Annotated in this window: 70 protein-coding genes (1 of these 70 only partly in view); 51 read left to right on the plus strand and 19 right to left on the minus strand. The window is 61.3% G+C overall.

What is annotated here, in order from left to right; translation table 11 throughout:
* The 12 genes from CEY05_RS28900 to CEY05_RS28945 all read right to left on the minus strand — a co-directional run.
* A partial coding sequence (locus tag CEY05_RS28900; protein WP_198952942.1) for a hypothetical protein occupies positions 1 to 338 on the minus strand: 338 nt, incomplete at its 3' end.
* 84 nt (positions 339 to 422) lie between these two features.
* Entirely contained in the window at positions 423 to 929 is a 507-nt protein-coding gene (gene ssb / locus CEY05_RS28905) for a single-stranded DNA-binding protein (RefSeq protein ID WP_088600741.1), read from the minus strand.
* 2 nt (positions 930 to 931) lie between these two features.
* Positions 932 to 1660 carry a hypothetical protein gene (locus CEY05_RS28910; protein WP_088600742.1) on the minus strand — a complete coding sequence of 243 codons (729 nt, stop codon included), beginning with the start codon at positions 1658 to 1660 and terminating at the stop codon, positions 932 to 934.
* Positions 1644 to 2129: a hypothetical protein gene (locus CEY05_RS28915; RefSeq protein ID WP_088600743.1), complete on the minus strand. Its 486-nt coding sequence runs from the start codon at positions 2127 to 2129 to the stop codon at positions 1644 to 1646. Before CEY05_RS28915 ends, CEY05_RS28910 begins: the two co-directional genes overlap by 17 nt.
* A gap of 136 nt (positions 2130 to 2265) precedes the next feature.
* Positions 2266 to 2586: a hypothetical protein gene (locus CEY05_RS28920; RefSeq protein ID WP_088600744.1), complete on the minus strand. Its 321-nt coding sequence runs from the start codon at positions 2584 to 2586 to the stop codon at positions 2266 to 2268.
* Positions 2583 to 2864 carry a hypothetical protein gene (locus CEY05_RS28925; protein WP_088600745.1) on the minus strand — a complete coding sequence of 94 codons (282 nt, stop codon included), beginning with the start codon at positions 2862 to 2864 and terminating at the stop codon, positions 2583 to 2585. The genes CEY05_RS28920 and CEY05_RS28925 overlap by 4 nt, the downstream gene beginning before the upstream one ends.
* Positions 2864 to 3208, minus strand: a complete 345-nt coding sequence (locus CEY05_RS28930) for a hypothetical protein (protein ID WP_088600746.1) — start codon at positions 3206 to 3208, stop codon at positions 2864 to 2866. Before CEY05_RS28930 ends, CEY05_RS28925 begins: the two co-directional genes overlap by 1 nt.
* Positions 3209 to 3210: 2 nt before the next feature.
* Complete coding sequence (locus CEY05_RS28935) at positions 3211 to 3393, minus strand: hypothetical protein (protein ID WP_088600747.1); 183 nt, start codon at positions 3391 to 3393, stop codon at positions 3211 to 3213.
* Between the two features lie 120 nt (positions 3394 to 3513).
* On the minus strand, positions 3514 to 3792 hold the full coding sequence (locus CEY05_RS28940) for a hypothetical protein (RefSeq protein ID WP_088600748.1): 279 nt from the start codon (positions 3790 to 3792) through the stop codon (positions 3514 to 3516).
* Positions 3793 to 3988: 196 nt separating this feature from the next.
* Positions 3989 to 4114: a hypothetical protein gene (locus CEY05_RS31945; protein WP_255407793.1), complete on the minus strand. Its 126-nt coding sequence runs from the start codon at positions 4112 to 4114 to the stop codon at positions 3989 to 3991.
* A gap of 174 nt (positions 4115 to 4288) precedes the next feature.
* Complete coding sequence (locus CEY05_RS31160; protein WP_143220690.1) at positions 4289 to 4660, minus strand: Rap1a/Tai family immunity protein; 372 nt, start codon at positions 4658 to 4660, stop codon at positions 4289 to 4291.
* Positions 4661 to 4674: 14 nt separating this feature from the next.
* Positions 4675 to 5385 carry a S24 family peptidase gene (locus CEY05_RS28945; protein ID WP_088600938.1) on the minus strand — a complete coding sequence of 237 codons (711 nt, stop codon included), beginning with the start codon at positions 5383 to 5385 and terminating at the stop codon, positions 4675 to 4677.
* 84 nt (positions 5386 to 5469) lie between these two features.
* On the opposite strand from CEY05_RS28945, the gene CEY05_RS28950 reads away from it, so the two are divergent.
* From CEY05_RS28950 to CEY05_RS29125, 38 genes are all read left to right on the plus strand, one after another.
* Positions 5470 to 5676, plus strand: a complete 207-nt coding sequence (locus CEY05_RS28950; protein WP_088600749.1) for a Cro/CI family transcriptional regulator — start codon at positions 5470 to 5472, stop codon at positions 5674 to 5676.
* A gap of 123 nt (positions 5677 to 5799) precedes the next feature.
* Positions 5800 to 6150, plus strand: a complete 351-nt coding sequence (locus CEY05_RS28955; protein ID WP_088600750.1) for a hypothetical protein — start codon at positions 5800 to 5802, stop codon at positions 6148 to 6150.
* On the plus strand, positions 6129 to 6308 hold the full coding sequence (locus CEY05_RS28960; RefSeq protein WP_088600751.1) for a hypothetical protein: 180 nt from the start codon (positions 6129 to 6131) through the stop codon (positions 6306 to 6308). The genes CEY05_RS28955 and CEY05_RS28960 overlap by 22 nt, the downstream gene beginning before the upstream one ends.
* Positions 6305 to 6715: a recombination protein NinB gene (locus CEY05_RS28965; protein ID WP_088600752.1), complete on the plus strand. Its 411-nt coding sequence runs from the start codon at positions 6305 to 6307 to the stop codon at positions 6713 to 6715. Before CEY05_RS28960 ends, CEY05_RS28965 begins: the two co-directional genes overlap by 4 nt.
* The gene (locus tag CEY05_RS32035) at positions 6715 to 7056 is read left to right on the plus strand and encodes a Ref family recombination enhancement nuclease (RefSeq protein WP_088600753.1); all 342 of its coding nucleotides are present in this window, start codon (positions 6715 to 6717) and stop codon (positions 7054 to 7056) included. The genes CEY05_RS28965 and CEY05_RS32035 overlap by 1 nt, the downstream gene beginning before the upstream one ends.
* Positions 7053 to 7838, plus strand: coding sequence for a helix-turn-helix domain-containing protein (locus CEY05_RS28975; RefSeq protein ID WP_088600754.1), 786 nt, complete (start codon positions 7053 to 7055; stop codon positions 7836 to 7838). Before CEY05_RS32035 ends, CEY05_RS28975 begins: the two co-directional genes overlap by 4 nt.
* Positions 7825 to 8469, plus strand: coding sequence for a DUF6475 domain-containing protein (locus CEY05_RS28980; protein ID WP_088600755.1), 645 nt, complete (start codon positions 7825 to 7827; stop codon positions 8467 to 8469). The genes CEY05_RS28975 and CEY05_RS28980 overlap by 14 nt, the downstream gene beginning before the upstream one ends.
* Positions 8466 to 8807, plus strand: coding sequence for a hypothetical protein (locus tag CEY05_RS28985; protein WP_088600756.1), 342 nt, complete (start codon positions 8466 to 8468; stop codon positions 8805 to 8807). The genes CEY05_RS28980 and CEY05_RS28985 overlap by 4 nt, the downstream gene beginning before the upstream one ends.
* Positions 8804 to 9190, plus strand: a complete 387-nt coding sequence (locus CEY05_RS28990) for a hypothetical protein (RefSeq protein WP_088600757.1) — start codon at positions 8804 to 8806, stop codon at positions 9188 to 9190. The genes CEY05_RS28985 and CEY05_RS28990 overlap by 4 nt, the downstream gene beginning before the upstream one ends.
* On the plus strand, positions 9187 to 9525 hold the full coding sequence (locus CEY05_RS28995) for a DUF1064 domain-containing protein (protein ID WP_088600758.1): 339 nt from the start codon (positions 9187 to 9189) through the stop codon (positions 9523 to 9525). The genes CEY05_RS28990 and CEY05_RS28995 overlap by 4 nt, the downstream gene beginning before the upstream one ends.
* 110 nt (positions 9526 to 9635) lie before the next feature.
* Positions 9636 to 9782, plus strand: a complete 147-nt coding sequence (locus tag CEY05_RS31340; protein WP_158219452.1) for a hypothetical protein — start codon at positions 9636 to 9638, stop codon at positions 9780 to 9782.
* A gap of 81 nt (positions 9783 to 9863) precedes the next feature.
* Positions 9864 to 10322, plus strand: coding sequence for a hypothetical protein (locus CEY05_RS29000; RefSeq protein WP_088600759.1), 459 nt, complete (start codon positions 9864 to 9866; stop codon positions 10320 to 10322).
* A 4-nt stretch (positions 10323 to 10326) separates the two neighbouring features.
* Positions 10327 to 10482 carry a DUF3309 family protein gene (locus CEY05_RS29005; RefSeq protein ID WP_088600760.1) on the plus strand — a complete coding sequence of 52 codons (156 nt, stop codon included), beginning with the start codon at positions 10327 to 10329 and terminating at the stop codon, positions 10480 to 10482.
* Complete coding sequence (locus tag CEY05_RS29010) at positions 10483 to 10923, plus strand: terminase small subunit protein (protein ID WP_088600761.1); 441 nt, start codon at positions 10483 to 10485, stop codon at positions 10921 to 10923.
* A 205-nt stretch (positions 10924 to 11128) separates the two neighbouring features.
* Positions 11129 to 12472, plus strand: coding sequence for a TerL (locus CEY05_RS29015; RefSeq protein WP_143220692.1), 1344 nt, complete (start codon positions 11129 to 11131; stop codon positions 12470 to 12472).
* A 1-nt stretch (position 12473) separates the two neighbouring features.
* Positions 12474 to 12719: a hypothetical protein gene (locus CEY05_RS29020; RefSeq protein ID WP_088600763.1), complete on the plus strand. Its 246-nt coding sequence runs from the start codon at positions 12474 to 12476 to the stop codon at positions 12717 to 12719.
* Positions 12720 to 12825: 106 nt separating this feature from the next.
* Positions 12826 to 14454, plus strand: coding sequence for a portal protein (locus CEY05_RS29025; protein ID WP_158219453.1), 1629 nt, complete (start codon positions 12826 to 12828; stop codon positions 14452 to 14454).
* Positions 14454 to 14747 (plus strand): hypothetical protein, encoded by a 294-nt coding sequence (locus tag CEY05_RS29030; protein WP_088600765.1) that lies wholly within the window; start codon positions 14454 to 14456, stop codon positions 14745 to 14747. The genes CEY05_RS29025 and CEY05_RS29030 overlap by 1 nt, the downstream gene beginning before the upstream one ends.
* A gap of 2 nt (positions 14748 to 14749) precedes the next feature.
* Positions 14750 to 15616, plus strand: coding sequence for a hypothetical protein (locus CEY05_RS29035; protein WP_088600766.1), 867 nt, complete (start codon positions 14750 to 14752; stop codon positions 15614 to 15616).
* A complete protein-coding gene (locus CEY05_RS31165; RefSeq protein ID WP_143220694.1) occupies positions 15613 to 15804 on the plus strand; it encodes a hypothetical protein in 192 nt (63 codons plus the stop codon). Before CEY05_RS29035 ends, CEY05_RS31165 begins: the two co-directional genes overlap by 4 nt.
* Before the next feature lie 30 nt (positions 15805 to 15834).
* On the plus strand, positions 15835 to 16800 hold the full coding sequence (locus CEY05_RS29040; protein ID WP_088600767.1) for a phage capsid protein: 966 nt from the start codon (positions 15835 to 15837) through the stop codon (positions 16798 to 16800).
* A 39-nt stretch (positions 16801 to 16839) separates the two neighbouring features.
* Entirely contained in the window at positions 16840 to 17346 is a 507-nt protein-coding gene (locus tag CEY05_RS29045) for a hypothetical protein (protein WP_088600768.1), read from the plus strand.
* Between the two features lie 58 nt (positions 17347 to 17404).
* Positions 17405 to 17620, plus strand: a complete 216-nt coding sequence (locus tag CEY05_RS29050) for a hypothetical protein (protein WP_088600769.1) — start codon at positions 17405 to 17407, stop codon at positions 17618 to 17620.
* A gap of 10 nt (positions 17621 to 17630) precedes the next feature.
* Positions 17631 to 18014 carry a hypothetical protein gene (locus tag CEY05_RS29055; RefSeq protein ID WP_088600770.1) on the plus strand — a complete coding sequence of 128 codons (384 nt, stop codon included), beginning with the start codon at positions 17631 to 17633 and terminating at the stop codon, positions 18012 to 18014.
* A 32-nt stretch (positions 18015 to 18046) separates the two neighbouring features.
* Positions 18047 to 18292 (plus strand): hypothetical protein, encoded by a 246-nt coding sequence (locus tag CEY05_RS29060; protein ID WP_088600771.1) that lies wholly within the window; start codon positions 18047 to 18049, stop codon positions 18290 to 18292.
* Positions 18289 to 18894 carry a hypothetical protein gene (locus CEY05_RS29065; RefSeq protein ID WP_088600772.1) on the plus strand — a complete coding sequence of 202 codons (606 nt, stop codon included), beginning with the start codon at positions 18289 to 18291 and terminating at the stop codon, positions 18892 to 18894. The genes CEY05_RS29060 and CEY05_RS29065 overlap by 4 nt, the downstream gene beginning before the upstream one ends.
* Complete coding sequence (locus CEY05_RS29070; RefSeq protein WP_088600773.1) at positions 18894 to 21191, plus strand: hypothetical protein; 2298 nt, start codon at positions 18894 to 18896, stop codon at positions 21189 to 21191. The genes CEY05_RS29065 and CEY05_RS29070 overlap by 1 nt, the downstream gene beginning before the upstream one ends.
* A 38-nt stretch (positions 21192 to 21229) precedes the next feature.
* Positions 21230 to 22033, plus strand: coding sequence for a hypothetical protein (locus tag CEY05_RS29075; RefSeq protein ID WP_143220696.1), 804 nt, complete (start codon positions 21230 to 21232; stop codon positions 22031 to 22033).
* Positions 22030 to 22536 (plus strand): hypothetical protein, encoded by a 507-nt coding sequence (locus CEY05_RS29080; protein ID WP_088600775.1) that lies wholly within the window; start codon positions 22030 to 22032, stop codon positions 22534 to 22536. Before CEY05_RS29075 ends, CEY05_RS29080 begins: the two co-directional genes overlap by 4 nt.
* A gap of 245 nt (positions 22537 to 22781) precedes the next feature.
* Entirely contained in the window at positions 22782 to 25379 is a 2598-nt protein-coding gene (locus CEY05_RS29085) for a glycosyl hydrolase 108 family protein (RefSeq protein WP_158219454.1), read from the plus strand.
* A gap of 10 nt (positions 25380 to 25389) precedes the next feature.
* Positions 25390 to 27201: a hypothetical protein gene (locus CEY05_RS29090; RefSeq protein ID WP_088600777.1), complete on the plus strand. Its 1812-nt coding sequence runs from the start codon at positions 25390 to 25392 to the stop codon at positions 27199 to 27201.
* A complete protein-coding gene (locus tag CEY05_RS29095) occupies positions 27194 to 29743 on the plus strand; it encodes a hypothetical protein (RefSeq protein WP_088600778.1) in 2550 nt (849 codons plus the stop codon). Before CEY05_RS29090 ends, CEY05_RS29095 begins: the two co-directional genes overlap by 8 nt.
* Entirely contained in the window at positions 29740 to 31764 is a 2025-nt protein-coding gene (locus tag CEY05_RS31560; RefSeq protein WP_198952943.1) for a glycosyl hydrolase family 28-related protein, read from the plus strand. The genes CEY05_RS29095 and CEY05_RS31560 overlap by 4 nt, the downstream gene beginning before the upstream one ends.
* Positions 31765 to 31771: 7 nt before the next feature.
* On the plus strand, positions 31772 to 32461 hold the full coding sequence (locus tag CEY05_RS29105; protein ID WP_088600779.1) for a hypothetical protein: 690 nt from the start codon (positions 31772 to 31774) through the stop codon (positions 32459 to 32461).
* Positions 32462 to 32463: 2 nt separating this feature from the next.
* Positions 32464 to 32844 (plus strand): hypothetical protein, encoded by a 381-nt coding sequence (locus tag CEY05_RS29110; RefSeq protein ID WP_088607546.1) that lies wholly within the window; start codon positions 32464 to 32466, stop codon positions 32842 to 32844.
* On the plus strand, positions 32841 to 33062 hold the full coding sequence (locus tag CEY05_RS29115) for a hypothetical protein (protein WP_088600781.1): 222 nt from the start codon (positions 32841 to 32843) through the stop codon (positions 33060 to 33062). Before CEY05_RS29110 ends, CEY05_RS29115 begins: the two co-directional genes overlap by 4 nt.
* Positions 33052 to 33567, plus strand: coding sequence for a lysozyme (locus tag CEY05_RS29120; RefSeq protein ID WP_088600782.1), 516 nt, complete (start codon positions 33052 to 33054; stop codon positions 33565 to 33567). Before CEY05_RS29115 ends, CEY05_RS29120 begins: the two co-directional genes overlap by 11 nt.
* Positions 33552 to 34052 (plus strand): hypothetical protein, encoded by a 501-nt coding sequence (locus CEY05_RS29125; RefSeq protein WP_143220700.1) that lies wholly within the window; start codon positions 33552 to 33554, stop codon positions 34050 to 34052. The genes CEY05_RS29120 and CEY05_RS29125 overlap by 16 nt, the downstream gene beginning before the upstream one ends.
* Here the strand turns inward: CEY05_RS29125 and CEY05_RS29130 are convergent, their stop codons facing one another.
* Entirely contained in the window at positions 34053 to 35141 is a 1089-nt protein-coding gene (locus tag CEY05_RS29130; protein WP_088600784.1) for an acyltransferase, read from the minus strand.
* A gap of 68 nt (positions 35142 to 35209) precedes the next feature.
* On the minus strand, positions 35210 to 35437 hold the full coding sequence (locus CEY05_RS29135) for a hypothetical protein (protein ID WP_088600785.1): 228 nt from the start codon (positions 35435 to 35437) through the stop codon (positions 35210 to 35212).
* Between the two features lie 366 nt (positions 35438 to 35803).
* Here CEY05_RS29135 and CEY05_RS29140 point away from each other — a divergent pair, with 366 nt between their 5' ends.
* The 4 genes from CEY05_RS29140 to CEY05_RS29155 all read left to right on the plus strand — a co-directional run bounded on the left by CEY05_RS29140 (position 35804) and on the right by CEY05_RS29155 (position 40662).
* Positions 35804 to 36658, plus strand: coding sequence for a PAS domain S-box protein (locus CEY05_RS29140; protein ID WP_158219455.1), 855 nt, complete (start codon positions 35804 to 35806; stop codon positions 36656 to 36658).
* A gap of 438 nt (positions 36659 to 37096) precedes the next feature.
* Positions 37097 to 38470: a cytochrome c gene (locus CEY05_RS29145; RefSeq protein ID WP_198952944.1), complete on the plus strand. Its 1374-nt coding sequence runs from the start codon at positions 37097 to 37099 to the stop codon at positions 38468 to 38470.
* Positions 38471 to 38473: 3 nt separating this feature from the next.
* On the plus strand, positions 38474 to 39037 hold the full coding sequence (locus CEY05_RS29150; protein ID WP_088600788.1) for a sugar dehydrogenase complex small subunit: 564 nt from the start codon (positions 38474 to 38476) through the stop codon (positions 39035 to 39037).
* On the plus strand, positions 39037 to 40662 hold the full coding sequence (locus CEY05_RS29155; protein ID WP_088600789.1) for a GMC family oxidoreductase: 1626 nt from the start codon (positions 39037 to 39039) through the stop codon (positions 40660 to 40662). The genes CEY05_RS29150 and CEY05_RS29155 overlap by 1 nt, the downstream gene beginning before the upstream one ends.
* 66 nt (positions 40663 to 40728) lie before the next feature.
* On the opposite strand, the gene CEY05_RS29160 is transcribed toward CEY05_RS29155, so the two are convergent.
* The 3 genes from CEY05_RS29160 to CEY05_RS29170 all read right to left on the minus strand — a co-directional run bounded on the left by CEY05_RS29160 (position 40729) and on the right by CEY05_RS29170 (position 43024).
* On the minus strand, positions 40729 to 41445 hold the full coding sequence (locus CEY05_RS29160) for an SDR family oxidoreductase (protein WP_088600790.1): 717 nt from the start codon (positions 41443 to 41445) through the stop codon (positions 40729 to 40731).
* A 48-nt stretch (positions 41446 to 41493) separates the two neighbouring features.
* Positions 41494 to 42162, minus strand: coding sequence for a peroxiredoxin-like family protein (locus CEY05_RS29165; protein ID WP_088600791.1), 669 nt, complete (start codon positions 42160 to 42162; stop codon positions 41494 to 41496).
* 91 nt (positions 42163 to 42253) lie between these two features.
* Entirely contained in the window at positions 42254 to 43024 is a 771-nt protein-coding gene (locus CEY05_RS29170) for an enoyl-CoA hydratase/isomerase family protein (protein WP_088600792.1), read from the minus strand.
* A 132-nt stretch (positions 43025 to 43156) separates the two neighbouring features.
* Between CEY05_RS29170 and CEY05_RS29175 the strand changes: the two genes are divergently transcribed.
* Positions 43157 to 44050, plus strand: a complete 894-nt coding sequence (locus CEY05_RS29175; RefSeq protein ID WP_088600793.1) for a LysR family transcriptional regulator — start codon at positions 43157 to 43159, stop codon at positions 44048 to 44050.
* A 39-nt stretch (positions 44051 to 44089) separates the two neighbouring features.
* Here CEY05_RS29175 and CEY05_RS29180 read toward each other — a convergent pair whose 3' ends face one another.
* Positions 44090 to 44737: a GntR family transcriptional regulator gene (locus CEY05_RS29180; RefSeq protein ID WP_088600794.1), complete on the minus strand. Its 648-nt coding sequence runs from the start codon at positions 44735 to 44737 to the stop codon at positions 44090 to 44092.
* 240 nt (positions 44738 to 44977) lie between these two features.
* Between CEY05_RS29180 and CEY05_RS29185 the strand changes: the two genes are divergently transcribed.
* The 8 genes from CEY05_RS29185 to CEY05_RS29220 all read left to right on the plus strand — a co-directional run bounded on the left by CEY05_RS29185 (position 44978) and on the right by CEY05_RS29220 (position 53496).
* Positions 44978 to 45958, plus strand: a complete 981-nt coding sequence (locus CEY05_RS29185) for a tripartite tricarboxylate transporter substrate binding protein (protein WP_088600795.1) — start codon at positions 44978 to 44980, stop codon at positions 45956 to 45958.
* Between the two features lie 104 nt (positions 45959 to 46062).
* Positions 46063 to 47139 carry an RNA methyltransferase gene (locus CEY05_RS29190; protein WP_088600796.1) on the plus strand — a complete coding sequence of 359 codons (1077 nt, stop codon included), beginning with the start codon at positions 46063 to 46065 and terminating at the stop codon, positions 47137 to 47139.
* A 62-nt stretch (positions 47140 to 47201) separates the two neighbouring features.
* Complete coding sequence (locus CEY05_RS29195) at positions 47202 to 48371, plus strand: NAD(P) transhydrogenase subunit alpha (protein WP_088600797.1); 1170 nt, start codon at positions 47202 to 47204, stop codon at positions 48369 to 48371.
* Positions 48372 to 48385: 14 nt separating this feature from the next.
* A complete protein-coding gene (locus tag CEY05_RS29200) occupies positions 48386 to 48682 on the plus strand; it encodes an NAD(P) transhydrogenase subunit alpha (RefSeq protein WP_198952951.1) in 297 nt (98 codons plus the stop codon).
* A 3-nt stretch (positions 48683 to 48685) separates the two neighbouring features.
* On the plus strand, positions 48686 to 50116 hold the full coding sequence (locus tag CEY05_RS29205) for an NAD(P)(+) transhydrogenase (Re/Si-specific) subunit beta (protein ID WP_088600799.1): 1431 nt from the start codon (positions 48686 to 48688) through the stop codon (positions 50114 to 50116).
* A gap of 78 nt (positions 50117 to 50194) precedes the next feature.
* Positions 50195 to 51586 (plus strand): NAD-dependent succinate-semialdehyde dehydrogenase, encoded by a 1392-nt coding sequence (locus CEY05_RS29210; RefSeq protein WP_088600800.1) that lies wholly within the window; start codon positions 50195 to 50197, stop codon positions 51584 to 51586.
* A gap of 17 nt (positions 51587 to 51603) precedes the next feature.
* Complete coding sequence (gene adhP / locus CEY05_RS29215) at positions 51604 to 52632, plus strand: alcohol dehydrogenase AdhP (RefSeq protein WP_088600801.1); 1029 nt, start codon at positions 51604 to 51606, stop codon at positions 52630 to 52632.
* A gap of 24 nt (positions 52633 to 52656) precedes the next feature.
* Positions 52657 to 53496, plus strand: coding sequence for a universal stress protein (locus tag CEY05_RS29220; protein WP_088600802.1), 840 nt, complete (start codon positions 52657 to 52659; stop codon positions 53494 to 53496).
* Positions 53497 to 53508: 12 nt separating this feature from the next.
* Here CEY05_RS29220 and CEY05_RS29225 read toward each other — a convergent pair whose 3' ends face one another.
* Positions 53509 to 53577: the end of a Crp/Fnr family transcriptional regulator gene (locus tag CEY05_RS29225; protein WP_088600803.1), read on the minus strand. 660 nt of this gene lie beyond the right edge of the window; only the last 69 of its 729 coding nucleotides appear in the window; its start codon lies beyond the right edge, outside the window — the gene reads right to left on this strand; the stop codon is at positions 53509 to 53511.

A 53577-nucleotide genomic window follows, 5' to 3' on the forward strand; every position in this document is an offset into this window, starting at 1 on the left:
GAGTTGAGACAATAGAAAATGGCGCTCGCAACCCATTTCCCATCGGTGTAAAAGGCGCTGCCAATCGTCCAATCGTCGGGCGACCACGCTACATGGACAACGCTGCCATCCTTCGGCGCTGTTGCAATGTCGCGCCATCCGGTGGGATTGGGGTGGGCGGCAGTCAGCCGGATGTATTGGTCGATGACCTTTTTTGCTCTCGTTCTGGTAAGCCCACGATCCGTGTAGTAGGCGAGCATAATCTCGCGCAACGATGGCTCTGGACCGATTTCCTCATCGGGCACGACCTGAGGATGAGCGTCCCAGAGGGCTGCCGTAGGGGTGGGGGGATTGGTCATTTACTCGTCCTCTTGGCCTGGGAACGGCACATCGCGCCCCGGTTTCTCATGCTTCTTTCGGCTGTTCTTCGACATGGATGGCTCCTACAGGTAGTGGGCTTTCCTGCCGCCCATCGGACCGAACGGGATATCGTCGTCCATGTCGGCCAAGCTTCCGCCGCCGCTGCTGGGTCGCGGGTCTGCGGCAGCGGGAGTTGATTTACGGTCGGCATAGTTGCCGCGCTTAGGGGCCGAGCCGCGGTCGACTTCGTCACCCTTGCCGCCCAACATCTGCATCTGATCTGCGACGATTTCGGTGCTAAATCGGTCGGCGCCGGTGTCCTTGTCTTGCCACTTGCGTGTCTTTAGTCGACCCTCGACGTAGACGGAACGGCCCTTCTTTAGATATTCGCCAGCGATTTCAGCCAGGCGGTTGTAGAAGACGATCCGGTGCCATTCTGTTTCCTCGCGCTTCTCGCCGCTGTTCTTGTCCTTCCATTGGCTGGTAGTCGCAATCGACACATTGCAGATAGCGCCGCCGTCCGGGTTGTAGCGGACCTCGGGATCGCGGCCCAGGTTGCCCACGATGATGACTTTGTTGACGGATGCCATGGTTATCCTTGATGGTCTGCGATGATCTGTTCGACCATCTTGTTGACGTATGCAGTGGCCGATTCGACTTTGCGGCGCATCTTGGCTTCTAGCGCCATATCCCGGGTGAACTGAACTCGCGTCACCCTTAGCGTTGGCTCGATGTGGTCGACAAAGTGAAGTTCTGCCTGCTCGTAGCCGATCAGCTCGTCAGGCGTATTGACTAGGCAGTGAGCGACCTCCGCAACATCTGCTTCCCAGAGCCACATGTAAGTCCGGACCTGCCATTCATAATCAGCGTCGTAGGCAGTCGCCGCAGTAGCGGGGAAGGTGGCCAGCGACCAGGCCGACTTGATGTCAATGATCTTGCGACCTGTGAAAATGTCGCATTCACCCGTCACCCATTCATTTTCACGACGGTCAACGTTCTTGACGTGGGACGTAAAGAACACTTCGTTGTACAGAGCAATGGACTGATCTTCGACAATCAATCCCTTCTCCATGTACTTGCTCGTTACCTCTTCCTCGAAGCCGTAGACGAATTCCTTGGCGATCTGCTCGCAATACGTCTTGGCTCCGACAGATAAGGACTTCTCTTTCAGGGGTGCGAGCAACGCCTTATCCTCGTCGGTCTTCTTCGTCTTACGAGAGATAGCAGCCGTCTTTTCGTCCATCAGAGCCGGATCAATGCTTTGGGCGTCGGACATGATCTTGCCAATGCTGGAGGCGCGGAACTTAAACTTCGGCAGCATGCAATGCCTCCGTCAGTTGGGAATCCTGTTCCTCGGTCAGAGCAAAGTTGGCGCGCAGCTTGTCGGTGGTGAACTCGCCCGCTTGGATCGACGCGATGGCTTTCGCCAGGCGCTCGGGAGTGATCTTCGGCTTTTGCTTGACCATCACCTTGGGGCGAACCCGAAGACATTCCACCGTCTCACCGGCAAGTTTGGTGGTGCTGGCGTACAGAGTGATCGGCTTACCAGCCCAGTCTTCGATATAGGGGCCGTACAGCTTGGCGATACTCTTCGAGTTGGTGACGTTCAGGATCATCGGCTTCTGATTGACCAAGTGCGCAACTGTGCAGTCTTCTTTCTTGCCGCCAGTTCCCTTGACTTCTTCCTGTTGGACAAAGTCAATCGTCACGGTCAGGTCTTCACCCTCGGGGAGCGCATACGCTCCGATGTAGTCGGGGTTGATCAGTAACTTCCAGTGCGTCTTGCTCATTGCTGTTCCTTACTTGTTAGCCACTCTCGCCCAGTTGTGTAGGGCCTGTTCTCGCTCACTGTCTTGTGCGTCCCAGCGTCCGGCGAGGCCGAAGAGGATTAGGATCAGGACGGGCTTCCACCAATGTCGTCGCCAGCTATCCATTGCTTTCTCCAGTGGCCTTGGCGATGGCGGCGCGGGCAAAAGAATCCGCTTGCTCCCATACGCCCCAATCGGTTTCAGATCCGCCAACGTCGCCATACTTCCTGTGAGCAATCTCAAGAGCACCTTGAGCCTTGATTAGGGCTTCCAGCAGATCCGGCGCCGCGTTGCGTACTCGTTCTGCCGCTATATATTCCTTAGCGCGATCTAATTCGCGTTGCCAGCCTGCTGTGGATTGCCAAGACGAAATGAAGGCGTTATCCAGGGCGGCAGTGAGTTCCACCAAAACGTCCATCGTTGTATATTTCGTCGTCATGCCGCCCACCTCTCGTTAATCTTCCGGTTCTCTTCCGCCAACTCGGCGCGCTCTTCCAACTCGTCTGCTAGGATTTCTTCGAGCTGGGCCTGGGTCAGTTCGTGCGGGACTTCCGACCCATTCACCCGCATCACCGCACGCTCTACGTACAGCTTGACCTTGCTTTCAGGGTCCGGCGTGACGGTTCGCTCGGCGCAGTACAGGTCAATCTCTGCGTCCAAGGTGAACCGCTCGTATTCGTTGCCGAACGGGGCGAAGGTGACGGTGATCGGGTCCATTACGCGGCGTCCTCGGAAACGAGGTAGCAACGCAGATTGTTCGCCAGCCGCTCGTACTGGGCGATCTTTGCGCGGGCCCATGCGTCATCCAGTTGCTCGGCCTGCTCGCGGTACGCGGCTATGCGCGCTAGGTCTTTGTCACGATCGGACTTGAACAGGTAGGAATTCAGCCGCTTTTCGATCATTTCGAGAATCACGCTCGGCGGAACACCGTCAATGTCTGGTTCTTCATCCTCGGGCCACAGCTCGGACAGAAACTTTCCGTCCGGCATGAGCATTCCGACTTGCCATCTCTTTTCGTTGGAGATTAGGTTGAAGCGGCCTAGAGTTTTGCTGATGTACATGATCACGCCACCTTCACAAGGTTGCCGAAGTCGTCCATCACCGCATCGCACAGAAGCCCCGGCATCCATCCCAACATCCCGTGCATGCACACCAAGATCGTTTGGCTCTTTGATCTGGAGTAGAACCACGTCGCTTTGTGGTTGCTGCCAAGTCCGATCTCATCGGAGTAATGCGCTGTAATCATGATTTCCTCCGCTCCCTATTGCAGGTCAGGTAGGCGTATATGCATTCAATTGGGGTGCTCACGAACCAGCTAAGAACAACGCCGATTGCGTAAGCGGCTAGCTGGTCGGTGAGGGGCATGTCAGGTCTCGGATTTGGCTTTGGTGATGGCGGCTCGCCGTTTCTCCAAAGCGACGGATTTTTTGATCAGCGCCTCTTCCTGTTGCTGAATCATGATTTCCGCGTGCGTGATCGCCTCTGCTTTGGTCGGATAGATCTTGTCTTGCGGGTAATACTTTCCGGCGTCAGAGATATCCCCGTGCCAGATATGGGAGCTGTACCCTTCCACGAAGGTCGTTTCGGATGGCTTAAAAGACGGCTTGAGTACCCAGGCCGTGTACGGGTAACTGCGTTGTGTCATCTTCTTCTCCGTTTCTCTGCTGCGTGTTCGTTAGGTAGGGACTCAGGAGAGGGTGGCCGGTGCTGAAATCCGGCATAAGGCGCTTTTTAGGCGGCGTCGAGCTTGCTTATTCGCTTGAGCCATCCTTGTGAGTCAGCCACGTCCCACCGCGCGTCAGCCCGCGCATTCACCCTCTCCTGAATCCCCTAGATGCCGATCAACCAATCTTCTTGATCGAGACTTCCGAGCGCGTCATGCCCAGGCGCTGGACCATCTCCAGGCATTCCGATTTGGAGCCGGTCCAGATCACAGAGCCGAGGAATTTGGTGGTCGCCTGGTACATGTCGAGTTCTCCAGTTGCCTCAGCCGGTGTGGTTGGGCGTTGAGTGAACTATACATAGCAGACGGGTGTAGTGTCAAGCAAACTTAGCGAAAAAGTTTAGCGGAAAGTTGTGCGGGCTCAACAGACGCAAAAAAGCCCGCGAGCGGCGGGCTGTTGAGCAGATTAGAAATTAGCTCACTTGCAAGGGAACGATTGCGCCACGGACAGGTTGAACAGATGCGCGGCCATCATATGTCTTTCTTGGGGGCGCTTACGCATGTAGTCAACAAATACGTCTGCGATCTGCCTATAAGTCACCCCATTTGGGAAGCAATAAGGAGTCATGACCGACATAGGAATATCAGGAGTTTTCGCAGCAATTCCGAGGGACAGCACACCATCAGGGTATCCGTCTACCAGTCCATGTATGTACCCAATGCAGTAGTTGAGATTCGCGGGGTTGCTGCACTTGTCGTACCAGTAGTTACCTGTGGGCTGATAGCCTTCGGCACCATTCGCGATCTGCGCTGAGACCATTAAGACCGAACACAAAAATAGACGTCGCACCTTCATCTCCTGACTTAGTTAGCTGCAAATCCAGAGCCGGATCTGTAGATGACCTCGCCGATGATCTGCACATATTCCATTTGCAAAAGAGGGATGTCCTTGTCTGGATACTTGGCATTGTAGGAATGCAGCACCAGGGAGCCATCCGGTTTTTTGAAGACCTGCTTCACCAGCGGTTCGTCGCCATACATGATGGCGTAGACGACGCCATCGCGGATCGCCGTCTTACTCATGTCGACCATGGCCATGTCCCGATTGAACAGGAACGGTTCCATCGAATCCCCCCGTACCATGACCAAGCGACAGTTAGCGGGCTTGGATCCGATGGCGCGAAAGAACTCACTATTGAATGGAAGCGCGTCCTTCTGGCGTATTTCCCACTGAATGCCGCCATCTCCAGCAGAGCAAAAATAGTCCCACCGGTCTATCCATACCCGCGAATCGTCGTCGGGCAGGTCTTCAGGGCTATCCCAGACAGCTACACCGCCGCCTGTTAGACCGGCCGCCGCGCCAGTCTTCGGCCCTGTTCCTTTTGCCAGCCAGGTAGGTGTCACGCCCAGGGCTGCGGATGCCGCAATCAGGTTTTCCCCAGTCAGCTCCCTAGTGGCGCCAGAAAACCAATGCGCGATGGCGCTTCGCGTTACCCGGACTCGGCGGGCGAGTTCAGCCTGAGAGATGCCCGCATCCCTACTAGCTTCCTTGAGTCGTTCTTGCAACGTAGACATGGTTAGCAGAGTAACCGCTTGCGCTTTGAGCATACTTAACATAGAATCGGCTTAGCAAACTAATCAGAGTTGAGTGAAGAAGCCATGACTAAACAAGAAGCCATCGCCAAGTTCGGGAATGGGGCTGCCCTGGCCCGTGCTTTGGGCATCACTCGTAGTGCCATTTCTCAATGGCCAGACGTTCTGGATCAAACCCGTACCGACCTCGTAAATGGAGCGGCTATGCGCCTCGGCAAGATCAAGGTGCGCCGCAAGCGCGCCGCTCGTGTGGTTGCTGCTGAGGCTGTCTGACCGTTTCATCGCTTCCTTGAAGGCCGTCTTTGAACGGCCTTCATTTAGCTCCTCAGCCAACCCGTAATTCAACCCGTAATTCCCTAGACCATTCATTGATTTTCCCTAAAAGAGAACAAAAAAATGCAGCCCGAGCAACAACCTACGAGCAAGCCCCGATTCCTGAGTAAGAGCGCGATTGACCAGTGCATGACGTTCCGCGATGCGGTCCGGTTGGCCTATCAAAACCGCGTTCGCCAGCACATGACGCAGGCGACTTTTGCCGAAGAGATTGGGGCGTACGCACCGCACGTTAGCCAGTGGCTGCATTCCGAACCGATCGATAAGCACGGGAACAAGCGCGCAGATCTTCCGGCCGCTCTGATTCCCGCAGTGGAGAAGGCGTTGGGCAACCACGCTATCTCCCAATTCCTGACCCGACAGGGCCTGCTGCACCTGATGGAAGAAATGGCATGGGCTATGAGCAATACCTGAGTTACGCCAAACAGACCCTGGAAGAAATCAGGGCAGAAGTGGGCGGAGACGATCAAGCAATGACCCGGGCTGTGAATGCCCGGTTGGACAAAGACCCGGAATTCTCGAAAGCCCTACTGGCTGTCGGGTATCGCAAATTGGCACAGGAGCAGGCATGAAACAGCGCACCAAACTGACTCCTGCATCGCGTAGGACGGTCCTGCAGGCGATCAATGCGGCTCCTGATGGCGTGTACGTGTCCATCCAGGAAGCCAACCGCAGCCTTGAACAAAATGCATTGATGTGGGCGTTGCTGGCCGACGTGTCCAAGCAAGTCATCTGGACCGTCGACGGCCATGCGGAGAAGCTTTCCCCTGAAGAGTGGAAGACCATCCTGTCGGCCAGCCTGGCGCAAGAGAACCGGATGGCTCCTGGCGTCCGCGGTGGTTTCGTCATGCTCGGGACGTCGACCAGCAAGATGACCATCCGCGAAATGTCGGAAATGGTCGAGTTCCTATATGCCTTCGGCGCTGAGCAGGGCGTGAAGTGGTCCGCCTATCAGCAGGTTCCGGAGTGGGTGCAGTAATGCTGGCCCGCTCAACCCCTCTACGCCGTAAAGGCAATCAGTCCACTGCGGCTGAGAGGCGCTATCTCGGCCATGTCGCCGCACTGGGCTGCCAGCTGTGTCTGTTCCTTGGCTATGGGGCTACGCCGGCCATCGTGCATCACCAGCGGACGGGCCAGGGGTGGGGCAGGGCGAGCCACTACCGCACGGCCGGCCTATGCCCTCCCCATCACCAACATAGCGGTTACGGCGTCCATGACATGGGTCGCCAGGAATTCGAAGACATGTACGGCATAAGCGAAGTGGCTTTGGTTGATGCTACTCGCAAAGCCCTCGCGCAATACATCCCGGAGGGCAAGTGAGCGTCGAGGCCATTTCCTGGGCACTTAAGCAGCCCATCAAGCCGTCTTCCGCCAAGTTCGTATTGGTGGCGATTGCCAACTGCGCGGATGGCCAGGATTTCATCGCATGGCCGTCCATGGCATACCTGACCGAGGCAACTGACCAGGATCGCAAGACCGTACTGGCAAACGTCGCCAGGCTCAAGGAAATGGGTTTTTTGGAAGACACCGGGGAGCGTAAGGGCTCAACAAAACAGGTCATCGTTTACCGGTTGAAGGAGCCCGAAATCGGGACAGTTAAAGAGGACCAAAAACGGAACAGTACCGAAAACGGAACAGTACCGAAAACGGACATAAAGAGTCCCGTTTTTCCCCATAAAGAGTCCCAAATTTCCCGTGAAAGAGGCCCGAAAACGGGACACGGAACCGTCATTGAACCATCAAAGAACCGTCAGGGAACCGTCAATAGGGGGCCGGCAGTCACGTTGCCTGATTGGCTGCCCGAACAGGTTTGGCAGGATTGGGTTGCACACCGGAAAGCCGTCAAGGCTCCGTTGACTGATCGAGCTGCCGAACTTTCGATATCGAAGCTTGCGAAATTCCGAGAACAGGGTCATGACCCCGTCGCGGTGATCAATCAGAGCGTCTTGTCTGGGAAATGGACGGATTTGTATGCCCCCAAGACGGATCAAGCTGCCGGCCGAGTCAATGGGCAACACTTCAACCGCCAGGAAGCACTGGAGGCCAGCAACCGAAAGGTTGCGGAGCAGTGGCTGAGGAGCCAGCAGAATGAAACCTACTGACCAACCGCGCTTCAGCGCCCTGATCAGCGACGTGTTCGCGTTCTATCGCCAGGATGCAAGCCAGTTTGCGATGAACGTCTGGTGGCAGGCCATGCAACCGTTCGATCTGGCTGCTGTCGCCGAAGCCCTGAACCGCCACTGCGTGAACCCCGACTCTGGTCAGTTCATGCCCAAGCCTGCCGACGTCGTGAAGATGCTGCGTGGGTCGAGCCAGGACAGCGCGCTGGTGGCGTGGTCGAAGGTGGACAAGGCCATGCGCCAGGTCGGACCGTACCAAACCGTCGCCTTTGATGACCCAGTTATCCACAGGGTGCTGGAGGAAATGGGCGGTTGGATTCAGTTGGGCGACAAGACAGAGCGAGACTGGCCCTTCATCGCCAAGGAGTTCGAGAACCGCTACCGCGGCTACGCCATGCGCAACGAGATTCCGGAACATTCCAAAGTGTTGATCGGGATCACGGATGCCAACAACCAGAAGCAAGGGTTCAAGGTTACGGCGCCGGTGCTGATTGGTGATGCCGCATCTGCCAAACGCGTTTTGTTATCGGGGATTGACAAGCCCGCTATCGGCTTTCACCGGATGGAAGCCACCGAAGAACTGCCGCGCCTTGTTGCGCCGGGGGAAAAATGAGCAAGGCAACAGATAGGCGCATCCTGATCCTGCTGACCGAGCGGGATGAGTTGATGCAAAGCCACATGATGAATCTGATCGACGATCCGTATCACGCCGTCGTCAAGGCGTTGACCCGGCTTCACAAGGCCAAGCAGATCCACATATCTGGGTGGGAAAAGAACCATGCTGGCCACTACGCCGCAGTCTGGGCTATCGGTGAGTTTTACGACGCCCCCATGCCGAAAGGAGACCAGTGCCGTGGCGATTTCATCGGCACTGTCGTCGGCGCTATCGCATCGCTGGAGCTGACGCCCTTCCGGACGGCAATGTGGAACGTGGAGAGGGGGCAGGCATGATCGTCTACAAGTGGCTGCACCCGATACCGCTTCAATTTGGCGCATGCTTTTCGGCAGTGGAGTTCTACCGTGAGATGCGCCAGTTGAAATGTGATGATCCGCCATCGTTTACCTGCGACAAGTCGGCGGCGGTGCATACCTTTGAAGGTAGCGATGACAGCATTCGCATGTTGCTGACGCTCGACCCTGTCGCTGCGGCGGCCCAGGATGGAATCGAAATCGCCGCATTGCTCGCGCATGAAGCCGTTCATGTCATGCAGGAATGCCGTCGCTGGATGGGCGAGAAAGAGCCTGGTTCCGAGTGGGAAGCCTATACCGTGCAGCATGTGGCCCAGGAGTTCATGGGCTGGTATCAGGACTATATGAAAAAGGGGGCTCGATGAAAAACTACGCCCTGGGCCGTCTCAAGACCGGCCAGAAAAACAAGACCGAGCAGGCCTACGCCGACTACCTCGCCCAGCTCCAGGCTGTTGGCGGGATCCTTTGGCACAAGTTCGAGGGGCTCAAGTTCCGCCTGGCAGACAACACGTTTTACACACCAGACTTCATCGTCATGAAGCCGGACGGACAGATGGAGGCGCACGAAGTCAAAGGCTTCTGGCAGGACGACGCGCGGGCCAAGATCAAGATCGCCGCGGACATGTACCCATTCAAGTTCATCGCCGTGAAGGCCCGCGCCAAGAAGGACGGCGGGGGCTGGGCGGTCGAAGAGTTCTAACCAAGGGGAAATAACATGGAACCACTCGAAATTTCGCTTCTGATGCTGGTAGTCATTGGCGCGCTGCTGGGATATGGAATCGTGCGCGGTGGTGCGCTGGGGGATGGCGAATGAACGCTATGGAACGCCAGCCGCTGAAGTTCAGCCTGAGGATGCGCCAGATCGCTGAGCGCTCGAAAAACCACCCCAAGCCGATCAACATGTCCTCGAAAGTGCGGGAGACTGTGTTCGATACGTCGCGTTATCGGGATGGTTAAGAAATAAAAACGGCGAGGCCTAGAAACTCGAATAAGGTCATGATATTTAAAGGGATGCTCTAACTAACTGGAGATCCCGTCATGACCGAATCTACCGAACAGCAGGAAGTTGTCACCCGGCCCGAAGCCCAGGGCCAGGACGTATTCACCACCGATCCCGCCGCCACCTCGCTGGATACCCCGGCCGCATCGACGGCGCCCGCCTACACCGATCCCGACCTGACCGCGCCGGCAGACCCTGCCGAAGTTGCACCGGTCGGCTCGCATCCCGAACTGGACCCGGATGCAGACGTGGCCACCCACGATTCCGACACGCCGGAAGAAGACGAGCCCACCGCCGACAAGGCCCAGGCCGTCGCCGACGCCAACAGCACGGCCACCCGCGAAACCGTCAACGACGAAGACCTGAGCATCGGTCAGCAGGTTGGCGCCCAGATCGCCCGCGCGCGCAACGCGCTGGAACGACTGGAAGAAACCGTGGCGCGTGATGTGCACGCAGCCCTGGCTGAAATCGAGTCGCTGCTGGGTCTGGGGGACTGAGGCCATGCTAGGCACCATCTTGCTGATCGTCCTCGTCCTCCTGCTGGTTGGTGCCCTGCCTGCCTGGCCGCATTCCGCCAGTTGGGGCTACTACCCCTCAGGGGGTATCGGCATCATCCTCGTCGTCATCCTGGTCCTTGTCCTACTGGGGCACCTGTAAATGCCTGCAGGCCGCGAATCCACCTTCACTCAGGAGATAGGCGACACCATCTGTGCACGGCTGGCAGATGGTGAAAGCCTGCGGCGTATCTGTCAGGACGAGGATATGCCGGACAAATCGACTGTGATGCGGTGGCTGGCGCAGGACGAGAACCTCCGCGACCAGTACGCGCGCGCAAGGGAGGCTCAGGCTGATCGTTTGGCCGAAGAGATCCTGGAAATCGCGGATGACGGCCGGAATGACACCTATACGGATGAGGACGGTAACGAGCGCACGAATCAGGAAGTCGTCGCCCGATCCCGTTTGCGTGTGGATGCGCGCAAGTGGCTGGCTTCGAAAATGGCCCCCAAGAAGTACGGGGATAAGGTGGAGCTGAGCGGGACGGGCGAAGGTGGCGCGCTACTGATTGGCATATCGACTGACCCTAAGGTGGAGCAATGACCACTCCGCACACTTCCTGCCCCGGTGGTCGCACGGTCCGCATCACTTTGAAGGACGGAACGGTTCTGGTCGACCGTTTTATCGAACGCACGCCAAAGTTCATTGTTCTGGCTGGGCGTAGGCTGCGTGGGCGCGACGTGAAGTCGTTCGCGATCGTTCGATGAAAGTCCAGTACCACCCCCCCGGACCGGTGTCCGCTTCGTTCATGAAGTCGGACGCCTTCGTGCGCGGCATCCGCGGACCGCTGGGTTCCGGCAAGTCCACCTGCTGCATCTTCGAAATTCTGCGCCGTGCGCGCATGCAGAAGCCGGCACCTAACGGCAAGCGTAAGACACGCTGGGTGGTCATCCGAAACACCTACGCGGAGTTGAAGACCACCACCATCAAGTCCTGGCACCAGTGGATACCCCAGCACATCGGGCGTTGGCAGTCCGAAGGCCCACCCACCCATTACATTGACGAAGGCGACCTCCAGATGGAGGTCATGTTCATTGCGCTCGACCGGCCCGACGATATCCGCAAGCTGCTGTCTCTGGAAGTGACGGGCGGCTGGATCAACGAGGCGCGTGAAATACCCAAGGCGGTGCTGGACGCGCTCACCGGCCGCGTGGGCCGCTACCCATCGATGATGGATGGCGGTGCGACCTGGCACGGCGTGCTGATGGATACGAACTCGCCCGACTCGGACCACTGGTGGTATCGCCTGGCCGAGGAAGAATGCCCAGTTGAATTCGAGTTCTTCGCCCAGCCCGGCGGCCGTGCAGAGAATGCTGAGAACCGCAAAAACCTGCCGGCTGGCTACTATGAGCGCATGGTGGCCGGCAAGGATGCGGACTGGGTCAAGGTCTACGTCGACAACGAATACGGCTTCGTGCGCGAGGGCAAGCCGGTTTACCCTGATTACATCGACGCGCTGCACTGCCGCGAGTTCGAAATCGTCCGCGGCTGGCCGATCCTGGTGGGCATCGACTTCGGCCTGACGCCTGCCGCCACATTCGGCCAGCGCTCCCCGATGGGGCAATGGCGCGTGCACAGCGAGTTGGTTACCGAGGATATGGGTGCGGTCCGCTTCGCCGAGCTGTTCAAGCAGGTGGTGGCCGAGCGCTATCGTGGCCTGCCCCTGGCGTCGATTGCCGCTGATCCTGCTGGTGATGGCCGGGCCCAGACCGACGAGCGCACGCCATTGCAGATCCTCAAGGCTGCTGAAATCGACGCCCACGGGGCACCGACCAACGACCCCACGCTGCGCATCGAGGCGGTCTCGTCCAGTTTGCGTCGCCTGATTGATGGCCAGCCCGGCTATCTGCTCCACCCTCAGTGCAAGACCCTGCGCAAGGCGAAGGGCGGGGGCTATGCCTACCGCCGCATCCAGGTGTCCGGCGCCGAGAGGTACCACGACGTGCCCGACAAGAACAAGTACTCCCACGTCTCTGACGCCGAGCAGTACATGTTCGTCGACGGCGGCGAACACAAGATCATCACGCAGCGCACAACCAACCGGCCGCGCAATGCCGTGGCCATATCCGACTACAACATCTTCGGGAGCTGACATGACCGACAAAATCTCCAAGATCGCCGACCCCGCTGGCATCTTCAGCAAGCAACAGCAGGCATCCTCGGCGCAGACGGCCATCGTCCAGCCGCCGCCCGACACCACCACGGCCAGCACCAGCAAGAACGTGCAGGAGCAGGAAGACTTGCTGCGCCAGCGCCAGGGCCGTGCGGCGAACCTGCTGACCGGCTCCAGCGGCATCAACAATACGCCGGTGGGCACCAAGACGCTGCTGGGGTCGTGATGGACGACGTCATCAGCGAACTGTTCCGGCTGGCCTTCGGCATCGGCTTCACCATCCTGGTGATATGGCTATGCAAGGTCTGGCCGTCCAAATCCAAGGATCGGCGATGAACGATTCCCGAGTCGAAGAAATCCTCCGCGATCAAGCGGCAATGGAGTCGGTCAAGACGAACTGGAACACGATGTGGCGCCAGATTGCCCAGGTGACGTTGCCGCGCTCCGACTGGTTCAACCGCATCGCGGTGGCCGAGGGCGAGAAGCGCACCGAGCATATGTTCGACTCGACGGCGGCAAGTGCCCTGGAGCGCGCCGCCGCGGCGATGGAATCGGAAATCACGCCGCGCACGCAGAAGTGGCACGGACTGCGCCTGACCGACGACACCCTGAATGAGGACATGCGGTGGAAGCGCTGGCTGGACCAGTGCACCGACCTGATGTTCCGCGCCCGCTATGCGCCCATGGCCAACTTCGCCAGCCAGGCCAGCGAGTCGTACATGTCTCTGATGGCATTTGGCACGCAGGCGCTGTTCATCGACGAGGTGATCGGCCGCCACCTGCGCTACAAGTCCATCCACCTGAGCGAGATATGCATCGCTGAGAACCACGTGGGCATCATCGACAAGGTGCACCGCAAGTTCGAAATGACCGTGCGCCAGGCGATCCAGCGCTTTGGCGCTGATGCGTTGCCGGACAAGATCAAGGACCTGCAGGAGAAAGAGCCCGAGAAGAAATTCGAATTCATCCACTGCGTCAAGCCCAACGACAACAGGGACCCGGACGCACGCGGCAAGGCCTATGTCTCGTATTACATCGTGTGCGAAGGCCGCAAGATGGTTCTGGCCGGTGGGTATCGCACGATGCCCTACGCTGTATCGCGCGCGGTGACGTCGCCTAAGGAAATCTACGGCCGCTCGCCCGCCATGACGGCGCTGGCTGATATCCGCATGCTGAACGAGATGGAAAAGACCATCATCCGGGCAGCTCATCGCGCCGTCGATCCGCCGCTGCTGCTGTCCGAGGATGGCGCGCTGCAGGCGTTCAGCACCCGCCCCAATGCGCTGAACTTCGGCGGCGTCGACACAAACGGCCGGCCGCTGGCCATCCCGCTGCAGACCGGCGCGAATCTGCCGCTGGGCCTGGAGATATCCGACCAGAAGCGCCAGTCCATCAACGACATCTTCTACATCACGCTGTTCCAGGTGCTGGTGCAGAACCCGCAGATGACGGCGACCGAAGCCATGCTGCGCGCGCAGGAGAAGGGCGCGTTGCTCGCCCCGACCATGGGCCGGCAGCAGTCCGAGTTCCTGGGGCCGATGATCAGCCGCGAGTTGGATATCCTGTCCACCGCCGGCCTGCTGCCGCCGCCGCCCGAGCCTCTGGGTGAGGTGGATATCGACGTCGAATACACGTCGCCTTTGGTGCGCGCACAGCGGTCTGGGGAGGGCGTGGCGATCATGAACACGCTGAACGCCATTTTGCCCTTCGCGCAGATCGCGCCCGAAACGCTCAAGCGCTTCAACTTCGACAAGATCCCAGTGGAGCTTGCCGAGATCAACGGCATGCCGGCGGATCTGCTGTATAGCGATGACGAGATGAAGTCGATCGATGACCAGAACGCCACCGCGCAGGCTGCGCAGGCTGCTGTCCAGGCCGCTCCGGCGCTGACCCAGGCGCAGCTCAACGTCGCCAAGGCCAACTCCCTGGCATCGGCGCCATCGCCCGCGGTGACCGGCTGATGAAATCGATCCTTAAACGCCTGCTCGCCAGGCGCACCGCATACCAGCGCACCTTCCTGGGTGACGACGACAAGCCGCACCGCAATGCGGAAATCGTGCTGGCCGACCTGCGTCGCTTCTGCCAGTTCGACCAGCCAGGCCTGAAGATATCGCCCACCTCCGGCATGGCCGATCCCCTGGCCACCGCTTACGCCGCCGGCATGCGTGACATGTTCCTGCGCATCACCCGCAACCTGCATCTTGACGATGCGACCATCCAACGGCTCACCGAGCCACAACAAACCGAGGATTGATCATGTCCGACACCGGAACCGAAGCCCTGCTCGCGCCGGCCGCACCTGCCGATAACGCTGCTGCTGCCGCGGCGACCGATACTCCCAATCCTGCCACGCCGGCCCCCGCTGGGGAGAAGTGGTGGGGAGGATTCGAAGACGAGACCGTCCGTGGATTCGCCGAAACCAAGAACTGGAAATCGCCCCAGGACGCTGTGAAGTCCTACCAGAACCTGGAGAAGATCGTCGGCGCTAAGGCGAATGCCCTTGTGCTGCCGGGCGATGATGCAAATCAGGACGATTGGAACGCGTTCTACGACAAGGTAGGCCGCCCAGCAACGCCTGATGCCTACACTATCCCGGACACGCTGAAGGAAGACGAGGCGATGAAGGCTTTCCTGCCTGTCGCTCACCATCTCGGATTTACTGCCAAGCAGATGGAGGGTGTTACCCAGTTCCTCGCTTCCAATGCTGAGGCTAGCGCGGTGTCGTCCGCTGCAGCCATGTCCGCGAAAAGCGAGGAGGACATGGCTGCGCTTCGTGCTGAGCACCAGGGGATCAAGTTCGACGCCTTCATGGAACATAGCCGCCGTGCCATGCGCACGCTTGGCATGGGAAAAGAGGATCTGGTCAACCTCGAATCGAAGCTTGGTACCAAGGGCATGATGACGTTGCTTGGCAATATCGGGGCTAGCTACGGTGAAACGCCGTATATCGATGGAGAAGAACGTTCGAATGGCGTGATGTCGCCTGAGGCTGCGCGGATCGAGATTGACCAGCTCCGTAAGGATCAAAACTGGATGAAAGCCTGGGCGCAGGGCGATTCTGACAAGGTGGCCAAGATGAACAAGTTGCACAAGTTCGCGTCCGGCATCAAGGAATCAGCATGACACCTGAGGAGCTGCGACTGGAACTGCTGAAGTTGTGTCACCGACACGACAAGAGTGCGCAAGAAATAACGGCGAAGTGTAGCGAACTGGAAAAATTCGTTCTAGCATTTTATCCATTAGCAGAAAAATCTACCAAGCGTCGTAAACCAGCGGAAAAGGTCAACACCCCCGCTAGCTTGGTGGAATAAAACTGCGGCCCGCGGCGAGCTTATCGCCGTATGAGGGTCCCGGGTTCGGACAAGCCCTTCGAAAAAGTCGATTTCTTAACTTTTCCGGAGGGCATTTCCATGTCCGATAATCTCACTGGTCTGTATGCACAGACTTACAAGGGCAACATCCAACTGTTGCTCCAGCAGCGCGGCTCCCGGCTGCGCGGTTCCGTAACCGAAGACAGCGGCTACGTCGGCAACCAGGCTTCCCCGGTCGATCAGATCGGCAGTGTGGAGGCCGATCCCGTGACCGGCCGCCTCCAGCCGATCCAGGGCAAGGAATTGCCCAATGATCGCCGCTGGGTTTTCCCCAACGACTTCGATCTGCCGCTGTTTGTCGACACGTTCGACAAGCTGCGCCTGCTCGAAGACCCCACCAGTTCGTACTCGGTTGCCGCCACCAACGGCATGGGCCGCAAGATCGATGACATCATCATCGGTGGCATCTTTGGCACGAACAAAACCGGCCAGAACGGCGCCACGTCCGTAGCGTTTCCTGCTGCGCAGCAGATCAGCGCCAGCCTGGGGGCCTCTGCTGCCACCGGCCTGAACGTCGCCAAGCTGAAGAAGGCGATGGAACTGCTGCTGGCTGCCGAAGCCGACTTGGACAACGATCCGGTTTACCTGCCGATCAGCGCCAAGCAGAACACCGACCTGATGAACGAGATCCAAGTCATCAACGGTGACTACTCGGCACTGGGCGCGACGGTGCGCGAAGGTCGGCTCATGAGCTTCATGGGCATCAACTTCCTGCATTCCGAGCGGCTGCCGGTCAACGGTTCCGGATACCGGCGTCTGCCGCTGTATCTGAAGTCCGGCGTTCACCTGGCGATCTGGGGCGGAGCGACCACCGCGGACATCTCGCAGCGTAAGGATCTGAAGGGCTTGCCCTATCAGATCTACCTGTGGATGACCATGGATGCAACGCGCCTGGAAGAAAAGAAGATCGTCGAAATCCCCTGCGCCGAAGCGTAATCGGCCAGCGTTCAACGAATCGCCCCAGGAGAAATCATCATGGCAGTTGTTCAAGTCTCTTCCACGCCGGTTGCGAATGCGGACGCCAAGCCCGTCATCCGTAACTCGGCCAAGATCGCGGAGGGCAATGTCCTTTCGTCGATCGGTTCGGTGGCCATCGCCAACGGCGATTCCATCGGTTCGGTGTATCGCATGGTGCGCGTGCGCTCTGGTACCCGCATCGAGTCGCTGTCGCTGATCTGCGACGCAGTCACCAGCGCGGCGGCTGATGTGGGCCTGTACCAGACGGCGGCGCGCGGCGGCGCGGTGGTGGATGCGGATTTCTTCACCGCAGCCCAAACCATCGCCACCGCTTCGCAAGGCCTGCAAGTCGCGCACGGCAACATCCTCAAGGCAGGCACGGCATCGCTGCGTCTGTACGAGGCGCTGGGCCTGACCAACGATCCCGGCATCGAGTACGACGTGGCCATCACGCTGACGGCAGCGGCAACTGCCGCCGGCAATGTGGCCGCGAAGTGCCTCTATGTGAACTCGGGTCCGGGTTGATGTAGATGTTCGCCCCGGCTTAGGCCGGGGCTTTTTCGCTTATGCCGGAGAGATAACCATGGCCACCCGCCGATACAGCATCACCCCCAACAATCCCCCGTACAACGTCGTCGAAGCTGTGGGTTCCGCGACGGTTACCGGCCCCGTGGAACTGACGGTCGACCTGGCCGCCGTCCTGCAAGGCAACACCGTAGCGATGGCTCGCCTGGTCGTACTGGAGCAACTCCAGAAGATCAAGGAGTACATCGAGCGCGGCAACTGGCCGCCGGCCTAAGGAGCGAGACATGCCCGATAAAGTCGTTCAGGCTGATGGCTCGGTCATCCCCATTGTCGCGGTTGCAGGCTCTGCTGGCGCTGGCGCGGCGCCCACGTCCGCCAATGCCACGCCCACCGTCGATGCCACGCTGACGCCTAAGGGTTACCAGCAGATCAGCAGCGCATCGCTGGCGACTGCACAAGCCCTGACGCCGCCCGCCGGCTCCCGCGTGGCACTTATCCAGGCCGAGGCCCAAGCGATGCGCTGGCGTGACGATGGCACTGCGCCCACCGCCACGGTAGGAATGCTGGTTCCTGCCGGTGGATCCCTCGAATACAACGGCGATCTGACGGCTATCCGCTTGATTGCGGCCACGGCCGGCGCTATCGCCAACGTCACGTATTACGCGTAGCCATGCCGCGCATCCGATCTGGACCGGGCCCAATGTCTCAGCCGGCTGGCGCAGGCCAGTCGGTGACGGTGTCGGCGAGTCCCTTCACCTACACGGCGACGCAGCCATCCCTGGCCATCATTTCCGGTGGTCTGGTGACGCTGATCGAGGTGGCCATGGATGGCATCACGTTCGTCTCCATCGGCATTTTGTCCGGCCAGTTCGTGCTGCCCCGCGGCGCTCAGTTGCGCATCACCGCACCCGTCACGCGTCCGACTCTCATGGTGTACCCGCTATGAGCTCCATCATCGAGATATGCAACCGCGCACTCACGAAACTGGGTGACAACCGCATCACGTCGCTGGCCGACAACACGAAGCCGGCGCGCACAATGTCGTCCCTCTACGATTCGGTGCGCCGCAGTGAGATCCGAGCGCATCGGTGGTCTTTTTCCATGAAGCGGGCGCTGCTCCCCGCGCTTGCAGACGCGCCGGTATGGGGATTCCCCCGCCAGTTCCAGCTGCCCACCGACAACGTCAAGCTCGACCAACTGGGCGATTACTACGTCTGGTGGGGGCCGGTGTATCGCGGCTACACCTACCACTCCGATCATCTGTACGCCATCGAGGGAAACCGCATCCTGACCGATCTGCCGGCGCCGTTGCGTGTGCGATACGCCTACGACGTCCAGGATGTGAACCAGTTCGATGCGAATTTCGTGGAGATGTTGGCCTGCAAGCTGGCAATGGAGGCCTGCGAAGACCTGACGCAGAGCGCGACGAAGTTTCAGCAGATGGCGACCGAGTACGCCGACGCGCGCAATACGGCAGTGCGCACGAACGCCATTGAGCGGCCGCCCGAGCAGCTTGTCGAAAGCGAGTGGCTTCTGGTGAGGTTCTGATGACCAAGGCCTCGCCCATCCTGTCCAGCTTCAACGGTGGTGAGTATTCGCCGCTGATGGAGGGGCGCACCGATTACGCGAAGTACCCGAAGGGCTTGCGCAAGGCGGTCAATTTCCTGGCTACAACGCAGGGCCCGGCGGTGCGCCGCGGCGGCATGCGCTTCGTGTCCGAGGTCAAGAACTCCGCGACACGGCCCTGGCTGATCAAGTTCCAGTTCAATGTCGAGCAGTCCTACGCGCTGGAGTTCGGCGAAGGCTACATCCGGTTCTATACCAACCACGGCCAGGTCATCAATGGCGCCGTGCCGTATGAAATCGCCTCGCCTTACGCGGTGGCAGACCTGACCAATACGGACGGCACGCTGGCGCTGCATTACGCGCAGTCGGCCGATGTGCTTTACCTTTTCCACGCGAAGTACCCGCCGCAGAAGCTGTCCCGGCTGGGCGCGCTGAATTGGACCATCGCGCCGGTCGACTTCAAGGGTGGACCATTCGACGACGAGAACCTGGATAAGAACCTGTATATCTCGGTGGCGACCGGGCTGGGCAGCGTGCAGTCGAACTTCGACATCTTCACCGCCGACCACGTCGGGACGCTGCTGTACCTGGAGAGCAAGGACTATTCGGCGGTGCCGCCCTGGCAGCCTGGCAAGGTGATCGCGGCGACCGATCAGAACCCGTACGGCACGCTGCGCCGCGTTGATCAGCGCGTCTACATGTGCGTGACGGATCTGACCAACACCGAGGATCTGCCCATCATCACGGGCACACAGACGCTCACGCACACGTCCGGCAACGCCTGGGACGGCGACGGCAACCCGGTGGCCAGCGTGGCCTATAAGGCGGGCGTCGAATGGCAGTTCATGCACCCGGGCTACGTGGTGCTGAAGATCACCGACATCATCAACGCGCGCGCCGCGCACGTCACGATCCAATCGGATTGGGATGTGCCGGCCGACGTCATCAGCGATGACATCCCGGGTGGCACGTGGCGCTGGGCGGTGTCGCGCTGGTCGAACGCCAAGGGCTGGCCGGATCTGGTTACGTTCTTCCGTAATCGTCTGGTGGCGGCGCGCTCTGCAGATCAGGCCATCGATTTCTCGGTGGTGTCGGACTACCTGAATTTCCAGGACAAGGAATTCGGTGATGTCACGTCGGATATGGCCATCTCTGCGACCGTGGCAGCCGACCAGGAATACAACGCCCTGGCCTGGATGTCGTCGGCCGACCAACTGCTGATCGGCGGCGCCGGTGGCGAGTTCGCGTGCGGTGAGCAGACCACGAATGACGTGTTCGGCCCGGACAACATCAAGATTTCCAAGCAGTCCGGGTATGGATCTCGCGGCATCGATGCCATCGCCGCGGGCAACACCATCCTGTACGTGCAGAAGGGTGGCCGGCAGTTGATGGAAATGCAGTTCAACATCCAGTCCAACAACTTCGACTCCGACGACAAGTCGGTACCGGCCGAGCATCTGATGGTGGGCGGCCTGGTCCAGACGGCATTCCAGAAGGAAACCGACAGCATCCTGTGGGCGCTGCGCAGCGACGGCGCGCTGCTGTCCTTCGCGTACAACCCCAAGCAGGATGTCTATGCCTGGATGCCGCAGCAGATCGGCGGCACAGGCGTGGTGGTCGAATCCATCCTGGTTCTGCCCGCGCCTACGCTGGACCGATCGGAGCTGTGGGCCATCGTCCGGCGCACGATCGGGGGCCAGACGCGGCGCTACGTCGAATACATGGAACGGCCGTACCGCATCGGCGATACCCAGGCGTCGGGCTTCTATGTGGATGCCGGCCTGACGTACAGCGGCGCGCCGGCGACGACGATTTCCGGCCTGAATCACCTGGAGGGGCAAACCGTCGACATCCTGAGCGACGGCGCCGTGCAGCCACAGCAGGTTGTCACCGCTGGAGCGGTCACGTTGCATTCCCCCGGATCGGTGGTGAACGTCGGCCTGCCGTGTCCTTGCCGGCTGGTTACCGAGCGGCTGGAAGCGGGAGCCACCGATGGCACCGCCCAGGGCAAGACGAAGCGGATCATGAAGGTGGTGTTCCGCTTCGACAACAGCCTGGGAGGTGAATTCGGCCCGCAGGATGGTCCCTACGACGATCTGTTTACGCGCTCTGGGAACGACCCCATGGATGCGCCGCCGCCGCTATTGACTGGCGACACGGAGCGGCTTTCCTTCCCATCTGGCTACGACTTCAACGGCGTGATCGAGTACCGCAATGATCAGCCCGTACCAGTCACCGTGGTGGCCATCATGCCCCAGGTGGTAACTCAGGATAGCTGATGCACACGACCAAATTCGACCCCTCGCATCTGCTTGAAATGGATATCCAGCCGCACCAGGAGTGGACGCGTGCGGAGCAGGAAAGCGGCTACGGCAAGTTCCTGGCGGCCGGCGTGGCGGAAACCCTGTGGCATGACAACAAACCCATCGCCTGCTATGGCGGCGTCGTACTGTGGCCGGGCAACGGGGAGGTGTGGGCCATTCTTTCGCGTGGCATCGGCACGGCCATGACCGCGGTGGTCCGAGCGTTTCGGGCGCTGATCGAAGACAGCGTGCCGCGCCGGCTCCAGGCCTACGTCGATGCGGACTTCGAACCCGGCATTCGGCTGATGTTCCAACTTGGTTTTCAGGTTGAAGGCAAGGCCCGCGCGTACCTGGCGAACGGCCACGATGCATTCCTTTTCGCTCGCCTGGCCGACGATGCGCAGCCTCTCGCTGTCGTCGACACCTATGGCGACATGCCGGCGCTCGCCAAGATCATGCGCCTGGAATCGGAAATGGCGGTGCTCCCGCAACTCGACATCGAGCCGGTGCACCATTTCAGCAAGGGGATCTACGCGCGCGAGATAATCATCCCGGCCGGCGCGCTCATCGCTGGGAAGATGCACGCCACGGATCACCTGAACATTCTCTCCAAGGGCGAAATCTCGGTGCTGACAGAGAATGGCATCGAACGCCTGCGGGCGCCGGCCGTCATTCCCGCGCGCGCCGGGATGAAGCGGGTCGGCTATGCCCACGAGGAAACCGTATGGACGACGATCCACGGCACCGATGAAACCGACCTGGCGAAGCTGGAAGCCGAGTTGATCATCCCCGCCGCCGCGCTGGAGGTGCTGCCATGAGCTGGATCGCCGTGGGCGTGGCCGCTGTCGCCGTCGTCGGATCAATCAAGAGTTCTCAGGACCAAGAAGCCCAGGCAGACGCCGCGCAGTCGACGAATCAGGCCAACGCTACCCAGCAACTGGCAAACATGCAAGCTGTCGAGGCGCAGGCCTCCGCTCAGGAAGAGGCACAGCGGCGCCAGTCTGGCGCGTACCTTGGAAAGCAACGCGCAGCGCTGGGAGATTCAGGGACCGGCTCTCTTGGCTCTGGCTCGAATTTCGATGTCGCGCGCCAGTCTGCGGTGAGCGCTGAACTGGACGCGCTGAATATCCGCTACGGCGGTGAACTGCGTGGCACGCAGTACCTGCAATCTGCCTACAACTATCAGGCCGGCGCGGACGCCGCTGGGGCCCAGGCTGCTCAGATTGGCTCCACGATGTACACATCTGCTGCGCTCGCTGGCGTGAGCAGCTATTCCAAATCATATACGGCCGGTCAACGCGTACCCACGGGGACTAAATAATGGTGCGCGTCGCGCTTCTCCAACAGACTGTCAACACGCCGTCAGGCGGCATCGATGCCGCCCAACGCACGCAGCAGTTGCCGACCGCTCAGGCGGAACTGTGGCAGCAGGCTGCCGGCGCGGCGCAGGCGGTGGGCACTGCTTATAACGCCCATGAGATGGCCGCCGATCGGCAACGTAAGCTGGATGGCGCTGTATGGGCGGCTGATGCCGCGTCAAATGCCACGCTGACCTGGCAACAGAAGATGCAGGACCAGCAGCTTTCCGCGGCCCCCGGCGCGCCTGGCTTCACCAAAGACTTCCTGGGCAATTACGATTCTTGGAAGGCGGAGCAGATCGCGGCCGCGCCCGACGATGATTCCAGGCGCTACCTGGACCAGCACCTGACCCAGTTGCGCACGTCGTTCGGCGAAAAGGCCATTGCCTTCGAGGGCCAGCAGAAGGTCAAGTGGCGGGAAGACACGTTTGCCAATGCCACGCAGAACGCGGCGGACGCGGCCTTCAATGATCCCAGCCAGCGCGACAAGCTGCTGAACGACATCCTTACGCCTCTGGATGCGATGGATATGCCGGGCGAGTGGAAAGCTCAGCAGGCGCGCGCGGCTACGCAGAAGGTGAACCTTGCGGCCGCGTTGTCCGTCGCTCAGAGCAATCCGGGCGCCATTGTCGGCCAGCCGGGCACTGGAGCGACGGCGGCGGCAGGCGGCACGTTCGCCGGTGGATTCGCTGGCGCGGATGCCTGGATCGCGCAGAAAGAGGGCGGCTACGTCGGCAACGACAACGGCAAGGGTCCGACCAATTACGGCATCAACTCGACGGCAAATCCCGACCTGGATGTGTCGAAGCTGACGCCGGAGACGGCATCGGCCGTGCGCAAGTCGCGCTACTGGGACGCCATCCACGGCGATGCGCTGCCGCCCGCCATGCAGCCGGTGGCGTACAACCTGGCCATGTCGTCGGGCCCTGGCGTGGCAAACCGTCTCATTGCCGCGGCCAACGGTGACCCCGACAAGCTGAACCAGCTCGCCAAGAACTATTTCGATCAGATCCCACCCGAGCGCGCTAACGGCAACACACCGGGCTGGAAGGCGCGGTCCGATGAAGCGCTGGCGCTGGGCAAGAGCACCGCAGCTTCTGCTGACAATCCGGTCCTTTCCAGCCTGAACTACCAGACGCGCATCCAGGTGTTCAACGCGGCCAAGACGCAGCAGAACCAGGATATGGCGCTCTGGCGCGCGCGCATCAGCGGCCGCCTGCAGGACACCCAGGCCATGGCCACGCAGGGCATCAGCGATCCCACGCCGCTGACCATGGACACGTTGCTGAAGGCCTTCCCGCCCGATGAGGCGGCGCAGCACTATCAGGCGTACCAGGATGGCCAGCAGCTCGCCCTGGACGTCGCCAACATCAAGGGCATGCCGAATGATCAGATCGCCGGTCTTGTTCAATCCCGGTCGCCAATGGCTGGCCCTGGCTACGCTCAGGCTCAGCGCGACCAGCAGATCCTGGCCCAAGCCGCAGCGCATGTTGTGCAGCAGCGCCAGGCTGACCCGTCCGCCTATGTCGCGCAGAATGCTCCGGCCGTGCAGGCGGCGCAGCGACAGTTCGCATCCAACCCGACGCCGGCCACCGCGCAGGTGTACGCCCAGACGTCGATCGCCGAGCAGCAGCGCTTGGGTATCGACAAACCGCAGATCCTGACCAAGATGCAGGCGACCAGCCTGGAAGCCCAGATCCGCGACAAGGGGGGCGCCAATGCTGACCAAGTCATCCAGCAGCAGGCCCAGTTGTGGGGGCCGAACTGGGGCACGGTGTTCGGGCAACTCAAGGACATTCCGCCGGTGGCGAAGGTGTTGGGCTACCTGGGCGACTCGGTCGACGCATCCACACGCACGCAGATCATGACCGCCTCGCAGGTGAAGGTCGACGAGCTCAAGGACGGTCTGCCGACCTCGGATGTATCGGCCGCCGAAAAGAACCTGCAATCGCTCACCAAGGACTTCGCCTCCACCATGGCCTACACCGTGGGCGGCGCGCAGACCTTCGGCGCGCTCTACGACTCAGCCCAGCGCCTGACCTACACGTACATGCGCCAGGGTATGAGCTACGGCGACGCGTCGCAGCAAGCTTTCCAGAACATCATGGGGAAAAATTTCAACGTGGTGGGCAACGCGCGCATCCCCAGCCAATACGACCAGAAGGCAGTCATGCGTGGCGCCAGCGGGCTGATGGATGGGCTGGACAAGGCCGACTTGGTCACGCCACCCGCTCCTGCCACCATGCGCGCCGAGGACGCCAAGGGGCTGTATGTCAGCAACCTGAAATCCAACGGTAAGTGGATTACAGGCGCAGACGGTAAGGGACTCATCCTATTCGATCCGGTATCCCAGACTGTAGTGCGCACGCAGGACGGCAAGCCGGTGGGTGCAAGTTGGTCCGATCTTGTCAATCCGCCAGCGCCGACGCCAGCCGGCTGGTCAGCATTCGGCCCGGATGCTGGATCCGTGAAGGGAATGGTTTCGCCCGGGAACATCGACCTGACCCGGCGTCCGCAGGTGAAAAACGATGATGGTTCTATCAGCACGGTGCGTTCCATGTCGTTCGAGGAGGATGGCAAGGAGGTCCTGATTCCGACCGTCAGTGACGACGGTAAGCGGATTCTGTCCGACGATGAAGCGATTGCGCAGTACCACCGAACCGGCAAGTACTTGGGCAAGTTCGATACGCCAGACAACGCTGACGCCTATGCCGAGCAACTGCATCAGCAGCAGGAAGAGGCCTATCTGAAGCGTGGTGCAGGCCAGTACGCGCCCGACATGCAGCCGTGGCTGGCGCCGGGCTAAGGAGACGGACATGGGCGACCTCGTTCTAGATTCCGACTTCACCGCGCCGCTGCGGCCGATCACCGACTATCCGACGCCGCTGGGTGACTACCTGGAGGCCAAGGTAGGGCAAACCCTCCAGGGCACGCTCGACACCATGTCGTGGCTGGCTGGCGCGCGCCCCAACCGCGCCATCATCGCCTATGACCTCGAGGGTAATCCCGTCTTCGGTGATGACCCCAGCCAGGTGAAGGTAGCGCCGGATGAAGCCAAGCAGCGCCTGGGCGCCGCCGGGGTCAAACTGGACGTGCCGGAAGACGGCATCTACGAAAACAACATCCAGGCACTGATCGAACGGCAGCAGGACCAGGTAGCGCGGCAGGTTGCAATCACGGCATCGCCCACGGGCGCACGATCGGTGCTGGGCTTCGGCGCCCAATTCGCTACGTCCTTGCTGGATCCGATCAACCTGGCCGCTTCATTCGTGCCCGTGGTCGGCCCGCTAAAGTATTCGGCGATGCTGGCCGACACGGGCGGCGCACTGGGCCGGGCTGGCGTTCGCGCCGGCATCGGGGCGGCGGAGGGTGCCGCAGGCGCGGCCCTGCTCACCCCCCTGCAGTATGCCGCCACTCGCAATGCGGGCGACGACTTCACCATGACGGATGCGCTGGAAAACATCGCCTTCGGCGCGGCGTTTGGGGCCGGCCTGCATACCATCGGCGGCGCTCTGAAGGATTCTATATCCGGGCCGCCGCGGCGCGCGCCCATCGAAACGGACGTGCCCAGCACGCTCCCGGAGAACCCGGCCACCGCCGCCGACATCAGCACGCGCGCCGGTCAGCAGCCGATCACCGTGAATCTGGCTACCGGCGAAGTGCCGGCCGCGCCCATGCGTGCCGCCTGGATCGACTTGGCTGCCAGCCATGACGCCCGCATCGGCGCCACCAGCACGGCCATTGGCCAACTGCTTGACGGCCGGAACATTGAAATCAATCCCATCCTGCGCAATGACCCGAATGTCCAGTACGCGCTGGCGCAGCGTGGTCAGCCGACCGATCTGGCCGGTGCGACGGCGCAGGCCAGAGCTGACCTGGAGCCGCAGTTGCGCAACGAGTTGACCGCTCTGGCCGGCAATCAGGCCGAACGCGGGCAGGTCGCGCAGATGAGCGAGCAACTGGAGAGCATCCAGCGCGAACTCGCCAGGCCGGCCGTGCCCGCCAAAGAGGACATCCGGACCATGCAGGCGCGAGAGAAGCTGAAGTTCAAGGACGCCGAGGCGCGCGCTCAAGCCGACGTCGACAGCCGCCGCGCAGACCTGGAGGGCCAGGCCCATCGGCTGACCCAGGCGCTGGATACGAACCGGCGCGCCAGCCAGGCCGCCCAGGACTTGGCCGCGCTGGACAAAGGAGAGTTTCCCGCACGCTACCAGGACCAACTCGATCAGCGTGCGCAGGATCTGATGCAGGGTGATCCGCTGACGGCGGCATTGCGTCAGCTCTATTCCACGTCACCAGAGGCCGATCGGGCCGCAGCGCAGCGCTACAACGGCCCGGATAACGTGGCCGTGGCCGACCCGGACATGGCGCGCGCGGCCGACGAACACTTGGCGCAGACACCTGAGCCACTACGCGCCGCCACTGCTGAGGGCGCCGAGCAGGCCATGAACGATGCTCAGGTCCGCTTCCGCGATGTGCTTGACAACCTCAAGCGTCAGGGCGCAACAGACGAAACCCTGGCTGCCCTGCAAAAGGAACTGGAGCCGTTCGACGCCGCGGTGAAGGATGCCGACAACCTGGCCGCCGCCACGCGCGCGGCCGCACTCTGTGGATTGCGCAATGGCTAGCACCGACGACTGCATCAAAGCGATGGCAGCGGCTGCCGGCCGCGACCTGACCGACGACGAGATGGAGGCGCTGCAAACGCAGCTCCAGGCGCGCACGCGATACGAACAGGTTCGCAACGGCGCCATAGACATGCGAGATGCGGCGCTGAAGGCTGCGGACTCCATCGGCGCAGACCTGAAGACTGCCGCTTTCATCGAGCGCCGCAACGCCTTGATAAACGCGGCCATCCGTGCCGAGAAGGTGGAATGGATCCAAAGCAATTTCGGGAACCGGCCGGCCGAGGGAATTACCGCACTGCTGGTGGGTGTGAACCGGGCCAAGCAGGGCGCGCGCAACTCGGTCATGTCGGTGCAGAAAACCCTGCACGACAAGTTCCTGAGCGGTTTTGTAGCCGACCTGGAGAAGACCGGTAGCGCCAAACTATTCTCCGGCGGGACCATGGACCGCGACGTGACGCGCGCGCTGTGGGCGCTGGGCCGCGAGAACGAAGCGGACCTGCTCAAGGGTATCCCCGGGCCGGCGCAGGAGATTGCCCGGGTCATCAACAAATGGCAGGAATACACCCGCGTGACGGCGAACGAGGCCGGCGCCTGGATCGGCAAGGAAGCCGGCTACATCGTCAAGCAGTCGCACGACATGCTGCGCATCCGGCATGCTGGATTCGACACTTGGCGCGCCGCTGCCCTGGAGCATTTCGACATCCCGCGCATGATGACCGAATCTGGCGCCGATAACGTGGATGAGATGCTGAATGGCATCTTCCGCAACCTGGCCAGCGGCGACCACATGAAGCCCATCGCCAGCGTCGCAGAATCGCCGTTCAAAGGGCCGGGCAACCTGGCCAAGCGCATCAGCCAGGACCGCGTGGTCCACTTCAAGGACGCCGATGCTTGGTTCGACTACAACCAGGCCTATGGCGTCCGCAGTCTGCGCGAGGCGGTGGCCGGCGGCATTGCGCGCGGGGCCCAGCAGATCGGCCTGTTGCGTCAGCTCGGTACGAACCCGGGCGGCATGGTGGAAACCCTGCGCAACGACCTGATCCAGGCTTCCAAGAAGGCCGGCGAGTTCGGCAAGGTTGATGACCTGAAGGGCAAGGCCGACCGGCACGACCAATACCTCTCAGCCATCGACGGCCGGATGAACATCCCCGGTAATGCCCTGTGGGCGCGCCGTGGACAAAACCTGCGCGCCTGGCAGTCGCTGGCAAAGCTGGGCGGCATGATTCTGTCCCAGTTCAACGATATTGCCGTCTACGGATCCGAGGCCAAGTACCAGGGCCGCGGCTTTCTCTCCGGCATGGGCGAGTCCATGGCGGGCCTGGGCACGAACCTGAAGACGGAGGAACGCAAGGACCTGCTTGCCAGCCTGGGCGTCTTCTTCGAATCGTCGATCGGTGAGATCGCGCGCACCGGCTCATTCGAGGACGCCGGCGCCCTGACCAAAAGCCAGCGCCTGTTCTTCAAGCTGAACTTGGGCCAGTGGTGGACCGAGAAGATGCGCGCGGCCGCCGCCATGGGGATGTCGCACCACATGGCGCTGCAGACCGGAAAGGTATGGGAGGCGCTGGCGCCTGAGTATCGGCGCGTGCTCAGCCTATACGACATCGACGGACCGAAGTGGGACGTCATCCGACAGTCTGGCATGAAACAGGTCGACGGGCGCAATTACGTGGCGCCGGACACGATCACGCAATTGCCTGACGATGTCGTGCGCGGCTACCTGGAGGCGAACGAATTGCGCGCCGGCCCGAAGGATATTGCCGCCGCGAAAGAAGACCTCGCCACCAAACTGCAGACCTACCTGAACGACCGGACGACGTTCTTCCAACTGGAGCCCGACAACAAGACGCGCGCGCTGCTGCTTCAGGGCACGAAGCCGGGAACCTGGATGGGCGAGTTCGCGCGCTTTGCCATGCAGTTCAAGAGCTTCACCGGTGCCTACATGCAGAAGATCATGGGCCGGGAACTGTACGGGCGCGGCTTCGAGGGCACCAATCCCATCAAGGCGTTGGCCGGCGGCAATGGTGAGGCCTGGGGCCTTGTGAGCGTCGTTGCCATGTCCACCCTGTTCGGCTACGGCTCGATGCTCGCCAAGGACATGATGCGTGGCCAGACGCCGCGGCTACCGAATGGCGACGCTGCCCAGGACACGAAGCTGTTCCTGGCGGCCATGGCCCAGGGCGGCGGCATGGGCCTGATGGGGGATTTCCTTTTCGGCACGGCTAACCGGTTCGGCGGGGGTGTTCTTGCCTCCATGGCCGGGCCTACCGCCGGCTTTGCTAATGACCTGGTCAACCTCTACCAGGCGGCGCGCGACGAGGCTCTGACGGGTAAGGGAAGCACCGCCGCCGAAGCGCTGCGTGTGGCGATGAACAACACGCCATACCTGAACCTCTTCTACACGCGCATCGCGCTCGACTACCTGCTGTTCTACCGCATCCAGGAATGGATGAATCCCGGCTATCTCAGCCGGATGGAGCAGCGCGTCCGCACGCAAAACAACCAGACCTTTATCCTTCCCCCAAGCCAGGTGATCCGATGACCGTAAATGCTACCCCGTCCAATGTCACCTTCAATGGCGACGGAATCAGTAATGTGATACCGGTCCCGTTCTATGTTCAGAAGGCACAAGATTTGTCGGCGGTCCTGTTTGATACTTCGACTCTCGACAGCACCCCTCTTATTTTCGGTACCGACTATACGGTCCAAAATGCCGGCCAGACAACGGGCGCGCAAATAACCCTCGTGACTCCTTTGCCTATAGGGAAGAAACTGTACGTTGACCGATCCCATATCACGATAGACCAGCAGACAAATTGGGTTCAGAACGACAAATTTCCAGCGAAGTCTAACGAGGACGCTGTCGATAAACTAACGATGATCGCGCAGTTGCAGAGCGAGCAATCGTCGTCGGCAATCCGATACCCTCAGTTCGAATTTCGTGACGGCACACTTCCGCAAGCAATCAACCGCGCTGGGAATGTGCTTGGCTTTGACCAGAACGGCGAACAGGTCATGATCCCGCTGCCAGCTTCTGTAGGCGCTGGTGATATGCGCCTCGACGCTTTCGTGGCTGGTGTGGATTTCACCCCCGGAACATCGACCACGCTGACGCTATCACGAGCGTACGGAACTCTGGCCAACGTCGAAATTCATTTCGATGGAACGTTCCAGGGCCCCGATCAAGTATTGACCCTTGTGGGGCAGACGCTCACCTTCATAGATCCAATACCCGTCGGAGTGGACAACGTCTACGTTCGCGGCGGAACATCCTTGTCGATGTGGAAACCTTCTTCTGGATCCATCACGGATGAAGAGGTGGCGGTGGGCGCTGGTATCCAGTCCGACAAGTTGTCCTACCTGCGCGCGGCGACTGGTTCCCAGGCTCGTTCTATCCGCTCGAAACTCAGTGAGCGCATCACCCCGCAGGATTTCGGAGCGAAGGGTGACGGCATAACTGATGACACCTTGGCCATCCAAAGAGCCATTGCGGCAGCAGTCGCGATTGGCGCTGGCGTTGTCTGGATTCTGCCGGGAACGTATGGCGTGTCGCAAACTATCGTACTTCCCAACGGCGTCAGCCTTTTCGGAGAATGTGGCGCGCCGTCGTTTCCCGAGTTGAACGCTATCGCTGTATCGCAATTCAAGTGGATCGGCGCGGCGGGCGGAGTGGTATGCCAGACCGCCGCTGGGTGGGCCGGCCGCATCGACAACATCCAGTTCAATGCAAACGGTCTCGCGGCAACCTGCCAGACACTGGTCGGCATCGGTGGATGCCTTTTCAATAATGTTCGATGGGTCAACTCGATGAGCCTTGCGGTGGATTGGCATAGCCAAGCCGGCAAACCGTCATCGCTCAACACGTTCGTCAATTGTGTGTCAGCGGATCATCAAGGTGTCGGCTTCCAGATGAGCGGCCTTTCCAATGGGGCGGTGACACTGAATACGTTTATTGGGTGCCGGTTTTCTGGGAAAAACCTCAACCTCCGTATTTTGCAATTTGCAGATACCAATACGTGGTTTGGCGGCCGCGTTGAGGGCGGTATCCAGTACGGGCTTGTTGTCAATGAGGCAGGCGGAGGCTTGAATTCAGATTCGCTTCTATTCTCTGGCGTCACGTTCGATGGAAGCGGTGTTGCTGATTCGGCCATGTGCTACATCGGGCCGCCGATTTCGCCGCTGCCTCCCGGCGGCGGCAGCACGGTGGTGACGTTTCGGGACTGCCATATGACCGAAAGCGGTCATCTCAACGCAGGCCCAGTGGGCGCCAACATCAAGGTTATTGACTGCCCGGCATTCGCGATGATGTACGGATCAGTTGGCGACTACGTCCCAGCGCAGGACGTCACCGTTACCGCATCGCCATTCACCTACACGAACAATGATCCATATGCAGAAAACGTAATCATCAGCGGCGGCACTATTTCCGGTATCACGTTCATTCGAAATGGCGTATCTCACGCTCTTGGGCTTTCATCTGGTTCGTTTGTGTTGAATCCCGGTGATGCAATTCAGATCTCTTACTCTGTGACGCCTGCGGTGTTCACGCGCTGGCAGATATAGGAAAATCATGGCTACCAAAAATCCTTATCAGTTGCTGGATAGCGGCGCTTCGACTTCAGGCCAGGTGCTTGTGTCTCAAGGTGCAGGCCAGCCGCCGACGTTCAGGACGTTTGACGTGGCGGATGTCGTCAACGCCGCGTCCACGCTGGGAAAGCTTAACCAGTTTCAAGTTACATCCTCCGCTGAATTGGCCGGCGTCATGAGCGACGAGACGGGCAGCGGGAAGCTGGTGTTCGGAACAGCCCCAACGCTCGCACAACCGATCATCCAGGGGATCGTCGATACGTCAGATGCCGCCGCCGGTGTGGTGGGTCAATACGCATCCAATTCTGTAGCGCCAGGCGCTGCAGTAGCGCTGGTGACAAACACTGCCACGAACATCGTGAGTTTGTCCCTCACTGCCGGGGATTGGGATGTGTGGGGCACAGCGTGGACAGCGCCTGGCGGAACGACTAATCAAGCGCTCACCATCGTAGGTCTGAACACCACGTCTTCCACTCTGCCTACGCCCCCTGCCGGCGGCGCTATGGTGCAACTACCATTCTCTGCATCTGCAGGCCAAGCCATCGGGGTGTCGGTTGGTACGTTGCGTGTGCGAGTTGCAATCGCCACCAATGTGTTTCTCGTGCTGCTGTCTCAGTTTTCGATCAGCACGAATTCCGCATACGGCTTCATCGGCGCACGGCGGCGGCGGTAAGGATGGTAGAGACGCAGAAGCCATCAGAGACTGATCGCTTTCCTCCGGGGATGAGCGAAGACGCTCGCGCAATTCTTTCCGCCTTCGAGGGATGGCGCCGTGAAGAGCGGGCGGACAACAGCTCACAGCACAGCGAGAATCAGCTCCGCATCGAAGCTGTCGACGAGAAAGTGATGAAGCTCAACAAGCTGCTCGAAAGCTCGTTTCCGGACGGCGACCCGGAAGGCCATCGTCGATACCACGAGGCCATCATCAAGCGCGAAGAGCGGCGCGAAGAGTTCTATCAAAAACTATTCACGGAACTGGCCAGTAAGGGCTTGTGGGCCTTGATCGGGTTTCTATGCGTCGCTGTCTGGTTTTCCATCAGGGAACATATCAAATGAAAATCCCGCTTATCGATGACGTGCATCGACTGTTCAAGTTCTACAGTGTCTGGGCAATGCTGGCAATCCTGCTGGTTTCCATCGCTGAGGCACTCATGGCGCTGTACGTTCCGGCAGATGTGCCGCACGCCCTGGGCGCCGGCATCGTGACGGCGCTGCTCGCCATCATCGGCATCGGCCTACGGGCTTGGAAACAGGGTCCGCGCGATGGCGAGTAAATTGAGCAATGCGGTGAAGGCCGCTGTCGCCGTCGGTGCGAGCGCAGGAGTAATTCTGGGACTGTTCCTACATGATGCCGAGGGTACGCGCCTGAAGGCCTATCAGGACGGCGCCAAGGTATGGACGATATGCCAGGGACACACTGCCGGCGTCAAGGCTGGTGACGTGGCCACGCCGCAGCAGTGCGCCGACTTCTTCAATACCGATGTGGGCATCGCTTTCGCCGCGGTAGACCGCTTGGTGACCGTCCCCATGTCTGCGCCACAACGCGCAGGCGTGACGTCGTTCTGCGGCTACAGCATTGGCTCCGGTGCCTGCGCACGCTCCACGTTCCTGAAAAAGCTGAACGCCGGGGACCGCGCGGGCGCATGCAACGCCATCATGGACTGGACCTACATCACGGTCGACAAGCGCAAATTCGACTGCCGCACGCCTGGCAACAAGCTGTGCGCCGGCCTGGTCGACCGCCGTGAGGGGGAGCGCGAACTATGCCTGCTGGACTGATGAAGCCCTGGGTGCTGATCCTGATAGGCGCCGCGCTTGTGCTGGCGGCCGTGGCGGGCATCCGTTGGTACGGCCATGACCAATATGCTGCTGGTCACCAGCAGGCTGCTCTGGAAGCCCAGGCCGAGGCGCAGAAGCTATCCGAGCAATACCGGGCGCAGGAGGCTGCTGCCCAGCAATCCGTAGAGGCGAACTATGCGAAATACCGTGGGCAGATCCTGGCGAGCCAGGCTCACGCTGCTGACCTTGATGCTGCTGCTTCAGGGCTGCGCGCACAACTCGACAAGCTGCGCTCCGGTCGTGCCGCCGCGAATTCCCAGCCCGCAGGCCGAGTTGATGCAGGCGCCGCCCCTGACTTCATCGGCGTTATTGCAGCGTGCGCGGGACGATATGACGAAGTGGTCCGCTACGCTGGGCAGCTCGCCGACCAATTGACCGGGCTGCAGGGTTACGTGCGCGCCATATCCTCGCCGCTGGCACCGTGATCAGGCTGGCACCGTGATCTCGGCGGAGGCCTTCGCCGGTGGCTTCTTGGTGAAATATGGGCGTTCGACCAGCATGTAGGACAGGTAGGCGACTACGAGTGTGGTCAGCGTCGTTGCCACCGCATACCAAACGAAGCCGGCAGGGGATGCAGGCCACGGCGTCATCTTGTATAGCACGATCGAGAAGATGATGGGGTGGTAGAGATATATCGAATAGGAAAGTGTACCCAGGAATCTGACCGGGCGCGCGCTCAGGGCTCGGGCGATAATACTCCTGTCGTCCCAGACCACCTTGACGAAGGCGATCGATGCGACAGCCAGGAACGTGTAGTAATAGCCCAAGTAGGTCTTGAACCAGAAGACCTTCAGGATTCCACAAGCCAGGTAGGCCACAATCACAAGCGACAGGGGGAGCATCCTTGCTATGCGGCGGAGCAATGCATCATCCATTGATCCGATAACCGCACCGGCAAACATCCCCAACATCCGCACGTAGGTGTCTGGCATCCACCAAAAAGCTGCCGCGAGCATGATGATGGCGGCCACCCGCTTATCGATCACCGCAGCGCCTAGCGTCAGCACTGGGACAACGAGATAAAAAGCGAATTCGAACCCAAGCGACCAGGTAACATTGTTGTAAGGCGTCACCCCCAGCGACGGTATCGCGTTCAAGAAAATCAGATTCTTCGCGAAGTCCATCGGCTTCCAGGGCCAGCCAAATAGGAAAACATCACCTGCCGCGACCAGGATCAAGGCGATCAGGAAGGCAGGATAGATTCGTGTGAAACGATGTAGCAGGAAGCTTCCGTAGCTGAATGGTGTGCGGGTCGACAAGACGATGCGCGCCATAAGGAAACCGCTGATGATGAAGAAAACGTCGACGCCGTGATTGCCGTCAAGCAAATAGGCGAGAGCCTTCATCCATAGGGAATCCGACTGATAGGTAAGTGCGGCCCCAGGGATTTTGAAATAATCCACGGCAGCGCCACCAGCCACATGTTCAATGAATACGGCCAGCGCCGCGTAGATCCTCAGGCCGTCTATGGCTGGGTAGGCCACCGGCCGCACAATCGTGCCCGTGCGGAACATGAATTGTCTTCCGGAGTTGTAATGCGTCAGGATGTTAACCGAACCTGGCGCATCTCCTTTGGTGGGCGTTACGCCTCCCGCGCACAAGCCGGCGGTATCTCGTCGTCGGCGCCCACCTCGCGCTCCCAATAAGCGCAGCCGTAATCCGGCAGGCCTGTCACGCTGATTCTGCCGGGCGTCCGCTCGCAGACCAGGGCGCGCGGGTTGCCGTTCGTCTTCCCATGCCAATGCACGCAGACCCAGCAGCCGCCAGGGTGCAGGGACTCGTTGTAGGGGTCGAAATAGTCGTGGGACATGGCGGGCTTATACAGTGGTTTATCCAGTATAGGCCTGGGCCTGGATTGATAAGTTCGGGTTTCGATTGGGGACCTGGGGCAAATCCGTGGGGCCTGCCCCAATAAAGCCCCAGATTCCGGGAAGACCCGCATGGATACGTGGTGTGGGTGTCTCGCCGTCGGCACCAGGAATTTTGCGCAGGGTCTTCCCTGTGCGGCCAAGAAGCCCGTAAGAACGACGTTCTTGCGGGCTTTTTGCTGTCCGCCGTCCGCTCATCGATAGCAACAACGCAAATCGAACGCCTGTGATCAAATAGGGCACCACGCGCGAGGTTTGTATGGAACCTGTATCAAAGGATGTGCTGGCAAGCTGCCTGGAACTTCAGCTTGACGCCGTATTCCTGGTGGATGCGGCTGGCAAGCTTGGTCTATGTGAGCCCGGCCTGCGAGTCCATACTTGGCTACACGCCGGCGGAGATGATGGGCCGGCCGATGCTCGACTTCCTTGCCGTGGAAGACAGGGCGCGCACGATCAAGGAAGCCTTGTTGGTCATGTCCGGTCATCCGCGCATCGGCTTCGAGAACCGCTACGTCCACAAGGACGGCCACTACGTCGATATCATGTGGTCGGCGCGGTGGTCCGAGGAACACCGCCTGCGTATCGGCGTGGCCCGCGATGTCTCGGCCCGCAAGCAGGCCGAGGCCATGCAGCGGGCCACTTTCGCGATCTCCCAGGCGGCGCACGATGCCGTGGATCTGAGCGCCCTCAGCCGCGGCATCCACGACACGCTGGCGTCGCTGTTTCCCATCGAGGCCATGACCCTCGCCATCCACGATGGCGAGTCCGGCGGTTGGCGGGCGATCTATCGCTATGGCACGAATCCTGGCGTACCGGACCTGGATTGGGTCCGCGCCCAGGCGCTGGCGACGCAGGCCGTCATGTCGCGGCAGGTGCAATGGGAGCGGAGGCGAACGCCGCCAGGCGCCCCATCCGCCGGATCGACCATTGAAGCCACCCCGGCGCAGCCCGAAGCATCCATCGGCGCCATCGATGTCATCGTCCAAGGCCTGTGCGACGCCCTGGCGTGCTCCCTGATGCTGCACGGCACGGACTTCCGCGTACGGGTAAGCACAGGGACGGCCATCTATCCCGACGACGCAGCGTCCCTGGGCGAGCTGATGCAACTCGCCGACAAGCGCATGTATCTCGACAAATCTGGCGCTGATCGCAAGCGGGCCTAGCGGCCTCGCCCACCGACGTCATCTGCGAAAGCGTTGGTAATTACCAACGATATCTGCGTACTCAATCCCGAATTCGTCATGAATTGGGATGAAGCGTGTGCGCGCGGCAGCCTGTTGCCATTGCGGCGGCGCAACAAAATCCATTGTGTTTTCAAGCGCTAAGGTCGATTTGCTTGTGCCAGATCAACCCGTGGCCGATTGAAGCGGTGCCGCCGATACAGATAGTGACGTTAGAAACTTTCAGATCTCATTCAGTTTGCATACATATAGTTCGATTCCTATCGAACCGTCTACTGGATGGACATCTCTCCACGCGGGATGTCTACGGTGTGGTCATATAAATGACCCCCTGGCCGACACGGGGCGGTCTTTTCTCATTCGAATGGTTGTCGGGATATGTGGAAATTGAAGCGGCAAGGTATCAGGAAGTCCTGTTTGATGATTGCGCTGGTTTCCTGTTCGATCGCCGCTACGGCGGACGCGGCAGGAATCGAGAATCAGCAAGGCGTGTTGGACGGGAAGTACATTTCCACGGCGGCTGATTGCGTAGCCTGCCATACCGCCAAGGGCGGCGCCGCGTTCGCGGGTGGATACGCCATCGATTCGCCGATGGGGACAATCTGGTCCACCAACATCACACCATCCAAGAAGTTCGGCATCGGCGACTACACCGAGGCTGAATTCGCCCGCGCCGTGCGCGAAGGCGTGGCCCGCGATGGCCACCACCTGTATCCGGCCATGCCGTATACCTCGTACGGCAAGATGACCGATGAGGACATCGCGGCGCTGTACAAATACTTCATGACGCAAGTCCAGCCCGTGGACACGCCCAACAAGGAAACCAAGCTGCCGTTTCCTTTCAGCGTGCGTTCGTCCATGGCGATCTGGAATCTGATCTACGGCGATTCCAAGCCTTTCGTGCCGGTCGGCGACCAGTCGCAGGAAATCAATCGCGGCAATTATCTGGTCAACAGCCTGGCGCATTGCGCCGAGTGCCATACGCCGCGCACGGCATTGATGGGGTTGGACAGCAGCAAGCCGTTGGCCGGATCGCCCCTCGGCCCCTGGTACGCGCCGAATATCACCGCCGACAAGGTCGCGGGTATCGGTGCGTGGACCGATGACGAACTGAAGGCCTACCTGCGTACCGGCCACGTCGCCGGCAAGGCGCAAGCGGCCGGTCCCATGGCCGAAGCCGTCGAACACAGCTTGCAGTATCTGTCGGACGCGGACCTGAACGCCATCGTGGCGTACCTGAAGCAGACCAAGCCTGTCGGCGCGGACGGTGCAAAGCCGCGCGATGGCTACGGTGCGCCGGCTGACAGCGAAACGCGCTTGCGTGGCAACGCCGTGCGGGACGCGGATCCGGGTTGGAAGGTTTATTCCGCGACTTGCTCGGCCTGCCACGGCGCCAGGGGCGAGGGCACGTCGGTGTATCCGTCGCTGTTCCACAACTCCGCCACGGGCGCGGCCTATCCCGCCAATCTGGTGGCGACCATTCTTTTCGGGGTGCATCGCACGATAGACGGCCACGATATCGAAATGCCCGGCTTCGGTCCCCAGGCCTCGTATACCGAGCGCCTGACCGACCAGCAGGTGGCCGACGTGTCGAACTACGTGCTGGCCAACTTCGGCCAGCCGCAAAAGAAATTGACCGCGGATGATGTTGCCGTGGCGCGTGCCGGCGGTCCCGTCGCGCCGCTGGTGAAGCTGTCGCCCTATCTGCTGCCCGGCGCCATCGTGGTGCTGCTGGTGCTCATCGTGATTGCCATCGCCGTGACGCGGCGCCGGCGCGCTTACAAGAAAGGTTAAGTCATGACGGATGCCAAAGCAGTTGTGCTTTCCGAACAGGAAGTATTGATCGATTCCCGCCGCCGCAACCTGGTGAAGGGCGCCATCGCGCTGGGCGTGATGTGGCGGCTGCCTATCGATTCGGCGCTGGCTGCCGCGCCGGCCGAGGTGACGCAGGTCCCGGTGTCGGTGTCGGCCTTCCAGAAAGTCTCGACGTTCCTGACGTCGAAGAATGTCAGCCCGGCAATGGCCACGCGTTGCTATGACGCGTTGAAGAAGCGCATTCCGGACCTTGACAGCGTGGTGGCTTCGCTGGACACGCTGGTCAAGACCCGCCAGTTGAGCCACGTCGACGAGTATCTGGCGCTGACGGATGTCGACAAGGGCCTGGACACCCAGGCCAAGAGCATCATCCGCGCGCTGTACCTGGGCGTGGTGGGCGATGACGAGAAGGCCGAGTTGTTCGCCTACGAAGAGGCGTTCATGTATGACCCCACCCGCGCCATTCTGGTGGTGCCGACGTATGGCCGTGGCCCCAACTCCTGGGGCCCCAAGCCGGTGGATGCAGTTGCCGAGGTTAAAAGCTGATGGATTACGATACTGACGTATTGGTTATAGGTTCCGGCGTGATGGGCGCGCTGATCGCGACGCGCATGGCGCAAGCCGGCAAGGCTGTCACCATCCTGGAAGCGGGGCCGCGCGTGACGCGGGCAGAGATCGTCGAGGTGTTCCGCAATGCCCCGATCAAGCTGTCGCTTACCAATATCAAGCTGCAGGGCGCGGGCTCGCCTTTCCCCAATCCGCCGCATATCCCGTCGACCTACGGCGATTATCTGCAGCTCAAGGGTCCGGTCAAGTATCCCACCAAGTATTTGCGTGTCGTGGGGGGGACCACCTGGCACTTCGGGTCGGCGCTGTGGCGCATGATCCCGAACGATTTCAAGATCCGCACGCTCTACGATCGCGGCCGTGATTGGCCGATGACTTATGAAGAGCTGGAGCCGTTCTATTGCGAAGCGGAAGCGGAGCTTGGCGTGTCCGGCATGGATGGCCAGGACGAAGGCGGCAACGGTGGGCAGCCCTGGCCGCCCCGTTCCAAGCCTTTCCCGATGAAAGGCTTGCCAATTCCCTACTTCATGACGCGCCTGGCCGACCAATTGAAGGTGGGTGGCTACAACCCGATCTATGAACCGAACGGGCGTGCCACTTCGGCCTACAAGGAGCGTCCGCTCTGCTCGGGCAATAACAACTGCAATCCGGTCTGTCCCAGCGGCGCCAAGTACGACGGCACGCGTCACATCGACGAGGCCGAGCGCCACGGTGCGCGTGTGCTGGACAATTCGGTCGTCTACAAGATCGAGGCGGATGATTCCGGCAAGATCGTCGCCGTGCGCTACAAGAAGCCCGATGGCACGGATCATCGGATGACGGCACGCTATTTCGTGCTGGCGGCTTACGGTATCGAAAGCCCGAAACTGCTGCTGATGTCGACCTCGGAGAAATATCCGAACGGTATCGCCAACTCGTCCGACCAGGTTGGCCGCAATCTGATGGGCCATACCGGTATTGCGATGAATGTGATGGCCAGCGAGGATCTTTGGCCGGGCCAGGGCCCGACTGAATTGCTGGTCTACATGAACTATCGCGATGGCGAACTGCGCAAGCAGATTCCCAGCTACAAGACCAAGCTGCGCAATACCGTGGCGACGTCGGGCCTGGCGTCCAAGCTGATGGATCAGGGCGTGTACGGCTCGAAGCTGGACGCCGAAATCAAGCGTCAGTCGGCGCGCTCGCTGAATTTCGCCATCGACTTCGAAACGGAGGCGCAACCGCAGAACCGGGTGACGCCGAGCACGACCGCGAAGGACGCGCTTGGAATTCCTAAGCCGGAGATCTATTACAGCGTCAACGACTATTGGAATGCCGGTCGTGATTTTGGCGTGAAGGATCTGCAGAAGATGGCCGCGCTGATCAATGCCACCGATATCAAGATGGATACCAGCCATCAGGATCGCCAGCACATCATGGGCACCACGATCATGGGCAGCGATCCGCGCACGTCGGTGGTGGACAAGGATTGCCGCGCGCACGACCATCCGAACCTGTTCATCGTCGGCACCAACGTGATGCCTTCGGCCAGCTGTGTCAATCCGACCTTGACGGGGGCGGCGGTGACGCTGCGGACCGCGCAGGTGATGTTGCGGGAAGTTTGATCGTTCCTGGCAAACAATCAACCCGCGATTCTCCTGGAGAGCGCGGGTTTTTTGCTTCTCTTACCTTTAGAACGCTGCCCGTCCAAGCGAGGCGCCACCGTCGACGTGCAAGGTTTGCCCGGTCATGAATCCCGCATCATCGGACAGCAGGAACGCAATCGTCGACGCGATCTCATCCGGCTTGCCGAAGCGGCCCATGGGGACGCCCGACAGATAGCGACGCTCGCCTTCACTGCCCACTGGATTGTTGGCGCGGAACAGTTCGGTTTCCGTCGGGCCGGGCGCCACGGCGTTGACCGTGATGCCGGTGTCGGCCAGTTCGAATCCCCAACTACGGGTAAAGCTGACGAGTGCGGCCTTTGCCGCCGCGTAGGCCGTGCGTTGGGGCATCCCGAGCACCGTCAGGCTGGACAGGTTGACGATGCGCCCCCAGCCGCGCGTTTTCATGCCGGGCAAGGCCGCTTGCGCGGCTGCGAGTGCGGGATGTAGATTGACGCGCATGACCTCGTCGAGCGCGGACAACGTGACATCGGCCAGCGAGGCGGGGCGGACGAGACCTACGTTATTGACGACACCGTCCAGCTGGAAGCGCTGCGCGATGTCGTCCAGGGCAGAGCGCATGGCATGGTCGTCGCTCAGGTCGACAGTCAACAGCGTGCCAGGGAATTTGGCCTGTGGCGTGCGTGCAATGCCGACGACATGATGGCCGGCAGCCGCCAGGCGCGTCGACAGCGCAAGGCCGATGCCCTTGCTTGCGCCGGTGATGAGAAAGGTTCGAGACATTTCGTGTTCCTCCGCCGCTGGCCTTGCAGCCTGCTGCATTCGGGTGGTTCAGGCCGCGGCGCGGCGAATGGCCGGCAGCATTTCCGACGGGTCGGGACGCCGGGTGTAATCCGGATTCACTTCGGCATAGACGATGGTGCTGTCCGGCGCAATGACGTAGCGAGCCGGCATCGGCAAAGTCCAGCTTGGATCACCGTTGAACGCAGGCAGGTCGTTTTTCAGCGATCGATACAGTTCGATCAAGTAGTCCTGCATCTCGAAACGCAGGCCGAACGCGGCGGCCACGTCGTTGTGCGTGTCCGACAGAATGGGGAATTCCAACGCGTTCTGGCGTACTGACTTGCGGCTGTTGGCCGCAACCTGCGGGGAAATCGCCACCACGTTGGCCCCACCAGCTGCGTGGATGGCCGGCAAAGCAGCCTGCAGGGCCTGCAGTTCCATATTGCAGTACGGGCACCAGACGCCGCGATAGAACGTCAAAACCAAGGGGCCTTGGCGCAGCAAGTCGGCGGACGAAACCGGTTCGCCGTTCGGATCGTCGAGTGTGAAGGCGGGCGCCTGGTCGCCGGCTTTCAGCGCTCTTTGGGCGGCGCCGGAGGCGATCAGTTCAGCAGTGGCGCGGTGCATGGTCTCGATGACCGGGTAAGGAACGCTGTAGGGTGGTTTGCCGGCCTCGAAATCGGCCTTGAAGGCGTCGAGTTTATCTTGAAGTGACATGGTGATTTTCCTTGGGTAAGCGGCGGTGTGGCCGCCTGCTGGTTCAATGGATGGTGGGTATCGCCGCGAGCACACGCCGCGGCAAACGGCATCAGGCCGTTGGATTCATCGAACGCGCCACTTCGGCTGCGCTAATCCCTTCCAACGCCAAGCCATAGCCAGCGCCCTCGTCGACGATTCGGCGCAGCTTTTGGGTCAAGGCGATGCGGGTATAGCGGCTGGTCAGCGGTGGCAGCCTGGCCAGTTCTTCGGCGATCTCGTGAGCGCGCGCCAGCAGATGGTTGGCCGGAACGATTTCATTGACCGCTCCCCATTCCTTTGCGGTCTGCGCGTCAAGCCGCTGCCGGGTCAGGATGAAATAGCGACCGCGCACGCTGCCGATCACTTCTGGCCACAGCAGATTCACGCCGTCGCCGGGCACGATGCCGAAATCGAAATGCGGCTTGTCCTGGAACACCGTTTCCGGGGTGGCCAGCACGATGTCCGCGAGGAGGGCGTATTCGGAGTGCAGCAATACCGGACCATTGAGCGCGGCAATCAACGGCACTTCGATGTCGAGAAGGTTCATCAGCACTTTCTTGCCTTCGCGGAAAATCTTGTCGTAGCCGCGGGGACTGAAAAAATCGAAACCCTCGGGACTGATCTCGTCCATGAATGCATCGCCAGTACCGGTGAGGATCACCACGCGGTTATCGGGATCGCTACCGACGTCATGGAACAGATCGACAAACTGTTCATGGGTGTGGCCGTTGAAGACCAGCTTGCCGCCGGCCGTGTGCAGGGCGATTTCAAGTACGCCGTCAGGCGAGCGGGTCAGGCGGGCATTAGGGTAAGCATTCTGATAATCGTTGAAGCGGGACATGGCGGATCTCCTTGAAGTGGGACTGAGTGGGGAAATAAAGGGCGTGGAGCTGATGAAGGAGATTCTGAATAATTCCCGGTTGGAATGACAGACATGTAGCAGCGATAATCGCTATTCCTGTAAGGAATAAATATGGATCGTTTGTTGGCGATGACAACCTTCGTTCGTGTGGTAGAGGCAGGTTCTTTTTCCGGTGCCGCGCGCGTCCTGGAGGTCGGGCAGCCGGCGGTCTCCAAAACCGTCGCGCAACTGGAGCGGCGCTTGAAAGTGAAACTGCTGCTGCGCTCCACGCATGGCCTGACGCCGACCGAGGCAGGCTTGCGGTTCTACGAGCGCGCGCGCGGAGTCATACAGGAAGCGGACGAGGCCGAGCTGGCCGCCACCGGGGAGGGCGCGGGACTATCGGGCCGATTGCGGGTTTCCGCTGCACCCACTTTCGCACGGCTGCACGTGATCCCGCATTTGCCCCGCTTTCTCGCCGCGCATCCGAGCCTTGAAATAGATGTCGTATTGGACGACCGCACGATCGACCTGATCGCCGAAGGCATCGACGTTTCATTGAGGATGGAGGTATTGGCCGATTCGGGCATCGTGGCGCGCAAGTTGGCGTCGTCGCGCCGGTCGGTGCTTGCCACCGCGGCGTATTTGAAGCGGGCCGGCAGGCCGCGCATACCTGGCGATCTGGCCAACCATGAGGCGCTGGTATTCAGCCAATTGAGCAACGTATGGAACTTCACCCGGGACGGTGCTGAAACGTCGGTGCTGGTACGCGGTCGGGCGCGTTTCAGCGCGGCTGAAGGCATCCGTACGGCAGTGCTCGCCGATATGGGCCTTACCATCGCGTCGGACTGGATGTTCACGCCCGAATTAAGCGATGGCCGGGTGATCCGCTTACTGGAGAAGTGGGCGCTTCCCGATATCGACCTTTGGGCGGTATTTCCTACCGGGCGCCTTGCCACGACAAAGGCGCGTTTGTTCGCCGAATTCGTCGAGGGCGTAATGCAAGGCTACGACCAGGCGACGTAAACGGATGCGTCGTCACACCTGATACCTGCCGCTGTTCCGTCATTCCGGCAGATACGGCAGCAGGCCTTCCACGGTGTTCATTACATGCCGGCGCATCGTCGCCTCGCAGATATCGGGATCGCCCGTCTGCAATGCGGCGACCAGCTCTTCATGGGCTTCGCGCATCCGCGGTACCCGGCCCGGCTGGGTGGCCCACATGCGCATATAGGGCTCCATCACGGAGTGCAGGTCCGCCAACTGGGCCAGCAGGCGCGGTTGCTTGCAGAATCCACAGAGGTATTCGTGCCATTCACGGTGCGAGGTGGTCCAGTCCAGATAGTCGCCGCTGCCCCGCTCGATCTGGTCGATCATTCCAGCCAACTGGCGCAAGTGCCCGGCTTCCATGTTCTGCACCGCATTGCGCACGGCCAGGCCTTCCAGCACGGATCGCATCTCGAAGATTTCACGCAGCTCCTGCGCATTCAGGCTGCGCACCACGGCGCCACGGTTGGCGCGCATGTCGAGCAGCCCTTCGGACGCCAGGCGCAGCAGCGCGCCGCGCACGGGCATGCGGCTGGTACCGATCTGCGCAGCGATGGTCTCGGTGACCACGCGCTGGCCCGGCACCAGCCGTCCCAGCCGGATCTCCTGCTGCACGAATTGATAGGCCTCTTCCTCGGCCGAGACCGCCACCTTGCCGTATGCCATGCCGCCCGCCGTCCTGGTTCCACTGGCGTGGAATGATTCATTAGGGTTGATTCACTTTCTTGCGTCGTGAGGATACTTGTTCCTCTCCGCCAGGAGCATATGTAAAATTGGATCCAATCATCCATTGATACAAACCCTTATGGTGCGGCGCCGCAATGCGGCTTTAAATGGCGGCTTCGGATTCGTCCGTCTTGCGGGGCGGGCGACGCCGTCTTCCATGCTGAACCAAGGGGAAATTGCATGAACCGTATTCTCAAATCATTGCTGGGGTGGGGCGCCGTGGCGCTAGCGGCAAGTGGCGCCGCCCACGCGGAAGACGCCGCGTCCTGGCCGCAGCGCCCCGTGAAGATCGTGGTGCCGTTCCAGGCAGGGTCCGCTACCGACCTGATCTCGCGCCAGCTGGGTGCGGCCCTGGCGGTGGAGTTGCACCAGCCCTTCGTGGTGGAAGCGCGTCCCGGCGCCGCCGCCGCCATCGGGGCCACGGTGGTGGCGCGCGCGGAAGCCGACGGCTATACGCTGTTGATGGGTGGGCCGGCGGCACTGGTCACCAATCGCTTCATGCAGAAGAACTTGAGCTACGACGCGGACAAGTTCGAACTGATCTCCATGGTCGCCATCACGCCCAACGTGTTGCTGACCACGCCCAATCAACCGTTCAAGACCCTGCCGGAAATGGTCGCCTACGCCAAGGCGCATCCGGGCCAGTTGACCTACGCGTCCTTCGGCACCGGCACGACCTCGCACCTGGCTGGCGAACTATTGAAGAAGACCGCCGGCATCGACATGGTCCACGTTCCCTACAAGGGCGCGGGTGAGGCCATCCCTGCCTTGATGGGCGGACAGGTGACCATGTACTTCGACACCATCATGACGGGCTTGCCGCAGGTCAAGAGCGGCGCGCTGGTGGCGCTGGGCATGTCCAACGCCAAACGCTCGGCGCTGGCGCCGAATATCCCGACGATCGCCGAACAGGGCTACCCCGGCTATGACATCGCGCCGTGGTACGGCCTGGTGGCGCCGCATGGCACCCCGCAGCCTATCGTCGACAAGCTGAACGCGGCCGTGAACAAGGTGCTGGCCGATCCCAAGCTGCGCGACAAACTGGCGGAAGCCGGCGCGGAGCCGCAAGGCGGAACGCGCGCCGAGTTCGCGGCCTATATCAAGAGCGAACTGCCCCGTACCGAGCAACTGATCAAGGCGTCCGGGGTGACGATGCAGTAAAGCCATGCCGCGCGGCCGGCTGGCAAAGGGCCCGCCCAACGGCCCCGGCTGGCGGCGGTGACCGGACGCGGCGCGTCATGAGTGCGAGGTAAAATTCGCTCCCCATGCGCATCGCCGACTTCAACCAACGCCTCGCCTCCCTGGGCTCGCTGCCCGTCCACAGTGGACGGGTGGTGCGTGTATGGCTGAGCGGACAGGCGATCGATACCGGTACGCGGCGGCGGTCGTCCCAGGATTTCCTGCCGCTGGCGTTGCGCGATGCCGTGCCTGCCTTGACGGCGGAACTCGACGGCCTGGCCCGGATTCGCTCGGAATACGCCGGTAGCGACGGCTCGCGCCTGCTGGTCGAACTCGCCGACGGGCAGATGGTGGAAAGCGTGCTGCTGCCGCGTGACGGGCTCTGCGTCTCGACGCAGGTTGGCTGTGCGGTCGGCTGCCGTTTCTGTATGACGGGCAAGAGCGGCCTGATCCGCCAGGTATCGAGCATGGAAATCCTCGCCCAGGTCGTGCTGGCGCGCCGCCAACGCGCGGTGAAGAAAGTCGTTTTCATGGGCATGGGTGAGCCGGCGCATAACCTGGAGAACGTGCTCGAAGCCATCGACCTGCTGGGCACCGAAGGCAATATCGGCCACAAGAATCTCGTGTTCTCCACGGTGGGCGACCGGCGCGTGTTCGAGGCCCTGCCGCAACAACGCGTCAAACCCGCACTGGCGCTGTCCTTGCATACGACCAAGGCCGCATTGCGCGAACACCTGCTGCCGCGCGCGCCGAAGATCGCGCCGGAAGAACTGATAGAACTCGGCGAAAAATACGCCCGCGACATCAGCTATCCGATCCAGTACCAATGGACCCTGCTCAAGGGCGTCAATGATGGCGACGACGAACTCGACGCGGTCGTCCGCCTGCTCAAGGGGAAATACGGCGTGCTCAACGTCATCCCTTTCAATAGCCTGGAAGGGGATGATTATCAACGCCCTGATCTCGACCGCATCCGTCAGATCGTCCACTCCCTGCATAGCCGCGGTGTGCTGACCAAGGTCAGGAACAGCGCCGGCCAGGACGTGGATGCGGGCTGTGGACAACTGCGCGCGCGTGCCGTCGGTGTGGAGAAAGTCCCGCAACCGCGGATCGTCCAACTGCGCCGCACGCGCACGGCAACGGCTGAAGTCGTCCAGGATTGATTTGAGTCAAGGCGCCTTGGCGGCGCCAGGCCTACTCTGCCATTGGACAGGGAGGTCTACTCATGACCCTAAGAATCGCGGTTCTCAGGCAGCTCCAGCCCGGTGAGCGGCGTGTGGCACTGGTGCCATCGCTGATGCCGAAGCTGAACAAGCTGGGCGTCGAGTTGTGGCTGGAAACCGGGGCTGGGCTGGAGGCGGATTTTCCTGATGCGGCCTATTCAGGTGCGCGAGTGGAAAGCGATCGTGCCGCGCTGCTGGCGCAGGCTGACATCGTGCTCTGCGTGCAGCCTCCCGCTACCGAGGAAATCGCCTCGATGAAGCCCGGCGCCGTGCTTGTCGGCCTGTTGTACGCGGGCCGCGACGCAGCGCTGCTGCAAACGCTCTGCCAGCAGCGCATCACAGCGCTTGCCATGGAAAACGTGCCGCGCATCAGCCGTGCGCAGTCCATGGACGTGCTGTCCAGCCAGGCCACGCTGGCCGGGTACCTGGCCCCCTTGCTCGGCGCACTGTCGCTGCCGCGCATCCTGCCGATGATGACCACTGCCGTGGGGTCGCTGCGCGCGGCACGCGTATTGGTCATGGGGCTGGGCGTTGCCGGGCTGCAGGCACTGGCCACCGCGCATCGCCTGGGTGCCGTGACCGAAGGGTACGACGTCCGCCCCGAAACGCGCGAGCAAGCGCAGTCTGTCGGCGCGCGCTTCATCGACACCGGCGTCGACGCACGGGGAGAGGGCGGCTACGCGCGCGAACTCACGGCCGAGGAACAGGCCCACGCGGCGGCCGTGCTCACCGAGCACATCCAACAGGCCGATATGATCATCACCACGGCCAACGTGCCGGGCCGCGCCGCGCCAAAATTGATATCCAGCAGTCAAATCGCGGGCATGAAGCCCGGCAGCGTCATCGTCGATCTCGCCGCCGAGAGCGGCGGCAATTGCGAGGGCACGGTGTGCGGGCAGAACGTGCGCCTGGCTGGCCATTTGGGTGGCGTCACCATCGTCGCGCCGCTCAACCTGGTCTCCACATTGGCCCAGCACGCCAGCGAACTTTATGGCAAGAACCTGCTGGCGCTGCTGGACCTGATCGTCAAGGACGGCGCGCTGGCGCTGGATGCCACGGACGAAGTGATCGCGGGCACCTTGCTGAGCCACGATGGCCAGATCGTCAATGCCGCCGCCAATGCCGTGCTGCAGGCGCACGTGGGGAGCGCTCAACATGAGGTCGCGCAATGAGCAATGAACTTGCAATGGGTTGGCTGGTGGCCATCTATCTATTCATGCTGGCGGCTTTCACTGGCTACGAAGTCATCAGGCGCGTTCCGTCCATCCTGCACACGCCCTTGATGTCCGGATCCAACTTCATCCACGGCATCGTGGTGGTCGGCGCCTTGCATGCCCTGCTCCAGGCGGACACGCCGCTGATGCAGGCCATCGGCTTCATTGGTGTCGCGCTGGGCGCCGCCAACGCGGCCGGCGGGTATGTGGTCACGGATCGCATGCTGGCGATGTTCAAGCCAAGTGCCGCGCCGGCGCAAAAGGAGTAGGACGTGCTGTCGCTGATCGTCGATGCCGGCGGCTTCTGCGCCGCGCTGTTGTTCATCCTGGGCCTCAAACGCATGTCATCGCCGCAAACGGCGTTGCGCGGCATCAAGCTGGCGGGCGTCGGCATGCTGGTGGCCGTGCTGGCGAGCTTCGCTTATCTGGCCGGCCCCACGATGGTTGCGTCCGACAAAGTGTGGACCAACCTGGCGTTGGCGCTCGCCGCGCTTGCCCTCGGTACCGCCGTGGCCTGGCGCAGCGGCAGCAGGGTGGCGGTGACCGCCATGCCGCAGATGGTGGCGCTATATAACGGCATGGGCGGCGGCGCGGCCGCCGCCGTGGGCGCCGTGGAGCTCATCGGCCGGCAGGGAGGCCCTGTGGCGGGAGGCTCGCTGCAACTGGCCGTGACCTTGCTCGGCGCGCTGATAGGTTCCATCTCCTTGTCCGGTTCGCTGATCGCCTGGGCCAAGCTCGATGGCAAGATCCGCAATCCGTGGCGTTTCAGTGGGCAGCGCGTGGTCAACGGCCTTGTCTTCCTGGCCGCACTGGCGCTGGGCGCCTGGGCCATGGCCTCGAAGGATGCGGGACCAGTGGCGCTGGCGGGCTTCTTCGTGTGCGCCTTGGCTTTCGGGATATTGATGACGCTGCCGATCGGCGGCGCCGACATGCCGGTGGTGATTTCCCTCTACAACGCCTTCACCGGCCTGGCGGTGGCGCTGGAAGGCTACGCGCTGGCCAACCCGGCCCTGATGATTGCCGGCATGGTGGTGGGATCGGCGGGCACCCTGCTCACCCTGCTCATGGCCAAGGCCATGAACCGATCGCTGGCCAACGTCCTGTTCAGCAATTTCGGCGATACAGGGACGAGCGCTGGCGGTGGCCAGGCGGATCTGGCGGACAGCCAGATGAAGTCAGCGGACGCCAGTGATGCCGCGCTGACCATGCGCTATGCATCGAGTGTGATCGTGGTGCCGGGCTATGGCCTGGCCGTGGCGCAGGCCCAGGCCAAGCTGTACGAATTCGTCAAGGCGCTGGAGGCGGCCGGCGTGGATGTGAAGTTCGCCATCCACCCCGTGGCCGGCCGCATGCCCGGGCATATGAATGTGTTGCTGGCGGAGGCCGGCGTGCCCTACGACATGATCTACGACATGGAGGACATCAACGAGTCCTTCGCCAGCACCGACGTCGCGCTAGTGATCGGCGCGAACGACGTGGTGAATCCCGCCGCGCGCACGGACAAGTCATCGCCCATCTACGGCATGCCCATCCTGAACGTGGACCTGGCGCACCAGGCTTACGTCATCAAGCGCGGCCAGGGCAAGGGCTACGCGGGCGTAGAGAACCTGCTGTTTTATCAGGACAACTGCGCGATGGTCTACGGCGACGCACTGGCGGTGCTGACGACCATGGTCCAGACCTTGAAGGAAGGCGACGGCTGATACCTGGACGCCTTTGCCTTTTTTGAATTCCGACCGCTGCGCCATTCCGACGCCAGCGTCGGCAACGGAGTAAACGATATGACTTACGCGACTATCAATCCGTACACCGGCGAGAAACTCGCCTCCTTTCCGGAAGCCAGCGACGCTGACATCGCCGCCGCCATCGACAGCGCCAACAGCGCGTTTCTTTCGTGGAAGCTGACGAGTTTCGACGAGCGTGCCGCGATCATGCATGAGGCGGCCTCGCTACTGCGCGCCGACAGCGAGCGCTATGCGGAATTCCTGACGCTGGAAATGGGCAAGCTGATCGGCGAAGCCAGGGCCGAAGTGGCGCTGGCGGCGGATATCTTCGATTACTACGCGCGCAATGCCCGCGATCTGCTCAAGCCGGAGAAACTCCCTGTCGCCAGTTTGGCGGAAGGGCACGCCATGCTCAAGCACGAACCGCTGGGTGTGCTGCTGTGCATCGAGCCCTGGAATTTTCCTTACTACCAGATCGCCCGCATCATTGCGCCGCAATTGTCGGCCGGTAATACGATGCTGTTGAAGCACGCGTCCAACGTGCCTCAATGCGCCGCCGCGTTCGAGCGCCTGATGTTGCAGGCGGGTCTGCCCAAGGGGGCGTTCCAGAATCTCTACGCGACGCGTTCGCAGATCGACATGATCATCAACGACCCGCGCGTGTGCGGCGTGGCCCTGACGGGTTCCGAGGCCGCGGGCTCGGTGGTGGCCGCGCAAGCGGGCAAGGCTCTGAAGAAATCCACCATGGAGCTGGGCGGCGCCGATGCCTTCGTGGTGCTGGCGGACGCCGATATGGAGAAGACCGTGAACTGGGCCGTGTTCGGGCGGCACTGGAATGGCGGTCAGGTGTGCGTGTCGTCCAAGCGGATGATCATCGTCGACGAGGTGTATGAGACTTTCCTCCAGCGCTATACGGAGGGCGTGGCCAGGCTGCGCTGCGGCGATCCATTCGATGCGGCGACCACGCTGGCGCCCCTGTCGTCGCAAGCGGCCGCCGATGAATTGAAGACGCGTATCGCCCAGGCGGTGGCTCATGGTGCCGTCGCTACCGAGGTCGGCTCGAAGGTGCCGACCAAAGGCGCTTTCGTGCAGCCCACCATCCTGACCAATGTGACGGACGAGAATCCGGCGCGTTATTGGGAATTTTTCGGACCGGTGTCGATGCTGTTTCGCGCGCGGGACGAGGCCGATGCTGTACGCATCGCCAACGACTCGCCGTTCGGTCTGGGTGGGTCGGTATTCACCAGCGACGTGAAGAACGGCGCGAAAGTGGCCGAGCAGATCTCCACCGGCATGGTCTTCGTCAATCACCCGACCATGGTGAAGGCGGATCTGCCTTTCGGTGGGATACGCAATTCTGGCTATGGGCGCGAGCTGCTTGGCCTGGGCATACGCGAATTCGTCAATCACAAGCTGGTGGACGTGGTCGATATCGACGCGCCGTTCTGAACTCTGGGAGTTTCTTCATGAATTCATCCATGAAAGCCGCGGTGGTCACTGCTTTCGGTAAACCACTGGAAATCCGCGAAATCGCCGTGCCCAAGCCGGGACCGGGGCAGTTACTGGTCAAGATCGAAGCCTGCGGGGTGTGTCATACCGACTTGCACGCCGCAGAGGGCGATTGGCCGGTCAAGCCCAATCCCCCCTTCGTGCCTGGCCATGAAGGCGTGGGCTATGTGGTGGCTGTGGGCGCGGGCGTGACCCACGTGAAGGAGGGCGATCGCGTGGGTATCCCGTGGCTGTATTCGGCTTGCGGCCATTGCCCGCACTGCCTGGGCGGCTGGGAGACGTTATGCGAATCGCAGCAGAACACGGGCTACTCGGTTAATGGCGGGTTCGCGGAGTATGCGCTGGCGGATGCCAATTATGTCGGCCTGCTGCCGGACAACGTCGGCTTTGTCGAAGTGGCGCCGATACTGTGCGCGGGCGTGACCGTCTACAAGGGCTTGAAGATGACCGATACCCGGCCCGGCGATTGGGTGGTGATCTCCGGGGTGGGTGGGCTTGGGCACATGGCCGTGCAGTATGCCCGCGCCATGGGTTTGAATGTTGCGGCGGTAGATATCGACGAAGACAAGCTGGCGTTGGCGCGGACCTTGGGTGCCACCGTGACGGTGAATGCGCGCGAAGGCGATCCGGCGGCGTATATCAAGAAAGAGATCGGCGGCGCCCATGGTGCGCTGGTCACGGCGGTTTCGCCGATCGCGTTCAAGCAGGCGCTGGGGATGGTGCGGCGCGGCGGCACGGTGGCGCTCAATGGCTTGCCACCGGGTGAGTTCTCGCTGTCGATCTTCGACATGGTGCTGGATGGGACGACGGTGCGGGGTTCCATCGTTGGTACACGCCTGGATCTGCAGGAGTCGCTTGCTTTCGCCAGCGAAGGCAAGGTCAAGGCAACCGTATCGACCGATAAGTTGGAGAATATCAATCGGATTTTCCAGAGGATGCACGCGGGGCAGATAGAGGGTCGCGTCGTCCTGGATATGGCAGGGTAAGCACATCTCACCAGGAGAGCAGCCATGTACAAGAGAATCGCGGTTCATGTGGATCGGGACGGCGCCTTCGAGCGTCGCATCGCAGCGGCGGTGGGTTTGGCGCAGGCCCACAATGGGGAGGTGGTGGGGGTTTATGTGCAGGATCCGCCCTATGTCTATGGGTATAACGAGTCTCTGACTCCCACTGCGGTGCTGGAGGTGCAGCGCAGACTGATCAACGACGAGCGGCAGCAGGTGCAGCGAACGTTCGAGCACCTGACGGCGTCTGCGGGTGTGCCGAATTCCTGGAGCTCGGTGGAAGGTCTGCGGGATGTGGAGTTGGCCGTGCAGGCGCGCAGCAGCGATATTCTTATCTTGAGTCAGCCGGATGCGGATTTTTCGCGGCGGTCGTCGATAGAGCCGTATCAGTTGGAGACGGTGATCATGACGGCGGGGCGGCCGGTGATTGTCGTTCCTTATGACGGCGGGTTGGCCGACCCTGTTGAAAGGGTCTTGATCTGCTGGGATGGGGGCAGGGAGGCGGCACAGGCTGTCGCGGATGCTGCTCCGTTTCTGGGTCGGGCCAAGGAGATCGTGGTGCTTTCGCTGGATCAGGATCTGGTGCCTCGGACCGGTAACCGCAGTGCGGTGGGTGGCCTGGAAGCATACCTTCGGGCGCATGGGTATGTTGCGCCCAAGGCAGTGTTTGGGTCCTCGGATGGCGTCGGCATCGGCAACGCGATCTTGAATACCGCTTCGGATCACGGAGCGGATTTGATCGTGATGGGCTTGTATGGGCATAGCCGGGCCCGGGAGTGGATATTGGGCGGGGCGTCGCGGGAGATATTGGCGACGATGACGGTGCCGGTGTTGTTTGCCCATTGAGAGGCGCGGCGGCTAGTCGCTTTGCGCGGCTAGCCGTTCCAGCGCCGGCACGTCGATCAAGGAGATCGCGCGCAAGCCCTT

This window comes from Achromobacter sp. HZ34, assembly GCF_002209485.1.
Classification (GTDB): Bacteria; Pseudomonadota; Gammaproteobacteria; order Burkholderiales; family Burkholderiaceae_B; genus Bordetella_C.

Excerpts from the sequence above, each read along its gene's own strand:
- CEY05_RS28940 (WP_088600748.1), bottom strand. The coding sequence starts at position 3,792 with ATGACACAACGCAGTTACCCGTACACGGCCTGGGTACTCAAGCCGTCT.
- CEY05_RS29085 (WP_158219454.1), top strand. The coding sequence starts at position 22,782 with ATGCAGGACCAGCAGCTTTCCGCGGCCCCCGGCGCGCCTGGCTTCACC.
- CEY05_RS29025 (WP_158219453.1), top strand. The coding sequence starts at position 12,826 with ATGAACGATTCCCGAGTCGAAGAAATCCTCCGCGATCAAGCGGCAATG.
- CEY05_RS32035 (WP_088600753.1), top strand. The coding sequence starts at position 6,715 with ATGCTGGCCCGCTCAACCCCTCTACGCCGTAAAGGCAATCAGTCCACT.
- CEY05_RS29220 (WP_088600802.1), top strand. The coding sequence starts at position 52,657 with ATGTACAAGAGAATCGCGGTTCATGTGGATCGGGACGGCGCCTTCGAG.
- CEY05_RS29145 (WP_198952944.1), top strand. The coding sequence starts at position 37,097 with ATGATTGCGCTGGTTTCCTGTTCGATCGCCGCTACGGCGGACGCGGCA.
- CEY05_RS29165 (WP_088600791.1), bottom strand. The coding sequence starts at position 42,162 with ATGTCACTTCAAGATAAACTCGACGCCTTCAAGGCCGATTTCGAGGCC.
- adhP (WP_088600801.1), top strand. The coding sequence starts at position 51,604 with ATGAATTCATCCATGAAAGCCGCGGTGGTCACTGCTTTCGGTAAACCA.
- CEY05_RS29105 (WP_088600779.1), top strand. The coding sequence starts at position 31,772 with ATGGCTACCAAAAATCCTTATCAGTTGCTGGATAGCGGCGCTTCGACT.
- CEY05_RS29175 (WP_088600793.1), top strand. The coding sequence starts at position 43,157 with ATGGATCGTTTGTTGGCGATGACAACCTTCGTTCGTGTGGTAGAGGCA.
- CEY05_RS29070 (WP_088600773.1), top strand. The coding sequence starts at position 18,894 with ATGACCAAGGCCTCGCCCATCCTGTCCAGCTTCAACGGTGGTGAGTAT.
- CEY05_RS29080 (WP_088600775.1), top strand. The coding sequence starts at position 22,030 with ATGAGCTGGATCGCCGTGGGCGTGGCCGCTGTCGCCGTCGTCGGATCA.
- CEY05_RS31560 (WP_198952943.1), top strand. The coding sequence starts at position 29,740 with ATGACCGTAAATGCTACCCCGTCCAATGTCACCTTCAATGGCGACGGA.
- CEY05_RS29115 (WP_088600781.1), top strand. The coding sequence starts at position 32,841 with ATGAAAATCCCGCTTATCGATGACGTGCATCGACTGTTCAAGTTCTAC.
- CEY05_RS29130 (WP_088600784.1), bottom strand. The coding sequence starts at position 35,141 with ATGTTCCGCACGGGCACGATTGTGCGGCCGGTGGCCTACCCAGCCATA.
- CEY05_RS29210 (WP_088600800.1), top strand. The coding sequence starts at position 50,195 with ATGACTTACGCGACTATCAATCCGTACACCGGCGAGAAACTCGCCTCC.
- CEY05_RS28960 (WP_088600751.1), top strand. The coding sequence starts at position 6,129 with ATGGGCTATGAGCAATACCTGAGTTACGCCAAACAGACCCTGGAAGAA.
- CEY05_RS29110 (WP_088607546.1), top strand. The coding sequence starts at position 32,464 with ATGGTAGAGACGCAGAAGCCATCAGAGACTGATCGCTTTCCTCCGGGG.
- CEY05_RS31165 (WP_143220694.1), top strand. The coding sequence starts at position 15,613 with ATGACACCTGAGGAGCTGCGACTGGAACTGCTGAAGTTGTGTCACCGA.
- CEY05_RS28935 (WP_088600747.1), bottom strand. The coding sequence starts at position 3,393 with ATGATTACAGCGCATTACTCCGATGAGATCGGACTTGGCAGCAACCAC.
- CEY05_RS29125 (WP_143220700.1), top strand. The coding sequence starts at position 33,552 with ATGCCTGCTGGACTGATGAAGCCCTGGGTGCTGATCCTGATAGGCGCC.
- CEY05_RS28990 (WP_088600757.1), top strand. The coding sequence starts at position 8,804 with ATGATCGTCTACAAGTGGCTGCACCCGATACCGCTTCAATTTGGCGCA.
- CEY05_RS29180 (WP_088600794.1), bottom strand. The coding sequence starts at position 44,737 with ATGGCATACGGCAAGGTGGCGGTCTCGGCCGAGGAAGAGGCCTATCAA.
- CEY05_RS28980 (WP_088600755.1), top strand. The coding sequence starts at position 7,825 with ATGAAACCTACTGACCAACCGCGCTTCAGCGCCCTGATCAGCGACGTG.
- CEY05_RS29020 (WP_088600763.1), top strand. The coding sequence starts at position 12,474 with ATGACCGACAAAATCTCCAAGATCGCCGACCCCGCTGGCATCTTCAGC.
- CEY05_RS29090 (WP_088600777.1), top strand. The coding sequence starts at position 25,390 with ATGGGCGACCTCGTTCTAGATTCCGACTTCACCGCGCCGCTGCGGCCG.
- CEY05_RS28925 (WP_088600745.1), bottom strand. The coding sequence starts at position 2,864 with ATGGACCCGATCACCGTCACCTTCGCCCCGTTCGGCAACGAATACGAG.
- CEY05_RS29075 (WP_143220696.1), top strand. The coding sequence starts at position 21,230 with ATGGATATCCAGCCGCACCAGGAGTGGACGCGTGCGGAGCAGGAAAGC.
- CEY05_RS29190 (WP_088600796.1), top strand. The coding sequence starts at position 46,063 with ATGCGCATCGCCGACTTCAACCAACGCCTCGCCTCCCTGGGCTCGCTG.
- ssb (WP_088600741.1), bottom strand. The coding sequence starts at position 929 with ATGGCATCCGTCAACAAAGTCATCATCGTGGGCAACCTGGGCCGCGAT.
- CEY05_RS29095 (WP_088600778.1), top strand. The coding sequence starts at position 27,194 with ATGGCTAGCACCGACGACTGCATCAAAGCGATGGCAGCGGCTGCCGGC.
- CEY05_RS29065 (WP_088600772.1), top strand. The coding sequence starts at position 18,289 with ATGAGCTCCATCATCGAGATATGCAACCGCGCACTCACGAAACTGGGT.
- CEY05_RS29015 (WP_143220692.1), top strand. The coding sequence starts at position 11,129 with ATGAAGTCGGACGCCTTCGTGCGCGGCATCCGCGGACCGCTGGGTTCC.
- CEY05_RS31945 (WP_255407793.1), bottom strand. The coding sequence starts at position 4,114 with ATGTACCAGGCGACCACCAAATTCCTCGGCTCTGTGATCTGGACCGGC.
- CEY05_RS29040 (WP_088600767.1), top strand. The coding sequence starts at position 15,835 with ATGAGGGTCCCGGGTTCGGACAAGCCCTTCGAAAAAGTCGATTTCTTA.
- CEY05_RS29045 (WP_088600768.1), top strand. The coding sequence starts at position 16,840 with ATGGCAGTTGTTCAAGTCTCTTCCACGCCGGTTGCGAATGCGGACGCC.
- CEY05_RS28950 (WP_088600749.1), top strand. The coding sequence starts at position 5,470 with ATGACTAAACAAGAAGCCATCGCCAAGTTCGGGAATGGGGCTGCCCTG.
- CEY05_RS28930 (WP_088600746.1), bottom strand. The coding sequence starts at position 3,208 with ATGTACATCAGCAAAACTCTAGGCCGCTTCAACCTAATCTCCAACGAA.
- CEY05_RS29185 (WP_088600795.1), top strand. The coding sequence starts at position 44,978 with ATGAACCGTATTCTCAAATCATTGCTGGGGTGGGGCGCCGTGGCGCTA.
- CEY05_RS29035 (WP_088600766.1), top strand. The coding sequence starts at position 14,750 with ATGTCCGACACCGGAACCGAAGCCCTGCTCGCGCCGGCCGCACCTGCC.
- CEY05_RS29150 (WP_088600788.1), top strand. The coding sequence starts at position 38,474 with ATGACGGATGCCAAAGCAGTTGTGCTTTCCGAACAGGAAGTATTGATC.
- CEY05_RS28945 (WP_088600938.1), bottom strand. The coding sequence starts at position 5,385 with ATGTCTACGTTGCAAGAACGACTCAAGGAAGCTAGTAGGGATGCGGGC.
- CEY05_RS28965 (WP_088600752.1), top strand. The coding sequence starts at position 6,305 with ATGAAACAGCGCACCAAACTGACTCCTGCATCGCGTAGGACGGTCCTG.
- CEY05_RS29200 (WP_198952951.1), top strand. The coding sequence starts at position 48,386 with ATGGGTTGGCTGGTGGCCATCTATCTATTCATGCTGGCGGCTTTCACT.
- CEY05_RS28985 (WP_088600756.1), top strand. The coding sequence starts at position 8,466 with ATGAGCAAGGCAACAGATAGGCGCATCCTGATCCTGCTGACCGAGCGG.
- CEY05_RS29030 (WP_088600765.1), top strand. The coding sequence starts at position 14,454 with ATGAAATCGATCCTTAAACGCCTGCTCGCCAGGCGCACCGCATACCAG.
- CEY05_RS29135 (WP_088600785.1), bottom strand. The coding sequence starts at position 35,437 with ATGTCCCACGACTATTTCGACCCCTACAACGAGTCCCTGCACCCTGGC.
- CEY05_RS29000 (WP_088600759.1), top strand. The coding sequence starts at position 9,864 with ATGACCGAATCTACCGAACAGCAGGAAGTTGTCACCCGGCCCGAAGCC.
- CEY05_RS28920 (WP_088600744.1), bottom strand. The coding sequence starts at position 2,586 with ATGACGACGAAATATACAACGATGGACGTTTTGGTGGAACTCACTGCC.
- CEY05_RS29050 (WP_088600769.1), top strand. The coding sequence starts at position 17,405 with ATGGCCACCCGCCGATACAGCATCACCCCCAACAATCCCCCGTACAAC.
- CEY05_RS29060 (WP_088600771.1), top strand. The coding sequence starts at position 18,047 with ATGTCTCAGCCGGCTGGCGCAGGCCAGTCGGTGACGGTGTCGGCGAGT.
- CEY05_RS29055 (WP_088600770.1), top strand. The coding sequence starts at position 17,631 with ATGCCCGATAAAGTCGTTCAGGCTGATGGCTCGGTCATCCCCATTGTC.
- CEY05_RS28955 (WP_088600750.1), top strand. The coding sequence starts at position 5,800 with ATGCAGCCCGAGCAACAACCTACGAGCAAGCCCCGATTCCTGAGTAAG.
- CEY05_RS29170 (WP_088600792.1), bottom strand. The coding sequence starts at position 43,024 with ATGTCCCGCTTCAACGATTATCAGAATGCTTACCCTAATGCCCGCCTG.
- CEY05_RS29120 (WP_088600782.1), top strand. The coding sequence starts at position 33,052 with ATGGCGAGTAAATTGAGCAATGCGGTGAAGGCCGCTGTCGCCGTCGGT.
- CEY05_RS28995 (WP_088600758.1), top strand. The coding sequence starts at position 9,187 with ATGAAAAACTACGCCCTGGGCCGTCTCAAGACCGGCCAGAAAAACAAG.
- CEY05_RS29160 (WP_088600790.1), bottom strand. The coding sequence starts at position 41,445 with ATGTCTCGAACCTTTCTCATCACCGGCGCAAGCAAGGGCATCGGCCTT.
- CEY05_RS29010 (WP_088600761.1), top strand. The coding sequence starts at position 10,483 with ATGCCTGCAGGCCGCGAATCCACCTTCACTCAGGAGATAGGCGACACC.
- CEY05_RS31340 (WP_158219452.1), top strand. The coding sequence starts at position 9,636 with ATGAACGCTATGGAACGCCAGCCGCTGAAGTTCAGCCTGAGGATGCGC.
- CEY05_RS29005 (WP_088600760.1), top strand. The coding sequence starts at position 10,327 with ATGCTAGGCACCATCTTGCTGATCGTCCTCGTCCTCCTGCTGGTTGGT.
- CEY05_RS29195 (WP_088600797.1), top strand. The coding sequence starts at position 47,202 with ATGACCCTAAGAATCGCGGTTCTCAGGCAGCTCCAGCCCGGTGAGCGG.
- CEY05_RS28910 (WP_088600742.1), bottom strand. The coding sequence starts at position 1,660 with ATGCTGCCGAAGTTTAAGTTCCGCGCCTCCAGCATTGGCAAGATCATG.
- CEY05_RS29155 (WP_088600789.1), top strand. The coding sequence starts at position 39,037 with ATGGATTACGATACTGACGTATTGGTTATAGGTTCCGGCGTGATGGGC.
- CEY05_RS28915 (WP_088600743.1), bottom strand. The coding sequence starts at position 2,129 with ATGAGCAAGACGCACTGGAAGTTACTGATCAACCCCGACTACATCGGA.